This window comes from Synechococcus sp. W65.1, from assembly GCF_047461615.1.
Taxonomy (GTDB): Bacteria; Cyanobacteriota; Cyanobacteriia; order Thermostichales; family Thermostichaceae; genus Thermostichus.
Genome location: NZ_JANSHI010000010.1, coordinates 45,480 through 101,736, shown reverse-complemented (window position 1 = coordinate 101,736; position 56,257 = coordinate 45,480). Strand labels below are relative to the sequence as shown.

The 56,257-nt window shown below is 59.4% G+C and carries 51 protein-coding genes, 2 tRNA genes and 1 other RNA gene; 28 read left to right on the top strand and 26 right to left on the bottom strand.

Translation table 11 applies throughout. The features are described from left to right. Positions 1-51 precede the first annotated feature (51 nt). The gene (gene ffh, locus NW806_RS07380; protein WP_414410591.1) at positions 52-1,485 is read right to left on the bottom strand and encodes a signal recognition particle protein; all 1,434 of its coding nucleotides are present in this window, start codon (positions 1,483-1,485) and stop codon (positions 52-54) included. Between the two features lie 160 nt (positions 1,486-1,645). On the opposite strand from ffh, the gene NW806_RS07375 reads away from it, so the two are divergent. The 3 genes from NW806_RS07375 (at position 1,646) to NW806_RS07365 (ending at position 4,503) form a co-directional block, all read left to right on the top strand. Further along, positions 1,646-3,100, top strand: a complete 1,455-nt coding sequence (locus NW806_RS07375) for a carotenoid oxygenase family protein (protein ID WP_414410590.1) — start codon at positions 1,646-1,648, stop codon at positions 3,098-3,100. Positions 3,101-3,367: 267 nt separating this feature from the next. Continuing rightward, complete coding sequence (locus NW806_RS07370) at positions 3,368-4,204, top strand: hypothetical protein (protein WP_414410589.1); 837 nt, start codon at positions 3,368-3,370, stop codon at positions 4,202-4,204. Between the two features lie 14 nt (positions 4,205-4,218). Beyond that, the gene (locus NW806_RS07365; protein WP_414410588.1) at positions 4,219-4,503 is read left to right on the top strand and encodes a hypothetical protein; all 285 of its coding nucleotides are present in this window, start codon (positions 4,219-4,221) and stop codon (positions 4,501-4,503) included. A gap of 120 nt (positions 4,504-4,623) precedes the next feature. Here NW806_RS07365 and NW806_RS07360 read toward each other — a convergent pair whose 3' ends face one another. Beyond that, positions 4,624-9,471 carry a translocation/assembly module TamB domain-containing protein gene (locus NW806_RS07360; protein WP_414410587.1) on the bottom strand — a complete coding sequence of 1,616 codons (4,848 nt, stop codon included), beginning with the start codon at positions 9,469-9,471 and terminating at the stop codon, positions 4,624-4,626. Positions 9,472-9,846: 375 nt separating this feature from the next. On the opposite strand from NW806_RS07360, the gene NW806_RS07355 reads away from it, so the two are divergent. From NW806_RS07355 to NW806_RS07335, 5 genes are all read left to right on the top strand, one after another. Then, complete coding sequence (locus tag NW806_RS07355; protein ID WP_414393124.1) at positions 9,847-10,290, top strand: STAS domain-containing protein; 444 nt, start codon at positions 9,847-9,849, stop codon at positions 10,288-10,290. A gap of 20 nt (positions 10,291-10,310) precedes the next feature. Beyond that, entirely contained in the window at positions 10,311-11,060 is a 750-nt protein-coding gene (locus NW806_RS07350) for a precorrin-2 C(20)-methyltransferase (protein WP_414410586.1), read from the top strand. A gap of 640 nt (positions 11,061-11,700) precedes the next feature. Beyond that, positions 11,701-11,847: a hypothetical protein gene (locus NW806_RS07345; RefSeq protein WP_414410585.1), complete on the top strand. Its 147-nt coding sequence runs from the start codon at positions 11,701-11,703 to the stop codon at positions 11,845-11,847. Between the two features lie 188 nt (positions 11,848-12,035). Further along, positions 12,036-12,542, top strand: a complete 507-nt coding sequence (locus tag NW806_RS07340; protein ID WP_414410584.1) for a GNAT family N-acetyltransferase — start codon at positions 12,036-12,038, stop codon at positions 12,540-12,542. 41 nt (positions 12,543-12,583) lie between these two features. Next, a complete protein-coding gene (locus NW806_RS07335) occupies positions 12,584-13,153 on the top strand; it encodes a peroxiredoxin (RefSeq protein ID WP_414410583.1) in 570 nt (189 codons plus the stop codon). Here the strand turns inward: NW806_RS07335 and NW806_RS07330 are convergent. The 6 genes from NW806_RS07330 to NW806_RS07305 all read right to left on the bottom strand — a co-directional run bounded on the left by NW806_RS07330 (position 13,150) and on the right by NW806_RS07305 (position 18,679). After that, entirely contained in the window at positions 13,150-13,335 is a 186-nt protein-coding gene (locus NW806_RS07330) for a hypothetical protein (protein WP_414410582.1), read from the bottom strand. The genes NW806_RS07335 and NW806_RS07330 overlap by 4 nt on opposite strands. A gap of 74 nt (positions 13,336-13,409) precedes the next feature. Then, entirely contained in the window at positions 13,410-14,006 is a 597-nt protein-coding gene (locus NW806_RS07325; protein WP_414410593.1) for a protein-L-isoaspartate(D-aspartate) O-methyltransferase, read from the bottom strand. 401 nt (positions 14,007-14,407) lie between these two features. After that, positions 14,408-15,766 (bottom strand): gluconeogenesis factor YvcK family protein, encoded by a 1,359-nt coding sequence (locus NW806_RS07320; protein ID WP_414410581.1) that lies wholly within the window; start codon positions 15,764-15,766, stop codon positions 14,408-14,410. Next, the gene (rapZ, locus tag NW806_RS07315; protein ID WP_414410580.1) at positions 15,759-16,760 is read right to left on the bottom strand and encodes an RNase adapter RapZ; all 1,002 of its coding nucleotides are present in this window, start codon (positions 16,758-16,760) and stop codon (positions 15,759-15,761) included. The genes NW806_RS07320 and rapZ overlap by 8 nt, the downstream gene beginning before the upstream one ends. A 40-nt stretch (positions 16,761-16,800) precedes the next feature. Beyond that, on the bottom strand, positions 16,801-18,123 hold the full coding sequence (locus NW806_RS07310) for a dihydroorotase (RefSeq protein WP_414410579.1): 1,323 nt from the start codon (positions 18,121-18,123) through the stop codon (positions 16,801-16,803). Positions 18,124-18,244: 121 nt separating this feature from the next. Beyond that, positions 18,245-18,679, bottom strand: coding sequence for a type IV pilin protein (locus NW806_RS07305; RefSeq protein WP_414410578.1), 435 nt, complete (start codon positions 18,677-18,679; stop codon positions 18,245-18,247). 501 nt (positions 18,680-19,180) lie between these two features. On the opposite strand from NW806_RS07305, the gene NW806_RS07300 reads away from it, so the two are divergent. From NW806_RS07300 to NW806_RS07265, 8 genes are all read left to right on the top strand, one after another. Then, the gene (locus NW806_RS07300; protein ID WP_414393104.1) at positions 19,181-21,259 is read left to right on the top strand and encodes a molybdopterin oxidoreductase family protein; all 2,079 of its coding nucleotides are present in this window, start codon (positions 19,181-19,183) and stop codon (positions 21,257-21,259) included. Further along, on the top strand, positions 21,256-21,729 hold the full coding sequence (locus NW806_RS07295) for a nitrate reductase associated protein (RefSeq protein ID WP_414410577.1): 474 nt from the start codon (positions 21,256-21,258) through the stop codon (positions 21,727-21,729). Before NW806_RS07300 ends, NW806_RS07295 begins: the two co-directional genes overlap by 4 nt. After that, complete coding sequence (locus NW806_RS07290; protein WP_011429092.1) at positions 21,707-22,870, top strand: molybdopterin molybdotransferase MoeA; 1,164 nt, start codon at positions 21,707-21,709, stop codon at positions 22,868-22,870. The genes NW806_RS07295 and NW806_RS07290 overlap by 23 nt, the downstream gene beginning before the upstream one ends. Before the next feature lies 1 nt (position 22,871). Then, a complete protein-coding gene (gene moaA, locus NW806_RS07285) occupies positions 22,872-23,810 on the top strand; it encodes a GTP 3',8-cyclase MoaA (RefSeq protein ID WP_414410576.1) in 939 nt (312 codons plus the stop codon). Positions 23,811-23,814: 4 nt separating this feature from the next. Further along, on the top strand, positions 23,815-24,909 hold the full coding sequence (gene moaC, locus NW806_RS07280; protein ID WP_414410575.1) for a cyclic pyranopterin monophosphate synthase MoaC: 1,095 nt from the start codon (positions 23,815-23,817) through the stop codon (positions 24,907-24,909). Beyond that, entirely contained in the window at positions 24,848-25,147 is a 300-nt protein-coding gene (locus tag NW806_RS07275) for a MoaD/ThiS family protein (protein WP_346426097.1), read from the top strand. The genes moaC and NW806_RS07275 overlap by 62 nt, the downstream gene beginning before the upstream one ends. Then, entirely contained in the window at positions 25,148-25,633 is a 486-nt protein-coding gene (locus NW806_RS07270) for a molybdopterin synthase catalytic subunit (RefSeq protein ID WP_011429088.1), read from the top strand. A gap of 33 nt (positions 25,634-25,666) precedes the next feature. Next, a tRNA-Arg gene (locus NW806_RS07265) sits at positions 25,667-25,741 on the top strand. A gap of 44 nt (positions 25,742-25,785) precedes the next feature. Here NW806_RS07265 and NW806_RS07260 read toward each other — a convergent pair. Both NW806_RS07260 and NW806_RS07255 read right to left on the bottom strand, forming a co-directional pair. Then, entirely contained in the window at positions 25,786-27,291 is a 1,506-nt protein-coding gene (locus NW806_RS07260; protein WP_414410574.1) for a DUF697 domain-containing protein, read from the bottom strand. 101 nt (positions 27,292-27,392) lie between these two features. After that, entirely contained in the window at positions 27,393-27,566 is a 174-nt protein-coding gene (locus NW806_RS07255) for a hypothetical protein (RefSeq protein WP_414406288.1), read from the bottom strand. 163 nt (positions 27,567-27,729) lie between these two features. On the opposite strand from NW806_RS07255, the gene NW806_RS07250 reads away from it, so the two are divergent. After that, on the top strand, positions 27,730-29,463 hold the full coding sequence (locus tag NW806_RS07250) for a phospholipase D-like domain-containing protein (protein WP_414410573.1): 1,734 nt from the start codon (positions 27,730-27,732) through the stop codon (positions 29,461-29,463). Positions 29,464-29,496: 33 nt separating this feature from the next. Beyond that, the gene (locus NW806_RS07245) at positions 29,497-30,378 is read left to right on the top strand and encodes an arginase family protein (protein ID WP_414410572.1); all 882 of its coding nucleotides are present in this window, start codon (positions 29,497-29,499) and stop codon (positions 30,376-30,378) included. Between the two features lie 121 nt (positions 30,379-30,499). On the opposite strand, the gene NW806_RS07240 is transcribed toward NW806_RS07245, so the two are convergent. The 3 genes from NW806_RS07240 to NW806_RS07230 all read right to left on the bottom strand — a co-directional run bounded on the left by NW806_RS07240 (position 30,500) and on the right by NW806_RS07230 (position 33,847). Beyond that, the gene (locus NW806_RS07240; RefSeq protein WP_414410571.1) at positions 30,500-31,126 is read right to left on the bottom strand and encodes a GerMN domain-containing protein; all 627 of its coding nucleotides are present in this window, start codon (positions 31,124-31,126) and stop codon (positions 30,500-30,502) included. A gap of 265 nt (positions 31,127-31,391) precedes the next feature. After that, complete coding sequence (locus NW806_RS07235) at positions 31,392-33,200, bottom strand: hypothetical protein (RefSeq protein ID WP_414410570.1); 1,809 nt, start codon at positions 33,198-33,200, stop codon at positions 31,392-31,394. A 131-nt stretch (positions 33,201-33,331) separates the two neighbouring features. Then, complete coding sequence (locus NW806_RS07230) at positions 33,332-33,847, bottom strand: Tic20 family protein (RefSeq protein ID WP_414410569.1); 516 nt, start codon at positions 33,845-33,847, stop codon at positions 33,332-33,334. 289 nt (positions 33,848-34,136) lie between these two features. On the opposite strand from NW806_RS07230, the gene NW806_RS07225 reads away from it, so the two are divergent. The 3 genes from NW806_RS07225 (at position 34,137) to NW806_RS07215 (ending at position 37,247) form a co-directional block, all read left to right on the top strand. Next, a complete protein-coding gene (locus tag NW806_RS07225; protein ID WP_414410568.1) occupies positions 34,137-34,619 on the top strand; it encodes a hypothetical protein in 483 nt (160 codons plus the stop codon). Positions 34,620-34,743: 124 nt separating this feature from the next. Further along, positions 34,744-35,769, top strand: a complete 1,026-nt coding sequence (gene hemH, locus NW806_RS07220) for a ferrochelatase (RefSeq protein WP_414393084.1) — start codon at positions 34,744-34,746, stop codon at positions 35,767-35,769. Positions 35,770-35,909: 140 nt separating this feature from the next. Continuing rightward, a complete protein-coding gene (locus tag NW806_RS07215; protein ID WP_414410567.1) occupies positions 35,910-37,247 on the top strand; it encodes a CCA tRNA nucleotidyltransferase in 1,338 nt (445 codons plus the stop codon). On the opposite strand, the gene NW806_RS07210 is transcribed toward NW806_RS07215, so the two are convergent. Next, entirely contained in the window at positions 37,244-37,969 is a 726-nt protein-coding gene (locus tag NW806_RS07210; protein WP_414410566.1) for a response regulator, read from the bottom strand. The genes NW806_RS07215 and NW806_RS07210 overlap by 4 nt on opposite strands. Positions 37,970-38,177: 208 nt before the next feature. On the opposite strand from NW806_RS07210, the gene NW806_RS07205 reads away from it, so the two are divergent. After that, positions 38,178-39,080: a 4-hydroxybenzoate solanesyltransferase gene (locus NW806_RS07205; protein ID WP_414410565.1), complete on the top strand. Its 903-nt coding sequence runs from the start codon at positions 38,178-38,180 to the stop codon at positions 39,078-39,080. On the opposite strand, the gene NW806_RS07200 is transcribed toward NW806_RS07205, so the two are convergent. The 3 genes from NW806_RS07200 to ndhN form a co-directional block, all read right to left on the bottom strand. Beyond that, entirely contained in the window at positions 39,077-40,894 is a 1,818-nt protein-coding gene (locus tag NW806_RS07200; protein ID WP_414410564.1) for a R3H domain-containing nucleic acid-binding protein, read from the bottom strand. The two genes, NW806_RS07205 and NW806_RS07200, sit on opposite strands and share 4 nt — an antisense overlap. A 15-nt stretch (positions 40,895-40,909) precedes the next feature. Further along, positions 40,910-41,914 (bottom strand): LdpA C-terminal domain-containing domain, encoded by a 1,005-nt coding sequence (locus tag NW806_RS07195; RefSeq protein ID WP_414393076.1) that lies wholly within the window; start codon positions 41,912-41,914, stop codon positions 40,910-40,912. A 64-nt stretch (positions 41,915-41,978) separates the two neighbouring features. Beyond that, positions 41,979-42,434: an NAD(P)H-quinone oxidoreductase subunit N gene (gene ndhN / locus NW806_RS07190; protein ID WP_414393074.1), complete on the bottom strand. Its 456-nt coding sequence runs from the start codon at positions 42,432-42,434 to the stop codon at positions 41,979-41,981. Between the two features lie 171 nt (positions 42,435-42,605). Between ndhN and msrB the strand changes: the two genes are divergently transcribed. Then, on the top strand, positions 42,606-43,016 hold the full coding sequence (msrB, locus tag NW806_RS07185) for a peptide-methionine (R)-S-oxide reductase MsrB (protein ID WP_414410563.1): 411 nt from the start codon (positions 42,606-42,608) through the stop codon (positions 43,014-43,016). A gap of 26 nt (positions 43,017-43,042) precedes the next feature. Then, a complete protein-coding gene (locus tag NW806_RS07180; protein ID WP_414410562.1) occupies positions 43,043-43,846 on the top strand; it encodes an FTR1 family protein in 804 nt (267 codons plus the stop codon). A gap of 58 nt (positions 43,847-43,904) precedes the next feature. Here the strand turns inward: NW806_RS07180 and NW806_RS07175 are convergent, their stop codons facing one another. From NW806_RS07175 to NW806_RS07140, 8 genes are all read right to left on the bottom strand, one after another. Next, positions 43,905-44,117, bottom strand: coding sequence for a CP12 domain-containing protein (locus NW806_RS07175; RefSeq protein ID WP_414393069.1), 213 nt, complete (start codon positions 44,115-44,117; stop codon positions 43,905-43,907). 177 nt (positions 44,118-44,294) lie between these two features. Further along, the gene (locus NW806_RS07170) at positions 44,295-45,002 is read right to left on the bottom strand and encodes an energy-coupling factor ABC transporter ATP-binding protein (protein ID WP_414410561.1); all 708 of its coding nucleotides are present in this window, start codon (positions 45,000-45,002) and stop codon (positions 44,295-44,297) included. 20 nt (positions 45,003-45,022) lie between these two features. Continuing rightward, positions 45,023-45,289, bottom strand: a complete 267-nt coding sequence (locus NW806_RS07165; RefSeq protein ID WP_414410560.1) for a hypothetical protein — start codon at positions 45,287-45,289, stop codon at positions 45,023-45,025. A 78-nt stretch (positions 45,290-45,367) separates the two neighbouring features. After that, complete coding sequence (locus NW806_RS07160; RefSeq protein ID WP_414410559.1) at positions 45,368-46,258, bottom strand: hypothetical protein; 891 nt, start codon at positions 46,256-46,258, stop codon at positions 45,368-45,370. Between the two features lie 201 nt (positions 46,259-46,459). Beyond that, complete coding sequence (locus NW806_RS07155; protein WP_414410558.1) at positions 46,460-49,702, bottom strand: helicase HerA domain-containing protein; 3,243 nt, start codon at positions 49,700-49,702, stop codon at positions 46,460-46,462. A 2-nt stretch (positions 49,703-49,704) separates the two neighbouring features. After that, complete coding sequence (locus tag NW806_RS07150; protein ID WP_414410557.1) at positions 49,705-50,394, bottom strand: hypothetical protein; 690 nt, start codon at positions 50,392-50,394, stop codon at positions 49,705-49,707. A 34-nt stretch (positions 50,395-50,428) separates the two neighbouring features. After that, positions 50,429-51,448, bottom strand: coding sequence for an endonuclease domain-containing protein (locus tag NW806_RS07145; RefSeq protein WP_414410556.1), 1,020 nt, complete (start codon positions 51,446-51,448; stop codon positions 50,429-50,431). Between the two features lie 68 nt (positions 51,449-51,516). Continuing rightward, a tRNA-Lys gene (locus NW806_RS07140) sits at positions 51,517-51,588 on the bottom strand. 100 nt (positions 51,589-51,688) lie between these two features. On the opposite strand from NW806_RS07140, the gene ssrA reads away from it, so the two are divergent. The 4 genes from ssrA (at position 51,689) to NW806_RS07120 (ending at position 54,561) form a co-directional block, all read left to right on the top strand. Beyond that, positions 51,689-52,084, top strand: a transfer-messenger RNA (tmRNA) gene (gene ssrA, locus NW806_RS07135). A 126-nt stretch (positions 52,085-52,210) separates the two neighbouring features. Continuing rightward, positions 52,211-52,729, top strand: a complete 519-nt coding sequence (locus tag NW806_RS07130) for a DUF4330 domain-containing protein (protein ID WP_414410555.1) — start codon at positions 52,211-52,213, stop codon at positions 52,727-52,729. A gap of 15 nt (positions 52,730-52,744) precedes the next feature. Next, a complete protein-coding gene (lpxD, locus tag NW806_RS07125; protein WP_414410554.1) occupies positions 52,745-53,776 on the top strand; it encodes a UDP-3-O-(3-hydroxymyristoyl)glucosamine N-acyltransferase in 1,032 nt (343 codons plus the stop codon). A gap of 50 nt (positions 53,777-53,826) precedes the next feature. Beyond that, positions 53,827-54,561 carry a Uma2 family endonuclease gene (locus NW806_RS07120; protein ID WP_414410553.1) on the top strand — a complete coding sequence of 245 codons (735 nt, stop codon included), beginning with the start codon at positions 53,827-53,829 and terminating at the stop codon, positions 54,559-54,561. A 38-nt stretch (positions 54,562-54,599) separates the two neighbouring features. On the opposite strand, the gene NW806_RS07115 is transcribed toward NW806_RS07120, so the two are convergent. Then, positions 54,600-56,257 (bottom strand): class I SAM-dependent methyltransferase (locus NW806_RS07115; protein ID WP_414410552.1); only part of this gene is annotated, 1,658 nt, incomplete at its 5' end.

Genomic DNA, 56,257 nt, shown 5'->3' with positions numbered 1-56,257 from the left:
GGCCGGGATCTCCGGAGCCACCAAGACGACGTGGAAAGGCATAGGCTCAGCTCACTTGCTGCCAAAGCCGCGGCTGTTGCCCCCCTTTTTGCCCCCCCCTTTGTCTGGCTTGCGGCTGGACTGCGAACGCCCTCGCCATTGGGGGCCACCTGCCGGCAGTGGGCCCCGTCCGCCCAGCATGCCCGGAAAGCCGCCCATGCTCATGGAGCGCATCATGTCGCGCATGCGCTGGAAATCGCTCACCAGGCGGCTGACATCCTCCAGCTTGTGGCCAGAGCCCAGGGCTACCCGCCGCTTACGGCTGACGCTGCGGGCCAGCAGATCTGGGTTGCGCCGCTCCTCTGGCGTCATGGAGTTGATCATGGCCTCCGCCCGGGCTAGTTGCTCTTGGCCTTTTTGCAGCTGCTCGTCGCTAATTTTGCTCATTCCCGGCACTAGCCGCAGCAAGCTGGCTAGAGACCCCATGCGCTTGATGAGGCGCATTTGCTTGAGGAAATCGTTGAAATCGAACTGGGCGGTCATCATCTTTTCCGCCATGGCGGCGGCATCTCCCAGGTCGATTTCCTCCTGGGCTTTTTCCACCAAGCTGAGAATATCCCCCATGCCCAGGATGCGCGAGGCCATGCGATCCGGGTAAAAGGGATCCAGGGCCTCCACCTTTTCGCCAACCCCGATAAACTTAATGGGCTGGCCGGAAACCTGGCGAATGGAAAGGGCTGCCCCGCCGCGGGTATCGCCGTCCAGCTTGGTGAGGATGGCGCCGGTAAGGCCCAGCCGCTCGTGGAAGGCCTGGGTGAGGTTGGCCGCCTCCTGCCCCATCATGGCGTCCACCACCAGCAGGATCTCGTGGGGCTGCACCGCGGCTTTGATCTGCTCCAGCTCTGCCATCATCTCTAGGTCGATCTGGAGGCGACCGGCGGTATCCAAAATAACGTAGTCGTAGCCTTGTCCCCGCGCGGTTGCCACCCCCTGGCGGGCAATCTCGACCGGATCCGCTTTGCCCAGCTCGAAGACGGGGATCTGGATCTGCTGGCCCAGGCTCTTGAGCTGGTCGATGGCCGCTGGACGGTAAATGTCGCCTGCCACCAGCAGCGGCTTTTTGCCTTGCTTGCGCAAATACAAAGCCAGCTTGGCGCAAGTAGTGGTTTTGCCAGATCCCTGCAAGCCAACCATGAGCACGATGGTGGGGGGGTGCTCGGCCTGGGCAAGGGGCACGTTGGCTTCCCCCATCACCTTCACCAGCTCGTCGTAGACAATCTTGATAAACTGCTGATCCGGCGTTACCCCCGGAATCACCTCAGCGCCCAGGGCTGCCTGCCGCACCTCCTCGATGAACTGCTTGACCACCTGCAGGTTGACATCGGCCTCCAGCAGGGCGCGCCGCACTTCCCGCAGGGCTTCTTGGATGTTGGTTTCGGTGATCCTGTCCTGGCCGCGCAGCTTTCTCCAGGCCAGTTCCAACTTTTCGGCAAGGACATCAAACATGGGTGCTGTTAGTCAAGGGCTGCTAGGGCATTTCCTACCATAGTCCAGTTGGAGCCGCTCCAGCTTGGGATCCCGGCCCCAGCGGCTACCTAGGCCGAGGAAGGCTAGCGACTTTACGAAAGTTTAAGCAACAATAGAAGGCGTCGCTTGCAGACTGGCCATGGTCAGCGTTGCTTCTTGCTCCTACAGCATCTCCGACTGGCAGTTGGGCTATCGCTCTTTGCGCCAGGAGTACGACTACTGGGTAACGGAGATCGAGGGGCGGATCCCCAAAAGACTGCAGGGAACCCTCTTTCGCAACGGGCCCGGCAAGCTGGAAGCGGGATCCCAGCGCTATGGCCATCCCTTCGACGGCGACGGCATGGTCTGCGCCATCACCTTTGTGGGAGGGCGGGTGCATTTCCGCAACCGGTTTGTGCGTACGCCAGAGTTTGAAGCAGAGGAGAAGGCGGGTCGAGTCCTCTACCGCGGCGTGTTCGGCACCCAGAAGCCAGGAGGCTGGTGGGCCAATTTTCTCGATTTGCGCTTTAAAAATCCGGCCAATACTAACGTCATCTACCACGGCGGCAAGCTCCTAGCCCTTTGGGAAGCCAGCGCTCCCTACCGCCTAGACCCAGCCACCCTGGCTACCGAGGGGGTCGAGACCTTTGGCGGTGCCCTTGCTCCTAATCAGCCGTTTACAGCCCATCCCCGCCGCCATCCAGAAACTGGAGATCTCCTGGCCTTTGGGGTGCAAACGGGTCCCCCTTCTACGCTTCTATTCTACCGCATTGACCCCCAAGGGCGGCTGGTGGAAAAGTGGGACTACCGCCTGCCAGATTTTGCCTTTTTGCACGACTTCGTCTGGACGCCCCGCCACTGGATCTTTTTCCAAAATCCTGTGGCCTTCAACCCCTGGCCCTACATGCTGGGCCTGCAGCCAGCCGGCACTTGCCTGACCCTCAAAAAAGGGGAGCCTACCCGTATCTGGCTATTTCCTCCCAAGGGGAAGCCGCTGCACCTGGAAACGGAGCCAGGGTTTGTCTTTCACTTTGTCAACGGCTACGAGGTGGGGGAAAAGATCTTGGTCGATGCCGTCGTCTACGAGACCTACCCCGCCCTGGAGCCCGGAGCCGACTACCTGCAGATTGACTTTGCCCAGGTGCCAGCGGGCAAGCTATGGCGGTTTGAGCTGGATCCCAAGGCAGGCAAAGTCAAGCGGGAGCTGCTTCTGGATCGTTCGGTGGAGTTCCCTGCTATCCACCCGGCTTGCGTTGGCCGACCCCACCGCTACCTCTATGTTGGCGCTACCCATGCTCCCGGCCCCAACGCACCCCTGCAGGCCATCCTCAAGCTAGACACCGCAACAGGCCGCAGCGAGCAGTACAGCTTTGCCCCCCGCGGCTTCGTGGGAGAGCCGGTATTCATCCCCGATCCCGAAGACACTGCGGAGGAAGCCGGATGGGTGGTAACAGTGGTCTTTGATGCAGCCAGTCAGCGCTCGCAGGTGGCGATCCTAGAAGCCGCTAACCTGGCAGCCGGCCCAGTGGCGCGGATCCCCTTGCGGCATCACCTTCCCTATGGCTTTCACGGCAGCTTTACCCCCTGCCTCTGGGCTGAGCCGGACAAGAGGTAGAGCCCTGTCCGCCCTAGCAGGTGTGAGGCTATAATGGTCGGCGGAGGTGTGGGGCTAGGGGCCAAACTTCTCCTCGGGGGAGAGGGTGTCAGAATGTCCTCTGGTCTGGAACTTTCCCTCCATGGGCTAAGCCCAGTCCCAGAGCCAAAGAGCTCCTCTGGACTAGAAGCAACGGTTGGCGTTAGCAATCTGCCGGTCTCAGAGGGGGGAGTAGCCTCTACCTTCTTCAACTTAGGTGATGCCGCCACGTCGGGAGAAAAAGCAACGGTGGCAAGACAGCGACCCTGCCTAGAGCCCATCCCTCCCCCAGGGGAAGTGATGCAGTATCGGGCCATTGGCCTCATTGAGGGTCAGTATATTCCTTCCCCAGATCGCTTTACGCGGGGGGTTTTGCGCACCTCAGATGGTCTGGATATCCATGCTGTCCTCCTGGGCCGGGTGATGAGCCTAGTGCGCAAGCACCTAAGGCCGGAGCGCAACTACCTGTGGGTGGTCTATCCCCGCACCCGCGACAAAGGCCAAAATCTCCACGTCCAGCTGATGGGAGTCTGGGCCCCGGAGGAAATGGGGCAAACCCTGCCTGAGGGCTCCTGCCCAAGGGTGGTGCCGGACTGGTTTTCCATTCGCGGCGAGGTCGTTTTTCAATCCCAGGAGAGAGGGTTCATCATCGTCAAAATTCGCCGCTCCCATCCCCAGTTGCCCTCCCCTACTCATCCCCTGCCAGCCGCTAGCTCCAGCTACCAGCAAGTAGCTAGGCCGGGGGGCCAGCAGCAAGCAGGATCGGCTTTGCCGGCAGCGCCCCAGGCTTTTAAGTTGCGCCTCCTTGGATCCCTGCCAGGCAAAGGAGTAGGTATCTTCTGGGATCTGCAGGCGCGCCGCCGCGGCTCCCAGCTCTACATAGAGTCAGCAACTCCTATTGGCCCTGTGCCCAGAGAGCGGCCACAGCCCCAGGCAAAACGTTCAACTTCCCCTTCCAAACCCAAGAAGAAACCTCCCAGCGCCCCAAGGCGCGCGCAACAACCGCTCCCCAGTCAGCCTGGCCTGCCGCTGGATCCCGCCAAGGCAGCCAAACCTCCCAAGCCCACTAAGAAGAAACGTCCATAGTTTCTACCTTCGCCATGACAGAGTCAAACCCTCCTCCCAGCAAAGATGAATTCATCTCCCCCCGCTACCCCTACTGGGGCGAGGTCAAGCCGCAGAACTTGGTTTTTGATGCCAATTTACAAGAATTCAGCCATAAGGTGTCCCTAATTTGTAGCTTAGAGACAGGGGGCAAGATTACCCCAGAAGAAGCCTACCGCCAAATTAAAAAGCTGTGGAAACAACTCAAACAAACCAAAAAAGCTATCCTGGACGAGCCTAAGTGGAACGAGCCTCCTCCCAAGTTGCCAGAAGAAGAGTGAGTTAGGGCTTTCCTCTAGCCCTCCTTCGGGACAGTGCTGCGGAGCAGCTTTGTGGCACCCTGGGCAACCTCGCCAACGAAACAAGCTAGCAACTTAGCACGTCCGTTTCTTCTAGTAGGTTTAAAATCGGGTCTCAAACTCGATGGAAAGGGTGTTGTTGCCCTGGAAGTCGGTGCTGGCGCGGGTGAGGGTTTGGTCGCTGAGGCGGTAGCGGGCGCTGTAGCGGGTGGGCTGCAAGGGATCCGTCAGGTTGCGTTGCACGGAGACGGAAGTGGTCGGCCCCAGATCGCGGGCTACTTCCAGGACCAGGCCCACCGAGGAGCGTCTGGGAGCACGGGTGTCAACTGGGGGAACGGGGCTGAGGCGAACCTCATCCAGGCCAAGGGTGTCCCCCAGCGTTTCCACCACATCGTTGAGTAGGGCCGTTCCCGCCAGCCCGGCCACCCCTGCTTCTGGGTTGAGTCGGGCCAAAGCTGTTCCTCCTAGCAGGGCGACGATCTCTTCTGGGGAGCGGCTGGGACTGCTAGAAAGCGTCAAAACCCCGTTGCGGGGATCCGCAGCCGCAAGCTGGCTGGCCCGCCCGTTGACGGTGGCCCAGATCTCGATGCTCTGCTGGGATCCCGGCAGGTTGCGGTTGGTGTCGAAGGGAGACAGCTCCTGGGGAAAGCGGTAGACCTCGAAGGCTTGGGTCACCAGACGCAGGTTGAGGAAAGGATCGAAGGGGTTGTCCAGGTCAAAGGTGGCGGTGTTGGGGCGGGAGCGATCCAGGCGAAAGTTGGCAATGGGCAGGCTGACGCGGCCTCGCTCCAGGGCGATAGTGCCCGCCGGGCGGAGATCTGAGGGGGTGCCGAACAGGCGCAAGCTGCCGGTGGCGTTGAATTCGAACAGGTTGGGGCGCTGCACGCGGATCCCGGGCCCTAAGACCAGCTCCAGCCCGTTCAGCCGCGGCTGCCAGAAGGGATCTGCCTGAGTCGAGTCGGCGGGAGCTGCCGCTTGGCGGGGGCTGACCTCGATAATCCCATTGGAGGCCTCTAGACGACCCTCGAGCAAAGGACGCAAGAGCAAGCCTTCCACCAATACGCTGCCTTCCAAGCGGCCGGTGTAGAGATTGGGCAGGTTGAGCTGGATCCCTTGCAGTTGCAGCGTTAGGGGTGGCGAGGTTTCGTCCATCTGCAGGGCGCCGCGAGAGTTGACCGGCAAAACCCCTCGAGCCACCAGGGATCCGCCCCCCACCTGTCCCTGTAGCTCCCGCACCTCCAATTGGTTGAGGTTAAAGACAATTTGGCCGGTCAGGTTGGTGATAGGCTCCGGCAGGGCAGCCAGCTTGAGGATCCCGGAGCTGAGGTTGAGGTTTCCCTGCAGGCTAGGCTCTTGCAAGGTGCCGCGGATGGCCAGCTCCAGTTGGCTTTGGCCACCTTCCCAGCGCACCTGGTCGGTGAAGAGGTTGATTAGGCGCAGGCCGTCCTTCTTGGCTTGCAGGGTAAGGTCGATCTGATCCGAGACAGCCCGCACTTGGGCAAAGGGCAGGGTGTAGGGCACCAGGCCGGAAAGGCGGATTGGCTCGTCGCTGTTGGCTAGGAGAGCACCCTCCAGACGCAGTTGACCCTGGTTGTAGTCAAATTGCCCCTTCACCTCCCGCAGCGGCACCTGGTGGATCCGGGCGTTCACCACCGTCAGGGAGCCGCGGGCCCGGGGATCCCGCAGGTTGCCCGCTAGTTCCACATCCAAGTTGAGATCCCCTTGGAGTTCCAGCCCCTCGGGCAAGAAGCGATCCAGCAAAGCCAGAGGAAGCCCCTGAATTTGCAGGGATCCCGACTGCTCCTCCAGGCCCAACTTGCCGGTGAAAAGGGCTTGGCGTTCCCCACTGCGCAACAGCAGCGGCTGTAGCACCACCGCCCCCTCGACCAGGCTGCCGACAGCGGTGAGGCTTTCGACCCCAAACTCCTCTGCTTGCCAATTCCAGCCCTCCAGGTGAAAACTGACGCTGGGCTGGTCGAGACTGCCAACCAAGCTGAGGCTAGCCTGGAATTCTCCTTGCAAGCTGGTGGGTGGCGGGATGCGGGGATCCATGCGGCTGGCCAAGGCCTCCAGGTGGGCGGCCAGGACCTGGGCGTAGTGCTCCAATTGCTGCAGCAGGGGAGAACCGGGCAGGCCAACCGGCTCTGTCTCTAGCACGGTGGCGGGGCCCAGCGGGGGCAATTGCAGGCCGCGGGTGGCGAGGTCTTGCCACTGCCGCCACTTAAAGGCGGAGACAATGTCTTCCAGGCGACCCTGGGGGGTGCGGATCTGCAGGTCAATTTGCGGAACGGGAAGCGCTGAGGTGGGCTCCAAAGCAGCCTGGAAGGAGGCCGCCGGCAGCTCCAGGGTGCCACTGGCGGTGTAGGTGCTCTCGAACAGCTCCAGTTGGGCTTGGGCAATGGTCAGGCGAGAGGGGCTGGAGCTGTCTCCAGGACGGTAAGCGAAATCCACGGAGAGGCCCTGGGCTTCGATCCCCCCTAGCCGCAGATCTGCCACCGCTGCCCGTCCTCGGGTAGCGCCGCTTGCCAGGTCAACGGTCACCTCCCCATCGAGGCTCCCCTGCAGACTGGCCCACGGCCCAGCAGCCACTCCCCCCAGCAGAGCCAGCGGCAAGCGGTTCGCCGCCACCTGAAGCTTACCTTGGTGGCGTTGGCCGCGCAGTTCCCCCTCGCCCCGCCGCAGCTCGAACTGCAAGGGCCGAAACTGGGGATCCAACTGCAGCGCCAGCCGCTCCCGCGTCCCCTTCAGCTCCACTGTCATCCCCTGGCTAGACCCCTGAAAGGGCCCGGCCAAGTCAGCAAAGGCCACCTCTCCCACCCGCAAGCCGCGCACCTTGGCCTCGCCGGCCACCTGCAGGTTGTCCAGAGATCCGCGGAGCCGCCCCGATCCCTGCAGCACTCCTGCCACCCTCGGCGGCAAGCCGGGCACTTTGGCTAGGGGGATCCCGTCAGCGGCAAAGTTGAGATCTAGAGACCCCACCTGCAAGGTCTGCGGATCCGCGAGGATGCGCCCCTCTACTCTGCCCAAGCGGGTGGTGTCGGCCAAGACTTCTGCTGCTTGGATTGCCAAGCCCCCGCCATCCCAGGCCACCTGGCCTCTAATGGAGTCAACTAGCCCATTTTCCTCCCCAAGCCGCGACAGGGTCAGGGATCCCTGGGCCCGCAGCGCCGCCAGGAGACCCACCTCCGCCGCCTCCCCTGTATCCACCTGCGCCGTCAGCTCCCCAGAAACGGATCCGGGCCAGTGTGGGTTGAAAAATGCCAGCGGCACAGCCTGAGGAACCACCTGCGCCTGGAGCTGTCCTGCCTCCCACCGCCCCGCTGCCTGGATCCGGCCCTCCCCTACGGCCAACACTGCCTGGGGCACCTCCACCACCCAGCCGTCCCTGCCAGGCAGGATCTGCAGCTGTCCTCTTCCAGCGAGCTCCTCCCCCTGGATTTCCCAAGTGGCCTCCACCTGGGGCTGGGATCCTGCCAGCACCACCTGGGCCTGAGCAGTTACCCGCCCCGCCCAAGGCAGCTTGCCCCTCTGTGGCAGGTTGACGCCGTAGAGGGACAGCACCTGCCCCGCGTCGGCCGCGGTAACCTGCAGATCCAACTGGCCTGCCAAGCCGCCAGCCCACTGCAGTTGGCCGGATCCCTCGAGGCGTCCGCCTGCAGCTTGCAAGTCAATGGCCTCAAAGGCCAAGGTCTGGTCGGCCAAGCGGAAGCCAAAAGCATATTGCGGCACCGGCAGGCGATCCACCCGACCTGGCGAGATCCCTTGCAACTGCCCTTGGATCTGCGGCCCCTCCAGGGGGCCGGTGACCGCTAGGGATCCCGCCACCACCCCTTCTGCCGCCACTGGCAGCTTGAAGTTGAAAGTCTCCTGGATTTGCTGCAGGCTGGCCGGGGCGATGGCGGCTTGCAGATCCAACCCCTTGTCGCTGAAGGCGATGGAGCCGTTGAGATCTTCAAAAGCAAGCTGGCCAAAGCGGCCGCTTATCCCCTCCAGTTCCAGCTCCTCCAGGGTAAAGCGAACAGAGCCCCTCACCTCCTCAAAAGGACGAGGCAACCTCTCTAGCCTCAGCCGCGCCTGCTGAACTTGGGCTTGCCCCGTCAACTCCAAAGGGCGTTTGTGCAAGCGGGACGGCGTCCCTTCTCCTCCCCAAAGGACTTGCAGAGCTAGACTGGCTTCCCCCTCCACCTCCGCCCAAGGCGCTGCCGGCAAGATGCTGGGCAGCAGATCCAAAGGCAGGCGAGCAGCAGCAACCGTCACCGAACCAGAAACCTGGGCAAAATCCGCCACCCCCCGCAACTGCAGAGGGTACCTCCCTCTACCTGCCAGCGGGCGCAGGACCGCCGAAAGCTGGAAACTGGCTCGTCCTCCGGCTTTCTCCCCCGGCAGGGCACTCAGCCTCACCTGCACCTGGCCCTGCAGCCCCTCGAACTGCCGTCGCTCCCCTACTAAGGGGATGGCCGTCAGGGATCCCCCCCGCAAACGGATGTTCAACCCCTGCAAGGGCAGGGATCCCTCCCCTTGAGGCAGTTGAAACTGCACGTCTGCCCAGCCGCGATCCAGCGTTTCCATGAGCAGCAACTGGGGCTGGTTTAGGGTAACATTGAGCACCCACTCGCCGGTTTGTAGCCATGTCCAGAAGTCGGGGCTGAGGTCAATAGAGCCAATGCTGGCCAAGTGTTCAATGAAGCTTTCTCCCAGCCGCACTCCCCAGGGAGCCACAAGCCTCACCTCTCCCAATTCCACCCGCCGGCGCATCGCCTGCGAGAGGGCAGCTTCCACCTGGGGCAGCACCTGATCCTGAAAGTAGACGCCGATTCCCCAGGCGGCGCCAAAGGCGGCAGCCGTCAAGCCCAAACCCAGGCCCGCCCCTATCCTTGCCCAAGTCTTGTAGGAGAGGGGAAAGGGTTGCTGCGGCACTTCACCCTCTTTGTTGCGTCGCTCTTCGCCCAACACCTACCCTCAGGATCCAAAGCACCCCCCTTGAGAAGCCCTCCTTGGGGATAGCCAAAGCTGCCCCCATCCTACCCAAGGACTCCTGGCTTGCCATGAGGGGCCAGAGAGAAGAAATCCCTACTCCCAGCCGCAATCCCCTGCCCATGGACATTGCTTGATCCAGCCCTCTACAATGAGGCCCACGGGTGGTTTGTCTACACCCCCAGCTTGCCGGGGGGATCCCCCTGGCAGGGCAGTGGGAGTGAGCTACCACGTAAGTAGGGAGCAGTACGAGGGGCTTACAGTTTTGTCCCCTGGTGTGTTGTATAAGGTTGTATAAGCCTTTTGGAGCAGTCGAGATAAAGGAGAGAAGCCATTCCGGAGCCTCTGTCTTTGACAGTTAGCTTGCGTGGTAGCCACGAGGCCCTGGAAGACTGCCAGGTCTTCCACCTAGCCGGCCTTCTGGATGCCTTCTCTGAGCCGGTGTTCGTGAAAGTGGTTACCAGGCACCTAGAAAAGGGATCCCCCAACCTTATCCTGGACTTGACAGGGATCGATTTCATCGACAGCTCCGGCGTCGGTGCCCTGGTGCAACTGGCCAAATTGGTGCAAGAGCGCGGGGGCATCTTCCAGGTAGTGAGCAATCCTCGCATTACCCAAACGGTAAAGCTGGTGCGGCTGGAGAAGTTCTTGTCCCTGCGCAATTCACTCCAGGAAGCTTTGGATTATCTAGCTGCAGAGAGCAAAAGGCGCTCCGAGCAGGCCTCTCCCCCCTCTGAGGCTGGCTCCGAAGCCGCCGGATCTAGCCCGGAGGAGCCCAAGGGCGAAGCTTCCTAGGCCGCTGCTGGGATATTGGAATGGGTCTGGGGACTTTTTGGGGCATCAGCGCCGGCGCCGGGGATCCCGAGTGGCTGACCCTAAAAGCTGTTCGGGTTCTCCAGGCTGTCAACTGGGTGGCCTGTCCCCAAAATGCTGCTGGCCAGCCTGGTTTGGCCTACCAAATCGTGCGTCCTTGGCTGCAACCGGGACAAACGCTCTTGCCCCTGCCTTTGCCCTTTGTTACCCAGCCTGAGCTCCTCCAGGCGGCGTGGGAGGCGGCTGCCGAGCAACTAGCTCCCCTTCTGGAGCAGGGAGAAGATGTGGCCTTTGTCTGCGAAGGGGATGTGGGCCTCTACAGCACCTTTGCCTACCTGGCCCAGGCCCTGCGGCAGCGGCTCCCTGACCTGCCCATCCAGGTCGTACCGGGGGTATGCTCTCCTCTGGCTGCTGCGGCGGCTTTGGGATCCCCTTTGGCCCTCGGCCCCGAGAAGTTGGCAATTTTGCCCGCTCTTTTTGCCCTAGCAGAGCTGGAGGAGGCCTGTGCTTGGGCTGAGGTGGTTGTCCTCATGAAGGTGGCTTCCGTCTACCCCCAAGTTTGGCAGTGGCTGGCCGAAAAAGGCTGGCTGCAGCGGGCTAGCCTAGTGGTCTGGGCCGGCTGGCCCCAGCAAGCCCTTTTCCCCACCCTCGACGGATTGGCCGACTACCGCCCCCCCTACTTTTCCCTATTAATCCTGTGGCCTCAGAATCGCAGCTCTCCTCGAGTGGCTGACTTGCCAAAAAGCTCCTAAAAAATGAGCTTTTCTCCAGGAGAAAAAGCAAGAAGATTTGACCGCAGGATCTGCGTGTAATACCCGTGAAGAAAGATGGAAATCAAATTGAAGAAGTAACATAAACTGTTAAAAACAGTTGCCAGCCGCTACAGGGGTAGGCGGCCTGGGCTAGATTAGAGGTGTAGTGATTCAGGAAAGGAGGTAGATCCAGCGGAAAGGTAAGACACCGGCTTGCAACTTGCTCAGCCTCAAAACTGCCAGCAAAGCAACCTCTCAAGTTGATCCCACGTAAGCTCTCAATTGGCTGTGCTGGCAGGTGTACCAAGCAAGGGGTTGTCTTGCCTAGTGGAGCACCTGGCCTCTCCGACAGGTTTTCCCCCAAGCTAAGGGACATGGGAGTTAAATCAAATAGCGGCTGGGTTTACTGAAGCCAGGCACTGTAGCGTGAGGGGTCGCTTACCTCGTCTGGAGTGGTGAAAAGACAGTAAGTTCTGCTGCTTCTGGAAGCGCCGGCCTGCTATTTCGAGTCTCCAGCAAGAATCAGCGAAGATTGACGTGGAAAACCGGTGCTTCGGTGAGGTTCAGGTGCTCCTCCTGCCGGCTCTAGCGAGCCGAGATTTTTAGTAAAACTTGAGATTTCTTGAGGTGGGGGGTCTCTATGTTTACCTTTCTGTCGAAAATTGCAAGAGCAGTTATTCGCGTGTTCACCCCTGCCAAGTCCGACCTAGTGGAAGTCGGCTACCAGCCCATCACAGATGATATCTATCGCGGCAAGCGCTCGGCTCGCTATGCCGGTGAGCTGTAGGACGAGGGGGGAAGGAGAGGGGTTTGCCACGTCCAGGGGTTGAGCTCCTAAGAGGTGGCCAGCGGGTTGGTCTTCGTTTCAGGGCTGTTAAGCTCTGGCTTTGGTGCTGGGGTGGCGGTTCTCGGACAAGGGCCGCCACTTCGCATTGTTTGCGAAGATGGTAGGGATACGTAAGCGCTCCCTCCACAGTGCCCTCCCTCGTGGTCTATCCCGCCACAGCCGTCGACCTGGATCCTGTGGTGGAGGTTCTTGCCCAGGTCTTTTACCCGCCCCTAGGCCTGCAACGCTGGCTGCACCCCATTCACAAACGGATCATTCGTCAGGATTTACGCCTCAAGCTGGCAGCCAGGGATCCCTACTACTGCTGCTTAGCGGCGGCGGTGGAGTCGAAAGTGGTGGGGACTGCTGAGATCTCGCTGCGGGCGATGGCCCACGGGAAGTATCCCTACCTTTCGAACTTGGCGGTGCTGCCAGAGTGGCGACGGCAGGGAATTGCGCGACAGCTTTTGCTCAGCGCCGAGGAGGTAGTGCAGAAGTGGGGCTATCGCCGGTTACAGCTGCACGTCCTGGAAGATAACTTGCCCGCCCAGCAACTCTACACCCAACTGGGCTACGTGCCCCTCGAGCGCACCCCTCAGCTTTGGCAGTGGCTGGGGATCCCACCCCAGCTTTTGCTCTGCAAGTGGCTGCCGTAAAGTTATGTAAACTAGAGGGAAAAGGCGAGAGAGGCGTTGCCGTGGACGTTGAGACCGTAAGCAGGAGGGGCTGGGGGGCCGTATTTGTAGCTTTGTTTGTAGCTTTGCTGGTTAGCTTTGGAGGGGTTCAGGCCGCCTTTGCCCAGTGGGGCACTACTCCCCTGCCCTCGATTGGAGCCCCAGCGCCGGAGTTTGAACTGCCAGATCAGTCGGGCCAGGTGCGGCGCCTGGCGGATTTTCGCGGCAAGTGGGTTGTGCTCTACTTCTACCCCCGCGACTTCACTGCCGGATGTACGATCGAGGCCCGCCGCTTCCAGCAGGATCTGCCCAAGTTCCAGGCCCTGGGAGCGGAGATTGTGGGCGTAAGCGCCGACTCGGTGGACTCCCACCGCCGTTTTTGCCTAGCAGAGGGGCTGCAGTTTCTTTTGCTGTCGGATCCCCAGGGCACGGTTAGCCGCGCCTACGGCTCGTGGATGGGGGATATGGCCCTGCGCAACACCTTTCTCATTGATCCCGATGGGATCCTGCGGGCTATTTACCCAATCGTCAACCCCTACCGGCACAGCGCCGAGGTCTTGGCCCAACTGCAGGAGCTTACCAAGAAGGGCTAGTCCTGGGGGCCAAAGGTCTGCTCGAACTCTTGCAGCAGCTCGTCAATCTCCTCTAAGGCTTGGTTGACATCGACGCGCAAGTCCCCGAGATCCGGCCTTTCCAAAAGCTTGACCAGGACGGGCTGGCGCTCGCGAATACGTCTGATGCGCTCTTTTAGGGCGGCAATTTCCGCTGGCTCCATAGCTGCAGTGGTTGCCTCAGCTCCTCCAGCTTATCGCTTTCCTAGTCCGATCGCGGCCTTTGCTAACCCCTGCCCTAGACCATGGGCACAAATTGCACGGGGAAAGCTTCCTTTTGCACCACTCCCTCCGGCGTTTTGTGGAGAATGAGCAGGGACTGGGATGCCTTGCTTTCGCCTACCGGTACCACTAGGGTACCTTCCACCGCCAGTTGATCCAGAAGCGCTGTCGGCACGGTTGGGGGTGCGGCTGTAACCACAATGGCGTCGTAGGGGGCGTGTTCCGGCCAGCCCTGGTAGCCATCTCCCTGACGCACCTCCACGTTGCGGTAGCCAAGGGAGGCCAGAGTTTGCTGAGCGCGGGTGGCTAGGGGAGACAGTCGCTCCACGCTGTACACCTGTCGGGCCAGCTCAGCCAAAATGGCCGCTTGGTAGCCGGAACCAGTGCCGATTTCCAGCACCACCGACTCAGGCGTGAGGCGGGCTGCCTCGGTCATAAAGGCAACGATATAGGGCTGAGAGATCGTCTGGCCGTAGCCGATGGGCAGGGGGCAATCTCTGTAGGCGCGATCCCGCAGCTCGGGGGGAACAAAAAGGTGACGCGGCACCTTGCGCATCGCCTCCAGCACCCGGGGATCCCGGATCCCGCGCTGAAGGATCTGCTCCCTTACCATCCGTTCCCGTTGGTCAGCCCAGGGATCCAAGCCACTCTCGGCACAGGGCTGAGGAGGGCGAACCCCACCCGTCCTGCTAAAGAGGGACGAGAACAACCTTACCATTGGCGCCTAACCTCCAAAGCTAACAGCTTGCCCGGATTTCCCTGGAATGCTGCGCCGTAACTTGGGATCCCTCACCTCGATCCTGGCCCACTTTTAAACCTGCTGCCACAAATTTCTCCCGGAAATTCCATAGCCCCGATCCTGCAAGGGCCCAGGGTGGCCAAAATCCGTCGGGGTGAGTCGTTGCTAGCGAAGCGGCATCGCCGGGAAGTTTCCCTCCTCCCCCGCCAAGAAAACCTGACAATTCCGGCTTTTCCCCGCAAGGGGATGGAAGAATCTAGGAGCTACAGGAGGGCTTAGCGGTGTCTGTCGAACCAGCGCATCAGCATTGCCGCTAGGCGCTCAGGGTTGTGGCGCACCAAGCCAGTTTCAGGATCCTCTTGCATGACGTTGGCCAGAACGGCCCGGCAGCCCAAGTAGGCTAGCTTATCCGGGTCCAAAACCACAAACTCGGAGCCGTTGCGGCGGTAACGCTCTAGGGTGCGAGGGGAAGGGGGATCCCGTTGCACCAGGACGGCATCGAACAGGCGCAGGCCCGCCACCCGATCCAAAGCCATGACGTGATCCCCAACGGTGTAGCCGTCGGTTTCCCCCGGCTCCGTCATGATGTTGCACACGTAGATGTGGGGCGCCATGTTTCTGGCCAGGGCTTCGACAATTTCAGGGATGAGGAGGTTGGGAATGATGCTGGTGTAGAGGCTGCCCGGCCCCAGCACTACCAACTCTGCTTTCTCAATAGCCTCGATTGCCTCGGGCAAGGCGGGAGGGTTGGGGGGATCGCAGCCAATGCGGCAGATGCGCCCCCTAGCTTTGGTGATGTTGGACTCACCCACGACGCGGCGGCCATCGCTTAACTCGGCCCAGAGGGTGACATCGGCTAGAGTAGCCGGCAGCACCCGTCCCTGAATGGCCAAAACCTGAGAGGTAGCGGTGATGGCCCGGACCAGGTCGCCCCCGGTTACCGCGGTGAGGGCGGTGATGAACAGGTTGCCGAAGCTATGTCCACTCAGCCCTTCCCCCGCCTGGAAGCGGTACTGGAACAGCTCGGTGAGGAGCTTTTCCTCGTTGGCCAAGGCCGTGAGGCAGTTGCGGATGTCGCCAGGGGGCAACACGCCGATCTCCCGCCGCAGGCGCCCTGAGGAGCCGCCGTCATCGGCCACGGTAACGATGGCGGTGATGTTGGAGCTGTAGTGCTTCAGCCCCCGCAGCAGGTTGGAGAGGCCGGTGCCACCCCCCAGCACCACGATGCGAGGGCCACGGCTTAGCCGCCGATGCGATAGGAGCTTATCCACCAGCGCTTCGTCCCCTTCCGGGATCAGCACATCTTCGATGGAGCGCAGGGCGCTGCGAAAACCTAGCACCGCCATCACCAAGCCAATCCCGGTTACCAAGGGACCACTGATGTTGTTCGGGATCCAGGTGGTGATCCAGCGCAGGGTAATGTCGATTAGCCGCTTCAGGCGAAAGATGGGGGTCAGCTCCGTCCAGATGGCAATGCCCAGCAGCATCAGGAGTACGCCTCCCACGGCCAGGCTCAGCCAGCGTTTGACCGCCAGGCCAGGGAAGAGCCATTTCCAGCCACTTCGCCACCAGGCAGCCTTGCGGCGGCGAGGTCCCCGGATGGGGGACTTGTTGCGGAGCTCAGGTTTACTCATGGGAAAGAACGCCGGCCAAAGGGATCCTAGCCTCTGGCTGCTCCTTGCTGGGGCCAGCAGGCGGTGCTCCAAAGCAGGCTTCCAGCTCCCGCTGCGACTCCAGCAAATGGCAGTGCTGAACCTGGAGGTTGAGCTCGGGCAGGCCAGAGCCGTTGGCAGGAAGGGTCCAAGGCTGCAAATCCTGGGCCAAGCGTTCCACCAGGGCCACGGAGCGGTGTTGTCCGCCGGTACAGCCAATGGCGACGGTTAGGTGAGGCCGCCGTTCTGCTCGATAGTGGGGCCACCAGGCCCGGAGGAGGGAAAAGATCTGCTGGTAGGTGGACTGGGTCAGCGGATCAGCAAAGAGAAACTCCTGCAGCAGCCGATCCTGGCCAGTGAGGTGGCGCAGATGGGGCTGAAAGAAAGGGTTGGGCAGAAAGCGCACGTCAAACAGCAGGTTGACCTCAGGAGGAATGCCGTACTTGAAGCCAAAGCTCACTAGCCGCAGGTTGAGAGGTTGGGGGAGCCCCTGCACCAAGGCTTGCAGTTGCTGCCGCAGTTGTTGGCTATTGAGCTCCGAGGTATCCAGCAGGTGGGTGCAGCGCTGCCGGATGGGGGCTAGTTCGCGGATTTCTTGCTCGATGGCTTCCAGCAGGCCGCCACCGGTGTGGTGGGGGTGGGGGCGACGGTGGGCGCTAAGACGCTTGAGCAAGACCGAAGGCCGGGCTTCTAGGAACAGGAAAGGGATCCCCTGGGCTCGCATCCAGGCATCTAGCTCGGGGAGCTGCTCCCGATACTCTTGGGCGTGGAGATTTAAACTCATGGCCAAAGCGGCGTGGTGAGGCCGCATCGCCTTAACCAAGGGGAGGACCTGGGCAGGCGGGATCCCTTCCAGGCCGGTGTAGCCCAGTTGCTCGAGTTGCTGAACGGCCAAAGTTTTCCCTGCTCCGGTCAGGCCGGCAAGCACCAGAACGGCTGGGGCCGCAGGGGTTGGTTTTGTCGGCTGATTGTCCATGCAGCCTATTCTAGGGCGAGGGGGGATCTACCTCTACTTGCTAGCGGCAAACTGTCAGGGCCTGGCCACGCACCGAGGGATCCACCTGGCCGTTTTGAAAGACGATCTGCCCGCCCACAATGGTTAGCAACGGCCAGCCCACCAACTCCCAGCCCTCGAAGGGGCTCCAGCCACATTTGGTCAGCAGCTCTTCCCGTCGCACTGGCTTGGGCGTATGCCGATCCACCAGCACCAGGTCGGCGTCGTAGCCCACCTGCAGCCGCCCCTTGTTGGGGATCCCGTAGAGGCGGGCCGGCGCCTCGCACATCCACTGCACCACCTGGTGTAGGGTACAGCGGCCCTGCTGCGCGGCCGTCAGCATCAGGGGCAAGGCCGTCTCCACTCCAGGCATGCCAGAGGGGGAGTGGGGGTAGGGCTGGGCCTTCTCGGTCAGGGTGTGGGGGGCATGGTCGGTGGCGATGCAGTCCAGAATGCCGTCGTGCAGCCCCTGCCAGAGTTGCTCCAAATTGGCGGGATCCCGCAGCGGCGGGTTCATCTGGGCCAGGGATCCTAGGCGAGCGTAATCGGCAGTGCTCAGCAGCAGGTGTTGGGGGGTAACCTCAGCGCTGACCCAGGCCGGCTTGTGCTGGCGCAGCAGCTCCACCTCCAGGCCAGTGGAGAGGTGCAAAATGTGCAGGCGGTGGCGGTAGCGGGTGGCCAAGTCTAGAGCTCGGCGCGAGGCAATCAAGGCTGCTTCTTCGTCCTGAATGAGGGAGTGAACCGCCACATCCGTACGTCCGGCAAAAAGAGCTCGGCGGGCCTGAATTCGCGTGTGATCCTCAGCGTGGACAGCAATGACCAGGTTGGGATCCGTTTCGGCAAAGATCCTCTCTAGGGCAGCCTGATCATCCACCAGTAGCGGACCATGCATGGATCCCATGAAGATCTTGATGCCGCAGGCTCCTTGCGCCCGTTGCAGCTCCTTTAAGTTATCGGCAGTGGCTCCAATGAAAAAGCCATAGTTGACGACGCACTTGCTGGCAGCCCGCGCCAATTTGTCCTCCAGCGTTCTCTGGTCAATTGTTGGCGGATCCGTATTGGGCATCTCCAAAAAGCTGGTTACCCCACCGCGAGCGCAAGCCCAGGATCCCGTCTGCAGGTCTTCTTTGTGCTCGCGGCCTGGCTCGCGAAAGTGAACCTGGGGATCGATCACCCCCGGCATCAGGGTATGGCCCTTGGCCTCGATGACCCTAGCCACCCCTTCTGTGGAGAGATGTTGGCCAATCTGGGCAATCCGCCCGTCCTGCACCAGCACATCTCCCACCCAGGGATCCCCTTCCGGTACCACCAGCTCGGCATTGCGGATCAGCAGGCTACTGGCCAAAGCTCCGCTTCCCCTTTCACAGGCGCTTTCAAGATAACACCTGTCGAGCAGGTTAAGAACCGGCCAATCGATGGAACAGCTAGTCGGCAGCTCAAGCTCAAGTTGCCCGAGTCTTGTCTTCCTAGCGATAGAGGTTGCAAGAGCTGCGCAGGTCGTAGCCAGAGGCCAAAACCTCTTGCTGGCAATCCCCTAAGCCAAGGTCGCAGCGCAGGAGATCCCCACTAACAGTTGTATGTGTGTGAGACTCAGTCATCCAACGAACGCCGCTTGAGCTGGCGGTGGGAGGAACAACTTCAGGAAGACGATAGTTGGGGGCTTGCCAAGGATCTTGCAAATAGCGATCCCTGTGGATCCCGCCAAATTCAATATCGGCGTAGGCAGGAGGATAAACCATGAAGTCCATTCGGAAAACTTCTGAAGCATCGCCGATAGCTGCTAGAGCTGTCTGGGCTTCTGCAACTCTGGAACGGCGAATGTGGTTAAGAAAATTGGGAATGCTAATAGCAGAGAGAATGCCGACAATTACGATTACCGCCAGCAGCTTGATCAAGGTCATGACGTGCGGAGCTTTAGTTGCTCGACGGCAGAGCATTAGATAGGCTTTATGAAGAGAAAGTCAGCTCATAGCAGCGTCTGCTTCCCCTTTGGAGCGTCAGTATCCAAGTGCAAACGACTCGGGGGCCTTTCTCCCCTATGCAGCTTGATCTCAGGTTGCCCTTTACAGACCTAAAACTTTCCTCGCCTCGTCTAGCAGGACGGAGCCTTTAGGAGCACTCCTTGCCTGTTTCTCCCTTGCTTTGCCTAGAGACCTAACCGCAGTTGGCAGGAGGTGGCTATGCTGCTCAAGCATTCCTCCTATGATGTTTCCGCATAGTGAGGAGCAAAAAGTAACGCAAGCTACAAAAGTTCCAGGTCAATGTCTCTAGGCTGGGGCGTTGGAACTTGTGAGAACCGCGGCAAGGACAGCTAGATAAGCAAGCCTTAGGCCCAACACCCCTAGCTTCTTTCCCTACGGCCGCCTTGCCCACACCAAGCCAAGTAACAACAGAGGGGGAACATGGATAACGTACGCAGCCTTTGTCCCTACTGTGGGGTTGGTTGTGGCCTAGAAATTCTGGCCGACGGCACAAAAATTCGCGGCGATCGAGCTCATCCGTCCAGCCAGGGCATGGTTTGCGTTAAGGGTGCGACTCTCCTGGAAACCCTCGATTGCAATCGGGCTACGGTGCCTCTCTATCGCCCTAGCCTCAGCGAGGATTTCCAGCCGGTGAGCTGGGATCAAGCGCTGGATTTAATTGTCGAGCGCATTCGCCAGACCTCTCCCGAAAGGATTGCCATCTACGGCTCAGGGCAGTTGCTAACCGAAGATTACTACATTGCCCAAAAGCTACTTAAGGGGTGTCTAGGAAGCAATAACTTCGACAGCAATTCCCGCCTCTGCATGTCTTCTGCCGTAGAGGGCTACAGCCAGAGTCTCGGCTCGGACGGCCCCCCCTGTAGCTACACGGATCTCGATAGCTGCGAGCTGGCTTTTTTGATCGGCACCAATACCGCTGAATGCCACCCAATTCTGTTCAATCGCTTGCGCAAGCGCCACAAAAGCGACCCAAGCCTAAAGATTGTTGTGGTGGATCCCCGTCGTACGCAGACGGCTGAGGAGGCCGATTTGTATCTGAGGATTACTCCAGGTAGCGATATTGACTTGCTCAATGGCATTGCTCACCTACTCATTCAGTGGGGCGCCATCAACCATGACTTCATTGCCCAGCACACCGAAGGCTTTGAAGCCTATGCTGCCCTGGTTGCCGACTACACCCCTGAGCAAGTAGCCAGCCGCTGTGGCCTAGAAGTTGAGGAGGTACTTGCTGTTGCGCGACTGTGGCAGCAGTCGCAGAAAACGCTTTCCATGTGGTCGATGGGGCTTAACCAGTCCAGCGAAGGCACGGCCAAGGTGACCAGCCTCATCAATCTCCATTTGCTCACCGGCCAGATAGGGTTTGCAGGGGCAGGGCCCTTTTCGCTAACAGGTCAGCCCAATGCTATGGGCGGTCGAGAAGCGGGCGGCTTGGCACATCTATTGCCCGGCTACCGCAAGGTTACGAATCCAGAGGATCGGGCAGCAGTGGAGCAGCACTGGCAGCTTGGCCCAATTAACCCTGAACCTGGCCTTGATGCGCTGGGGATGATCCGTGCCCTCGAAGCCGATGCCCTCGATATTTTCTGGATTGCCGCCACCAATCCCCTGGTGAGCCTGCCTGATCTACGTCGGGTAGAAGCAGCTCTGGCGCGGTCGCCCTTTACGATTGTCCAAGACGCCTACTTCCCCACCGAAAGCACTGCCTATGCCCATCTGGTACTCCCTGCTGCCCAGTGGGGCGAAAAGACAGGCACCATGACCAATTCGGAGCGCCGCGTTACCCTCTGTCCAGCTTGGCGTAACCCTCCTGGTGAAGCGCGGGCTGATTGGGAAATTTGGGCGGAAGTAGGCCGCCGCCTGGGCTTTGCCAAGGCATTTGACTTTGCCGATAGCGCTGAGGTCTTTGCCGAATATGTGGGTCTAACTGCCGGGCGTCTCTGCGATCAGTCTGGCCTCAGCCATGAGCTCCTGCGCCAGGGGCCCCAGCAATGGCCATATCCGCGCACAGGTTCAGTGGAGACCCGCAACCTCTATACCGATCACCGTTTCCCAACGCCCACAGGTCGTGCCCGCTTTATCCCCAGCCATTCCCGCGGCCTTGCCGAGCCGCCCGACCCTGAATATCCCTACATCCTCACCACAGGACGTCTCTATGGCCATTGGCACACCCAAACCCGCACTGGACATGTCGCCAAAATCCGAGCAATGCACCCCCAACCCTTTCTCGAAATCCATCCCCGCGATGCCAGCAAGGTAGGGCTAACTGAGGGTGACTGGGTGAGGATTGAATCACGGCGCGGCAAGGCTACCCTGCCGGTTAAAATTACCTGCGCCATCAGCCCTGGCACAGTGTTCATGCCCATGCACTGGGGGGCATTGTGGGGCAATGATACAAGCTGTAACGCTCTCACCCACCCGGTTGCCTGCCCCAGCTCAAAGCAACCTGAACTCAAAGCCTGTGCCGTCAAGCTTAGTCGCATCGAGCTGCCACCAAAATGATCTTTAAGTTTGAGCAAGACTTTGCCGACAGCCTTCGCTGCATTCCCATGATCGTGCGCTTAAAGCTCGATCAGTGCGGCATCAAGCTCAAGTTACATCAGTGGCTGCGTTTTAGTTACCAGCAGCGCCAAAGTTTGGTTGACCTGCCAACGGATACCGCTGACAACCGAGCTGCCTACCGCGCCTACCTAATTCACCTTATCGAAAGTGTCTGCCAAGAGCAGGCCGCTGAGGTAATTGTTGATCCAAACCCTGCCTGGGAAGACGCTACCACCATCCCTGACTGCGTTCTTGAGCAGGCGGCAGCCAAGGGGGTCGTGCTGACTCTTGAGCTATGGCAAAAGCTGACCCCGTTGCAGCGCTTTGCCCTCATTAAGCTCAGTCGCCCTGGCCACGAAAACCGCAATTTCCTACCCGCCTTTCAGGAATTTTCCGCACCCCACACCTATGGTCACTGTCCAGGAAGCTGAAGCCATTATTAAAGACCACTGGCTGCCAGCCAAAACCGAGTCGATCCCGATTGCAAGCTGTGTGGGGCGGGTTTTGGCAGAGCCGATCTACGCCGATCGGGACTACCCGCCAATTAACCGGGTCCTGATGGACGGTATCGCCATCAACTATGCCGCTTATGCTGCTGGGCAGCGAAGCTTTGCTGTTGCAGGCATAGCCCCTGCGGGGACAAGCCCTGCCACCCTGCCCGATCCGCAGCAGTGCTTGGAAGTGATGACTGGCTGTGCCCTGCCGCTGGGTAGTGATCTCGTCATTCCCTACGAGCAAATTCGTATCGAGGGAGGAATTGCCACCATCACCCAGGAAGTCGAACGCAACAGGGGTGATTTTGTTCATCCCCAAGGTAGCGATTGTTCTGCAGGAGCGCTGGTTCTCCGCCCCGGCATTACCCTCAAGAGCATCCACGTCGGGATCTTGGCCTCCTTTGGCTACAGCCGCATCCAAGTTGAGAGGACTCCTCGCATCAAAGTTGTGGCAACTGGCAGCGAATTGATTCCCATTGAGCAGACCCCTGCACCCTACCAACTGCGGCGCTCCAACGCTGAGGCCCTCCGAGCGGCTCTTCTTGCCTACGGGTATACCGAGGTTGAGACCGATCACCTTCCGGACGATCCTGCTGCCATTGCCACCCACTACCAAGCCAATACCCCAAACTACGACCTCTTGATTTACTCTGGGGGTGTTTCAAGGGGAAAGTGTGACTACTTGCCGGCCATCTGGCAAAGCTGTGGTGTTACTGCCTACATCCACGGCGTGGCGCAAAAGCCAGGCAAGCCAATGTGGTTTGGCATCGACCATCAGGCCAATACTATAGTTTGGGGCCTCCCAGGCAACCCCATCTCAGCTCTTGTATGTTTGCATCGTTATCTCCTCAACCGTAACACTGACTCTGGGCACCTAAGTGAAGTCATTACCTTCAAACCCAATCTCACTCTTTTTGTGCCGGTTAAGATGAGCGCCAACCGAGTCTTTACACCGATTATGCCTAACAACTCCGGAGACTTCATCGCTCTAACAGACAGCGATGGCTTTGTAGAGTTACCCCCGGCTCAAACTATCCTCAGCCCCGAGCAAAGCATCCAATTCTATCCGTGGTACTAAGATGCAGCTAGTGGATCAATGGAATCGTCGCATTCGCAAGCTAAGGGTTTCTCTAACCGATCAATGCAACCTTCGCTGCCGCTACTGCATGCCTTTGCATCCAGAATTTCTGGACAAAAGTAGCTACTTAACTCCGCAGCAATACAAAGAAATTATTGGCGAGTTGCTGGACTATGGCATTGAAGAAGTTCGCATTACAGGTGGTGAGCCTCTGGTTCGGCAAGACTTTGATGAAGTCATTCAGGAACTTGCCGAGCTGAAGATCCCGTCCCTCAGCCTAACAACCAATGGCCTGCTGCTCCACCGCTACTGGGACGTTCTCAAGGCTGCCAACGTTCTCAACCTTAATGTTAGCCTCGATAGCCTACAGCCCTCCACCCAAGCTGCAATTGCCCGTCGCGACTGCCTGGCGGATATTCTCCGTAATATCCAGGAGGGTATTGCCCGGGGATTTAGCCTCAAAGTCAATACGGTTGTAATGCGGGGGATCAACGATTGCGAGCTATTTGATTTCGTTGAGTTTGCCCGCAAGACAGGCGTGACAGTTCGCTTTCTGGAGCTGATGCGGGTCGGCTATGCCAACTCTCTCTATGAAGAACACTACGTTTCAGCACAAGAGTGCATTGCCCGTCTGCAAGAACGCTATACTCTAACCCCCCTTCCAGCGGCACCTGATTCGACAGCGTTTTACTTTACAATCGACGAGAATGTTAAAGTTGGATTTATTGCCTCTGAGTCTCAGCCCTTCTGCAGCAGCTGTTCCCGGTGGCGCTTGACAGCTGATGGTCGTCTTTTTGCCTGCCTATTTAGTGAGGAGGGTCTCTCGGTTCGAGACAAAACACCAGGCCAACGTCAGCAAATTTACCAGCAGCTTTTGGGGATGAAACCACTGCGCCGGGTTGAGCAGGTCTCACACCCAATGTACGGCTTAGGGGGCTAGCTCTATGGACAAAGCTGATCGTAAATGGGCCCATCTTAATGCTCAAGGCCATCCGCATATGGTAGATATTAGCCACAAATCGGTGTCTTTGCGAACGGCCACAGCACGGGCAAGAGTTCAACTGCCACCTGCTCTCAGATCCTATGTTGTTGGCCAAGATATCCACCTGAAAAAAGGACCGGTATTTCAGACAGCAACCATTGCTGGTACAATGGCTGTTAAAAGAACTGACCAACTGATCCCCTTTTGTCATCAGATCCCTGTTGAAGACTGCACCTTTGATATCACAATTGATGATCACTTGCTTGTAACCATCCACTGCACTGTCAAGACCAGCGCTAAGACAGGGGTTGAAATGGAAGCTCTCTGTGGTGCGGCAACAGCAGCGCTGACAATCTATGACATGTGCAAGTCGGTGTCGCCCCATATCTGCATCCAGGAGACCCGCCTAGTAACTAAGTCCGGCGGCAAAAACGCCCTCCTGGAACGTCCCCTCTATGGCTTGGTGCTCACAGGGGGACGTAGCAAGCGCATGGGTCGCGATAAAGCGCTGCTGAACCCTTTTGGCAAACCCCACGCCGCCTATCTCTATGAACTGCTGCAGCCCTACTGCCAGCAGGTTTACTTGTCAGCGCGTGCCGGTCAGTGGTCGGGCACAGCTCTAGAGCTCTTGCCCACACTACCAGATCTAGTAGAAAGCGTTGGCCCGATCAGTGGCCTATTGACTGCCTTGAATACTCATCCTGAAGCTAACTGGTTGGTTGTTGCCTGTGATCTACTGAACCTTCGGTCAGAAACAATCCAAAAGCTGCTGGATCACTACCAAGCCGAAACAATCGCAACTTGCTATGTTAACCCCGAGCGCGGCTTCCCGGAAGCTCTTTGCGCCATCTATACTCCTCAAGCTGCAGCGGTACTAGAAAGGGCTTACGCGGAAGGGGTGTACTGCCCTGTGGAAATCCTCAGCAGGCAGCCCTGCACCCTAGTTACCCCCAACCATGAGGTCGAGCTCATGAACGTCAATACCGCCGAGGAGTATGCCACTTTCCAATCAGTTTGGGGTAGTTGCAGCCATGGTAACTCAATCTGTCCTAAGTAAGACCGTAACAATTCAATATGTAGCAGTGCTGCGGGAACAGGCTCAGCGGAGCAGCGAAGTGCTGCAAACCAGTGCAGCAAACTACCTAGAGCTCTATCAGCAGCTGCAAGCAAAGTATGGATTTTCGCTAGCAGCGGAGGACGTTAAGGTTGCTGTCAATCATGAGTTCTGTGACTTGACTAGGCCGATAGATGAAGGTGCCTTGGTAGTTTTCATTCCACCAGTTTGTGGGGGCTAAATGCTGCGTTTTCTAATTGTGGATAGCACCATCCAGCCAGCTGAACTCAGTCGTTTGCTCGTCAATAACACAGCGGGTGCCTTAGTAACCTTCGAGGGCTGGGTACGCAACCACAGCCAGGGCAAACCTGTTCTCAGCTTGGAGTACGAAGTCTACGAGATCCTTGCCCAGAAGGAGGGCGAGAAGATCCTCCGAGAAGCCCACGCCAAGTTTGGCCTCTGCGGTGCTGTTGCCTGTCACCGCCAGGGTCATCTTGCAATTGGTGATATTGCGGTTTGGGTTGGTGCTACAGCTGAACATCGCGGCGCCGCTTTTGCTGGAGCACGTTACATCATTGATGCAATCAAGGAGCGCTTGCCCATTTGGAAAAAAGAGTACTACTGGGGTGAGCCGCCGCGTTGGGTTTTATGTCAGAAAGCAAAGCCTTTGTTCCAGCAATTCCATAAGAACGCTATTGCTCGGCAGCCTTGCGGCGATACCCCCTAGCCTCTCTGCTAGTATCAGTGAGGTACCTGACCTGGGGCTGTAGCTCAGCCTGGATAGAGCAAGCGCCTCCTAAGCGCTAGGTCGGCGGTTCAAATCCGCCCAGTCCCGTCAGCCCTGCTGGTTTCCTAGCGGGTTCTTGGAAAAGTCTTCGGCTAGCTGCTGGAGCTGGAGGGGGCCTGGCGAGCTAACTGTCTGAGGAAAGCCAGGGGATGGCCGTTCTGGAGCTGCTGCCTCAGCCGCTCTTGCAGGAGCTCCTCCTGCCAGGGATCCCCTGACTGCAGCCACTCCAGGTAGCTGAGTCCTGCCACCCGCGTCAGATAGGCTCCGCTAGCTGCCTGCAGAGGGATCCCCATGAGCATCCAGGGGCTGGCTTTGAGGGCAGAGCTGAAGGCATGGGTAGCTAGCTCCAGTCCGCCCAGTTGCACAATCATTTGGGCCAAGCGGTGAGCAATTGCCTGAGCCTGCTGCAGGGTAATGCGGCGATCGAAGACTTGGTGCAGCTCTCCAATCATGCGGGCCTGAATGGCCACCCCCGCCAGGACATCCAAGGCAGGGAGGGGGGTTACCGCCAGAGCTGCAGCCGTTGCCCACTGCATCCGCTCCACGATCTGGCGGCCCCGTTGGCGGCGCTCTTCCCGCAGGGCTTGCTGGACAGCCTCGCTCAAGGTTCGGGTTTGCAGCAGGGCGTTGGCTAGGCGCAGATGGGATCCCTTTTGCTGCAGTAGGCGGGCCATCTGCTGGATGAGGGCGGCGGTATCAGGGGGCTGGGGCTCCCAGGTCTCCTGACGGGATCCGTCCGGGAAGCAGTAGCGGACTTTCAAGGGCTCGGGGTCAGCGGCAATGGCCACCACCTGCTCAGGAGGAATGACGCCGGCAGTGCGGCGGCGCAGGTGGGTTAGGACGGTCTCCACATCTTCCGGCAGCATTTGATCCGTCTTGTTGAGGGCCAGGATAGTGGCTTTTCCCAACCGAGCCAACTCCAGCAGCTCCGCGTATTCCGAAGCCAGCAGATCCCCGGCCACCACCACAATCAACAGATCCGCTTTCTGGGCGAGGGCGCGGGCCTCTGCTTCGCCGGCACCGCCGATGGTCAATAGCCCAGGGGTATCGGTGAGGTAAATGGGGCTGTTCCAACCTTCCAGTTGATAGGTGTGAATGGAGCCCTGCTGGGTGGTGCCCAGAGTGGGGGCAGTTTCCCCAACCGGCCGCCCCAGCAGAGCGTTGATGAGAGAGGTTTTGCCAGCAGAAGCCGTGCCAAACACCACTAGGTGCAATGCCTCCTCAGCCAGCCGCCGATCGATCTCCTGTTTCTTGGCTTGCAGGGCACGGCGGCTGATGTCGTTTTGCAACTTCTGGATAAGGGAATCGACATCCTGCAGATCTGCCTGCACCTGAGCCCGCGTCAACTTAACCCGCCGCCGCGGCTTGGCCCCTGGGGTGGGCTCCCTTTGTCCTCGGCAAACCTGCTGCCACCAGTGGCGCACCACCAGTCCTGCCGTTACTGTTCCTCCCAGAATGCCGGCCACGGTCAGGTCGGCCAGCGGTTCCGAGTAGGAGGCGATAGAGCTGTGGATGCCGCCAACCCACTGCAGGTACTGGCTCAAGGCCACTAGTCCTAGCCCTGTCAATAGCCACAGCCAAGTGGAGCGCGACAACACTATGCCAACTCCCCGTCTGCCCAAATGTTTCCCTATCTCCCCCCAGCCGCTTCTTGAGCAGGGGGCGTGCTGTAGCTGAGCATACAGTCAATCGCTCTCAGCTAATTCAGGCCAGGGATCCCTGCCAAGACGCTCAAGACCCCTGGTGGCTCCGACGGCGCTGGCAAGAACTTACCCCCGCGGTAATCCAATAGCTGCGCCAGCAACAAATAGCCCACCCCCAGAGCAATGGCCAGAACTCCTGTAATAATGGCTACCCACTTGGGCCGTTCCACGCCGGGCCTCCTCAATCAACCGCTAGACTTATCTTATTGCCCCAAAGCTCTGGCGATGACGTAGATGAGGCCGTTGACGGCTCGAATGTAGGACGGGGCTTTATGCCCAGTTTTTCGGCAAAGTTCGGTATTCTGAAGGGGGTTGCTGCAAGGGGAAAAGGGGATGAACCGGATCCCGTCTTGGTGGCGGCAACTGCGCCGGTGGCTGCCCTGGGCCGCCTTGCTGTTGATCCTGGTAGCAGTTGGCTACTGGGTAGGCCCTCGGCCCTCTACCCAAGAGCCAGAGCTGCCCACCCTGGCCCCTCTGCCGCAGCACCCCCGCATCCGGGTGGCGTTTAACCAAAGCCGCGAGAGCACCTATCGGGATCCCTATCGCCAGATCCAACGCTACGGCTACAACCTGGAGGAGTTGATTATCTCCCAAATTCGTTCTGCTCGGCGGTCGGTGGATGTGGCGGTACAGGAGCTAAACTTGCCCCTCATCGCCCAGGCCCTTGCAGAGCGGCGGCAGGCCGGGATCCCAGTGCGCGTGATTACCGAAAACACCTACGTGCGGGCCTGGCACCGGCTGACCCCTGCCGAAGTGCAGGCGCTAGACGAGCGCAGCCGTCAAAAGTTCGAAGAGTATCGCCGCCTGGTGGACGTAAACCGGGACGGGCGGTTTTCCCCCGAGGAGGTCGCCAGCCGGGATGTGTACGCCTTGCTGGATAGAGGCCAGGTGCCCTGGCTGGACGACACCGCCGACGGCTCCAAGGGCAGCGGCCTGATGCATCACAAGTTTGTAGTTATCGACGGGCAGCGGGTGCTGACTGGCTCAGCCAATTTCACCCTCTCCGATATCCATGGGGATTTCGATGCTCCTGGCAGCGTGGGCAATGCCAACCACCTGCTGCTACTGGATAGCCCCGAGCTGGCCCGCATCTATACGGAGGAGTTCAACCTCATGTGGGGGGACGGGCCGGGAGGGCTGCCCGATAGCCGCTTTGGCGTGCAAAAGCGCAAGCGACCCCTGCAGACGGTGTTGATTGACGATGCCGTCGTGGAGGTGCATTTTTCCCCCGCCAGCCGTTCCCTGCCCTATGAGGCTACTTCTAACGGCATTATTGCGACCACCCTGGCCCAAGCGCAGAAGCGGGTGGATCTGGCTCTGTTTGTCTTTACCGACTCCGGCATTGCCAACCAGCTCCGGCAACTGCACCAGGAGCGCAAGGTGGAGATCCGCGGCCTGTTTGATCCCGGCTTTGCCTTCCGCGACTATAGCCGCACCCTGGAGATGTGGGGGTTGGCGCTTCCAGACGAAAACTGCCGCCTGGATCCGGCCCGCCTGCCCTGGCAGCAGCCCCCCCAAGCCATAGGCATACCCAACCTCGCCCCCGGCGACAAGCTACACCACAAGTTCGCTATTCTCGATCCGGGCACCCCCCAGGCCACGGTGATCACCGGCTCCCACAACTGGTCAGTCTCGGCCAACCACCTCAACGACGAAAACCTCTTGATTATCCGCAATAGGCAGGTGGTGGATCACTTTGTGCGAGAGTTCGAGCGGCTCCTGGCCGAGGCCCGCTTTGGCCCCAGCCGTCGCTTGCGGGAGGAAGTAGAGGAAGCAGCCCGCCGCTGCCCCAACCCCCTTCCGCTTGCCCCTACTTCCCCCACAGTAGAGCCGGAGCTGCTAGAGGCCACCTCGAGGTCCTCCCCTTCGCTAGCTACCCCCAGTCCCCCTCGCGTTAACTTGAACACAGCCACGGCAGCCGAACTGGAGCAGTTGCCTGGCATCGGCCCAGACCTGGCGCAACGGATTATCGAGGCCCGCCCCTTTTCTTCTTTGGAGGATCTGCAGCGCGTTAAGGGCATCGGCCCAGCCAAGATGGAGCAACTGCGGGGTCGAGTAACTTGGTAGGGATCCCCCCTTTGGCAAGCAGAAACGCCGCCTATGGCCCAGTGGTCCCTCCATCCCTGCTCCCAGTCCAGCGCCAGGGTTCTCCTCATTCCCACTGCCTTTGGCCCGGATACCCAAGCTCCGTTGACCATCCTCAATGCAGGCGCAGAACTGTGTGCTTTTGAGCCGCGCTTGGGGATCGATGTGGATCAGCTGGCGGTGGCGCAGTTGCCGGGGCTGATGGATGAGCCACCCTATGGCCTGTGTGAGGCAGCAGTGACCCAGGCCTGGCGACGACAACAGTGGCCGGTCTTGTTGCCTTCGGTTCTAGCAGCCAGTTGGGGGGCCATTCGTGCCCTTTGGAAGCACTACTTGAGTCTCAGTGTGGTGCATTGCAGCGCTCATGCCAACTTCATGCCCCCCATAGAGATGACCCAGCCAGATCAAGATATGAGCTACGGCAACGGCGCTTGGGTAGAGCTGCTCTACCAGCACGGCCTGCCGGTAGTGCACGTGGGGCTGCGCAGCAGCAGTGCCCGCGCCTACGCTTGGCTAAGAGACCACCACAGCCCCATTTTCTGGGCTCAAGAGGCCTGGGATCCGCAGCAGATCGTCGAGGTTTTGCCGGAGCAGCCAGTGTTTTTGGTGGTGGACTGTAGCGTGCTGGATCCCTCGCTAGCGCCAGCAGTGCACCACCCAGAGCCAGGGGGGCTGAGCTGGTTTCGGTTGTTACAAACTTGTGAGGCCATCTTCGCCGCTCGTCCTGTGGTCGGCGTTTCCCTGGGAGGGGTGGCGGTAAGCTCGGCAACGCGACCAACTGCCCGCATTGCAGCTCGTCTTCTCAATTGGCTGCTGGCCTGTTACGGCCTCTACTCCCTGAAGCTGGATCCCAACCCCGCTAGTCTCGAGCGGCTGGAAAATGAGTCTGGCATATGAAGTCTTTCGCAGTTGTTCTTCCGGAGTTGGGGTCTACCAGCAGCACCTTTTGGCCCAGCTTCACCGTTGGTTGGCCAAGGGCGGACGCTGGAGATAGCTTCACCCCCGAGAGCATGGCTGCTTAAGAGGCCGATGCGGCTGACGGCTCTGCCTTGGATTCTGCCGGAAGCGGGAAACTGGGCAAGAACGAGGCCCGCGTCAAGGGTTGGTCAAGAATCAGCCCTTCTCCCCCTAGCACTTCGAGGGCCTGTCCCTCCACGGAGATCCAAACCCGTGCATTAGGGTTTTGGCTAGTAACCGTGTAGAGTACCTGGGCAATCCGACCCATCATTGCGGTGGATCCCCCCCCTTGCGTAAATTCGGGGGAGAAGTTCAAAAAGATATCGTCGCCTTCCACCCGTACATCCAGTACCCGCGTCTGGGGAGGAATAGCGGTGGTGAGGCGGGGATCCTTGGGTCCAGCGATCAACTCCTCCAGAGCCCTACGAATGGCCTCTTGGGCGTCGAAGGCGCGAAGGGATCGCTCCTGCTGCACGTAGTGGATAGAGTTGTCAACCGTGGTCAGCCAATACAGGGAAAAAGTTTGCCGCGGCCCCCTGCTGTACCACCAGGCTCCTCCCACAAGCCCCAATCCCACCAAGAAGCCAAGCACTCCCACCTGCAAGGCCTGGCCACGTCGTCGGCGGGGGCGTTGCTCTCCCTCCTTGAGGAAGCCGAGTTGGGCAGGACGCCCTTCGTAGTGGCTCATTGCTGCCAATCTCTTTGCTTTACTAGCTCTAGGGTAGCGGAGAAAAGCTCCCTCTGCCGGGAGACAAGCCTAAGAGAAACTCAATTGACGTTCTCCGCAGGCCTAGAGGGGGATCCTTTCCCAGCTTGCTCTCTCAAGAGCAAGGGGCGGCTACCGTCAGCTCGAGGGGAGGTGACGCCTGGCCAGATCCCTCTGGGGGGGTAGTAGCCGGTTGTGGAAGCAGGAAGAAAGAAAAGTCCGCTCCAGAAGAGTGGCACGGCAGGGCCTACGCCGCCTTGGTCAACCTCAACCAACGCACAAGCCGCCGCAGCTCTACTAGCAGCACACCAGCTACACCGGTCAGGATCCAGCCCAGCCACTCGGCTGCCGTGCCCAGGTAGCGCACTTCCACGCGATGCTCTCCCGGGGGAATCCGTACCTGCAACAGCCCCGACCCGTCGTGTTCGGCAGCCCTAAACTGTCCATCAATTTGAACTCGCCAAGCGGGATAGTAAAACGTGCGCAAGACTACGGGCTGCTCTTGAGTCGTGGGATTGATGGCGCGAAAGCGGCGATAGCCATAGCGCCACTCTTCCACCTGTAGCTGCGCGGCTGGATCCCCCAGCTCGCCTTGCCACTGGAGCAGCGGATCCACCTGCGGGGGCGGCATGGTCAGCGTGGCCTGGCGGGGCCGGTATTCCTGCGCATCCACCAGCGCCAGCCCATCGGGAAAGCGCCAGTGCAGGTGCAAGAAAGCAATGCCGGGCCTCTCTTGGGGCTCCTTGGGAAACTGCTTAGCTGTAGCCAGCTCTTGAAAAGTTTGAACAAGCTGTGGATCAAAGCTGGCCTTGGACAAGAGTTGAAAGCCCTGCCAAGTTTGCACCCCCATAGCTAGTCCGATCCCCACCAGCAAGAGAAGCCGCAGGCGCCTTTGCCCCCATCCCCAACCCGCTAGAGACCCCAAAAGCCAGGGCACGGTTACCGCCGTCACTGCCATCCAGCGCCAGGAAAACTGAATGCGCCGCAGGGGCAAAAACCACTCGTAGAGCCAAGCCAGCAGATCCGTCGTCATCAGCAGCGCCACTAGGCTAGCCCCAAAGCTGTAGAGCAAGGTAGCTCTGGCAAGGGATCCAGCCGCATCAAAACTCCTCCCCGGCCGGCGGACCAGCCATTCTAGAAAAACTAAGATCCCAACGCCCACCACAACCGCTGCCATCCAGACCCAGTACCCCACCAGGTTGCTCTCAAACCAGTGCTCTGTCCAGCGCGGCTGAAGCTGAGTTAGCCCGCTCAGCATTAAGCGATGCTGGGGCATGTATTCCTCGGCAAAGTTGACAAAATCCACCTGGACATGGCGCTGATCCCAGAAAGCCGGCAGCAAATAAAAAGCCGCCCACCCCAGTCCCAGACCAAATCCCAGGTAGCAGCGTCCCACTCTGGGCCAGAAGGGATCCCTTCCCCCCACCACCCACGGTAGGGGCAGCCAAACCAGAGTAAAAATCAGCAAAGTGGGCAAATGGGACAGGGCCAGTAGGCCATAGCTAACGGCCAACGCTCCAATTGGCCAAAGGGACTGAGGCCGGCAAATCACCTGTAGCGAGGCCCAGAAAACCCAGGGGGAGACGGCAATGGCCCACACTTCTCCAATTGCACCCCGTTGGTAGATATCTACCAACCAATAGGGGCCGGCCATGCTCAGCAGGGCCAAGACCAGCGCCAAAGCCCAAGGAAGCACCTGCCGCAGCAGAACGTATAGCCCCAGCCCAAAGACCGCCATCGCTAGACCCATGCTGGCCACCAAAGAGCCGGGCAGGTCCAGCCCCAGGGCGCGAAAGGGCAGGGTGGCTACCATACACAAAGGCGGGTAGAAGGCAAAGGTGGGATTGCCGTAGCCGAAGTTGGAGTACTCCAGCCAGCGGGGGTAAAACTGCCCGCCGAAAAACTGGCGCTGATACTGAAAGGCCCAACTGAGGTTGAAGTGGGTGGAGTGAGTCATGGGATAGCCTTGCTGCAGCATTGGCCAGAGCAGGGCCAACACTCCGGCCAGCAGCGCAAGCCCGACCAACAACCCCGGTTGGCGTAACGCTTTCACCATTTCCAAGAGCCCGCCTTTCGCGCACCGGGCGGATGTTTTCGATAGCTCCAGGCCGCAGGGCAGCTTCCGGCTTCTGTGGCAGGCGTTAGCCAAACAGACAGCCTTGGGCCCACTTCCCTCTTGGCCAGGAATTAATAGCGAATCCAAGCATAGGCAGCCTCAGAGAGCACCGGCACCTCGGCGTAGCGGCCACGCAGGTTCTGGGACCAAGCGTAGAGAGTAACAGCCATCACTCCCAGAAGGGCAGTGTTGGCCAAAATGCTGCCCACTGCCCCTAGCGCTAGGCTGCCAAGGAGCCTACCCAACACCTGCAGCAGCACTTGCACCAAGAACAGGGCAATGTTGAGCAGCAGCGCCTGCATGGTATTGAAGCGAACAAAGTGGGCGATGCGGCCGTTGCGGATGACGAAAAAGAGGAGGGCAAAGAACAGCCCCATCCCTAGCCAGCCCGTGACCAGAGGCAACAAATGCAGTAGCGGTAGAAAGATAGGGATCAGTCCTGGCAGGGATTGAAACAGCCCCGAGGGGACAAAGCCCAAGGGCAAAGCCGATACCAAAGGCAGAAGGTAAGGAAGGGATCCCCACAGCCGTTCGCGCCAGCGGGCCGGAGGCCTTTCGCTGGGAGTGATGTTGCTGCGCCAGGTCATGTCCTCGAGTCCCTCAGCTCACTGCAGTGGTCGCTAGAGTCTGCTTGTTTGGGCAATGCCGCTCCCTTGCCAGAGGAAAAGGGCAGACAAGCCTTGGGCCCATTGTAGTCGTTCGCGCAGCGGGACGGAGTCCTTTGGGTTTGGGGGGCTCCACGGGCTGGCTCGAAAGCCAGCTTCCCTTTTTTTGCGGCAAGACGTTCAGGGCGAGCATTCCAGCCGTTCGCGCAGCGGGACGGAGTCCTTTCTGGACTGGTATAATCGACGCCAACTCTCGGCTGTGCAGAGATCTATGAAAATCTCATCCTCTCCCCCTACTCGCCTCGTCGCCGCCTTGCTCTGGAAGTCCTGGTCTGGGCTCATCGGCTTTCTCAACGACCGTCTGTTGCCGGAGCGCTTCCACGTTCGGCCTGAGGCTTTGCCGGAGTGGCTGGCACAACTCTGGGGTCGCTACCTGCGCTATCGACAAGCCTCTCGTCCAGGGAAGATTCAGTTTCGCGGCCTGACGGTGGATCCCAGCCAAGGGGAATCCTCAGCTTCCCTGGTCGGGTCTAGCTTGCTCCGCTACCGTGGCTGCCCTCTGGAGAGGGTTGCCCACTCCCTCCCCCATCAACCCTTTCCCGTTCGCGTCAGCGGGACGGAGTCCTTAACCCCTTTTGTGCCCCCCTACTGGAGGCTGCTCAATACGCTGCGCTTGAAGTTGAGCCTGGCCGATGTCGATAGCTATTCGGTCACGCCGGCCCTACAACGGGTTTACCGCGGCCAAGAGTTCTAACGCCAGCCCAAGAGCAGCGGAGTAGAGGGCGGGGATACGCTTCGACCCACGGAAAGCTGAGAATTCCTTTCTCGCTAGGGGCTAAGACCTTCTACAGTGGATAAGGAAGGTCATTGAGCTTGTTATGTCCAAATGCGGCGTGCTCCTGCTGAACTTGGGGGGGCCAGAAACGCAGGCTGATGTGCAGCCCTTTCTCTACAACCTCTTTGCCGATCCGGAGCTCATCCGGCTGCCCTTTCCCTTTTTGCAGGGGGCATTTGCCTGGGCCATCTCCATCCTGCGAGCGCCCAAATCCCGGCGCAACTACGCTGCCATCGGGGGGGGATCTCCTTTGCGGCGCATCACCGCTGAACAGGCCCGAAAGCTGCAGGCCCAACTGGTGGCGGCGGGCTACGACGTGCCAGTGTATGTCGCCATGCGCTACTGGCACCCGCTCATTGAGTCTGTGGTGCAGCAGATCAAGTCGGACGGGATCACCCGCCTGGTGGTGCTGCCGCTGTACCCGCAGTACTCCATCAGCACAACTGGCTCCAGCTTCAAGCTCCTGGATCGCCTCTGGGCCGAAGACCCAGAGCTGGCCCGCATCGAGCGCCGCCAGATCTGTTCCTGGTACGATCAGCCCCAGTATGTCCAGGCCATGGCTAGGGCCATCCGGGAGCAGTTGGACGCCTTCGAGGATCCCCTAGAAGTGCATGTGCTCTTTAGCGCTCACGGCATTCCCGAAAGCTACGTCACCCAGGCCGGGGATCCCTACCAGCAAGAGATGGAGGCCTGCGTCGAGCTCATCTGGCGCCAGGTGGGACGCCCAAATGGCTACACGCTCTCCTACCAGAGCCGGGTGGGCTCGCTGCGCTGGCTGCAGCCCTACACCGAGAGAGTAATCCCAGAGCTAGGCGCGCGGGGAGTAAAGCAACTGCTGGTGGTGCCGATTAGCTTTGTCTCAGAGCACATCGAGACCCTGCAAGAGATCGACATCGAGTATCGAGAGCTGGCCCACCGGGCTGGGATCCGCGATTTTCGCCGTGTGCCCGCCTTGAACGCCGACCCGCTATTTATTGCTGGCCTGGCAGCTCTGGTGCAGCCCCATCTGGTTCCTTCAGCACCTGCTTTTGTGCCGGCTGCGGTGGGCAGCTCGCTGCTGGAGCGTTAGGCAAAAGGACTCTAGGCGGGGGGCAGGCCACAGTTAGCACCTGTTTTTGCCCAGCGGTTAGGTGCAGGCACGGCCTGGCCAAGTACTTGTGCTCTGGGGATCCTAGCCTTTAAATCAAAGTTTCCCCCTGTGCAAAATCGATGAGCGAAGCCCTGCTGACCGAGTGGCTGCTGGCCTATTTCCACCAACGGCTGCCCTTTCCCAAAGAGTGGCTGCCCCAGGGGAGCTACTGGGTGGGGGGATCCCTGCGGGATGCCTACCTGGCTTGGCTGCGAGGCCAGTCTGGAGACTCCAAGGGGCCAGTGGATTTGGATTTAATGTGTCCGGCGGATCCGGTGGGGTGGGCAGCAGGGGTGGCGCGGCGGCTGAAAGCCGGCTTTGTGGTGCTAGATGCGGAGCGACAGATTGCCCGTATCGTGCTGGGCCAAGGAGGGGCTTCCCCTCCCACAGCGGCGACGGTGGACGTAGCCCTGCAGGCGGGCCCCACCCCGGCGGCGGATCTGTGGCAACGGGACTTCACCTGCAATGCCCTGGCCCTGGAGCTGCGGGAGGGGCAACTGTTGGATCCCACAGGGGGGCGGGCGGACATTCAGCAGGGGTGTCTGCGCATGGTTCACCCCGACAACCTCAGCGCCGATCCGGTGCGGCTGTTGCGGGCCTATCGCCAAGCAGCCCAACTGGGGTTTGCGCTGGATCCGGCCACGGCAGAGGCGATTCGCCAGCGGGCTCCCCTCTTGGCCAATGTGGCAGCAGAACGGGTGCGGGCCGAGGTGGTGACCCTGTTGGAGACGGGGATCCCGGGCCTGGCCCACCTGCAGGCAGCCGTGGCGGCAGGTCTGCTGGCGGCTTGGCTGCCCCGCCTAGCCCCCCAGAGCCCTGGCTTTGCCCAGGCCCAAGCCGTCTGGCAATGGGCCGAGATCTGGCAACCCCAGTACCCCCGCACTCTGGCGGAGCTGGCTCAGCCTTTGGCGGATCGGCGCAGCAGCCTGTTGGCGACGGTGTTGGCAGCCCTGCTCTGGGATCCGGCAGGCACCCCTGCCGAGACGGTGGAAATCGAACTGGAACGGCTGCGCTTTAGCCGGGCCGAGATGCGGGCCGTCCAAAGGCTGCACCAGCTTCTGCCCCACTTCCAGAGGCTTTTGGCCAGCTCTCCCACCCCTCCCCAGCAGTGGCGGCTCTACCAGCAGGCGGGATCCCTCTTTGGCGGCCTAGCCCTGCTGGCTGCAGCCACCGGCAGCTCGGCAGAAACGATCCAGCTTTGGCTTAGCCGCTACGAAGATCCCCAGGATCCCCTGGCCCATCTGGTGCCCCTGCTGGATGGCCGCGACCTACTGCACACCTTAGGTGGCCAACCTGGCCCCTGGGTAGGCCGGCTGTTGCAAGAGCTCCAGGAGGCCCAAGCTTGGGGCCAGATCCAAACCCGCGCCGAGGCCCTTTCCTTTGCCCGCCGCTGGCGCGAGAGAAGCTCCCAAACCTAGCCAAAGCGATAGCCAAAGCCGCGCACCGTTACCAAATACTCGGGGTTACTGGGATCCACCTCCAACTTTTCTCGCAGCCAGCGGATGTGGACATCCACGGTTTTGCTGTCGCCCATGTAGTCGGATCCCCAGACCCGCTCCAGAAGCTGTTCCCGCGTCCAGACGCGGCGGGGATGGGACATGAACAGCTCCAACAGGCGGAACTCTTTAGGCGAGAAACTGACCTCCACCCCCCGCACCAACACGCGGCACTCCTGGGTAAACAGGCAAATATCCCCGTAGCGGAGCACTGTGGCCTCGCTGGTGTAAGCCTGCTGCCGACGGCGCAACACAGAGCGACAGCGGGCAATCAGCTCCCGCATGCCAAAAGGCTTAGTTAGGTAATCGTCGGCCCCCAGCTCCAGGCCCACCACCCGGTCAGTCTCGCTGCTTTTGGCCGTCAGCATCAAAATAGGAAGGGTGTTACCCTCCCTACGCAACAGCCGGCACAGATCCAAGCCATTCAAACTGGGCAGCATCAGATCGAGGATCATCAAGTCCAGCCGCTCGGCTGTATGCACCAGCTCTAGTGCCTCCCGGCCGTCGGCAGCTTGCAAAACTCGGTACCCCTGTTCTTCCAGAGCAAGGGCAACGGTTTCCCGGATCGCATCCTCATCCTCCACCACCAGCAGAGTCTCCTGAAGGGGGGAAGCTTCCTTAGCTTGGGGAAGTTGACTGGTCATGGAAAGCAAACTCCGCCTTGCGCTCCCAGGGAAAAAGCAGCCGCCCGCTAGGATATCAAACTTCAGGGTTGGCCAACAGAGGGGAGAAAGGTCCCAAACCGCGATTCAAGGCTCTAAGACGGCCGGTGGAACCTCAAAAGTTCCAACATCGGTTGGTTCAGGATGATTTAAGATTGGGGCGGAGCCGAAGCCACTGGTGCGGCCGGGCATGCTTGCTTCTCTTCCTGCACTCTGGACTACTGGCGGAGCAATTTTACGGTTGCTGCGCTGGCACAAGCCGGCAGGACGCTTGATTTTGATGATCCCTGCTCTGTGGGGAGCTTTCCTAGCCGGACGCGGAGCGCCGCCTTGGCCATTGGTCGGGATTCTCGTTCTAGGCAGTTTGGCCGCTAGCGGGGCAGGCTGTGTAATCAACGACCTCTGGGATCGGGACTTGGATCCGTTGGTGGAGCGCACCCGCACCCGCCCCCTAGCCAGCCGCGAATTGAGTGTTGGCGTCGGCATCGCAATGGCGTTGCTCTGCTTGGCCTGTGCGGGAGGGCTGGCGCTGTTGCTCAACCCCGTTAGCTTTGCCCTCTGTGTGGCAGCGGTGCCGGTGATTTTGCTCTACCCAGGGGCCAAGCGGGTTTTTCCAGTGCCCCAACTGATCCTGGCGTTGGCCTGGGGATTTGCCGTGCTCATCAGTTGGACAGCGGTGAGAGGTCAGGATCCCCAACTACCCCTGTGGGAGGAGGGGCTGGGCTGGCTGTGGCTGGCCACGGTACTCTGGACTCTAGGGTTTGATACGGTTTATGCTCTCTCGGATCGCGAAGACGACGAGCGAGCTGGGATCCACTCCAGCGCCCGTTTCTTTGGCCGGCAAACCCCAAGGGCGGTGGGGCTCTTTTTCCTAGGCACCACCATTGCCCTCTTGGGGGTGGGGCTTAGCCTGCAGTTGCACGCGATCTATTTCCTCAGCCTGGCAGTTGCCGCCGGCCTCTGGGCTCGGCAAACCTGGCAGCTTCACCGGGTCCATTCCTCCCCCGGCCTCTACCCAGCTATCTTTGGCGAGAACGTGGTGCAAGGCTTTATCCTGCTGGCGGGGATGATTGCCGGCTGCCGGCTAGCCTAGTTGGGATAGATGCGCAAGCGGCGGTTGGGCTCTTCGCCAAAGCTCTGAGCGCGCAAGTGATAGGACTCAACCAGCTGATGCTGCAGCTTGCGGATGTGGGCAGAGCGGGGTAGGAGCTCCACCGGCTGCGACTTGGGGATGACGATTTGCTCCACCGCCAGGCGAGCTTCTTCCAGAGCTTCTGCTTCTTCTGCTGTGCTAGCCTGAATAAACAGCTCCAGGTCTGACTGGGCCCCCTCCTCACTTTCAATGTTGAGGATGCGGCGCAGGGCGCCGGCCAGAGCAATCAGGGTATTGGCCTTGACGGTATGAATGGGGATCTGGCGGGAGTGGGCCAGTTGCTGAATCTTGGAGCGGCTGCGCACCTGGGATCGCAAAGCCAAGACAATATCGGCCTCATCCAGGTCTTTGGTAACCTGCGCCGGCAGCTGCAGGGTCCGGATGACCTGCTCTAGGTGGAAACGGCTAACCCCATAGGGGTAGATCCTCAGGAGCCCCTCTGGGTCTTGCGGGAGCTCCGCTTCCTTTTCCTCCTCGGCTTTGGACTCTGACCGGGGGCTGGCTAGCGACCCCGCGGAGGAGGTAGGTTCTTCCTCCCTCGCTAAGGACAATCCAGGTTGCTGCAGACGGGCCGCAACCGGTTCCAAAGGTAAAGGCTCCAGGCGGCCGGAGGATCCCCAAGTGCCCCCCCCAGCAAACAGGGCAGTGTCGGCAGGAGGGGGCCACTGGGGTCGCAAGAGGCTTGAGCGTCCGTTCATGCCAGTGGTACTGCGCACAATCACCACTTGGCCGCGTTCGTCCAGGCTGCGTATTTGGATTGACGCCTCGCGGTTACGTAGGAGGCAATCCACTGTGGCTGCCACATCTTCGTGGATGACCCAGCGATGCCGCTCTAGCATCTCCACCGCAATCTCAAAAGTCGGGGGAGCCTTGCGCTCCAGGACACTCTTCTGACAGCCCCGCCGCCGTGCCTCCTCGTCCCCCAGCGTGACGGATTGGATCCCGCCTATTAGATCCGAGAGGGTGGGGTTTTTAATCAGGTTTTCGATGCGGTTGCCATGGGCAGTGGCCACCAGTTGCACCCCTCGCTCGGCAATGGTGCGGGAGGCTAAAGCTTCCAACTCTGTGCCAATCTCGTCGATGATCACCACTTCCGGCATGTGGTTTTCCACCGCCTCGATCATCACCTTGTGCTGCAACTCTGGGCTGGCCACCTGCATGCGTCTAGCCCGACCAATCCCTGGGTGGGGCACGTCGCCATCCCCGGCAATCTCGTTAGAGGTGTCGATGATGATGACCCGCTTGTGCAGCTCGTCTGCCAAAACGCGGGCAATTTCCCGCAGGGCAGTGGTTTTGCCTACTCCTGGCCGGCCCAGCAACAGCATTGAGCGGCCCTGCTCCACTAGATCCCGGATCATGTTGATGACACCGACCACGCAACGGCCCACCCGACAGGTAAGGCCAATGATCGTGCCCTGGCGGTTGCGGATGGCGCTAATCCGGTGCAGTGTTGAGGCAATGCCAGCCCGGTTGTCGCTGCTAAACTCCCCCACTTGGCTGATGACCAAATCCAGGTCGGCGCGGCTAACTACTTCCTCGGAGAGGTACTCCGCAAAGCCGGGGAAACGGGCTTCCGGGCGGCGGCCCAGATCCAGCACCACCTCCACCAGCAGATTTAAGTGAGGATGCTGCTGCAGCCGCTCCCGGATGGCTGCGGGCAGAACGTCCAGGAGCTTGTTTAAGTCGTCGTTGTAGAGGACTTGTCCGGGAAAGGAGGTGGGTTCCCTGTTCAAGGGCTGGGCTGGGAAACTCATGGTCAAGCGACGCTGTCAAGCACTGGAAAAACAGCTCGGTCGGAGGGCAACTGGCCGCTGCTTTACCTGCTGCACCAACTGCTTGGCTAACAGGATCGCTGTGGTCAGGCCAGATCCTTCCTCTAGATGGGCAGCCACCAACTGGCGGGCATAACTGCCAAAGGCGATCCCCGCCACTGGCCAGCAGGGATCCAACAGCGACACTGTTTGCGCATTGGTTCCACCTGCCAATTGCACATAGCCAGGTAGGCCCATGTCCAGCACCTTGCGGGCCAGCTTTAGGGTGGCCTTGCTGGTGCCAGCGCCAATATCTCCGCTCATGGGCCGGCCGTCCACCTGCCAGATCAACACCTCCGGCACGGGATCCATCAGGGTCAACAGATCCCGCAAATAGGCCTCAAGGCCCGGACCATCGTTAAAGCTAATCGAGACGGCCTGCAGCCGTCCCAGCCATGGCTTCAGGGCTCTCCACACTTGCTCAAACTGCTTCTGCCGGCCGATACAGGTGTGAATTTCTACTGCCTGAACGCCCAGCTCCACTAGAGACGGCAAGACCTCCGCTACTGCCACCTGATAGCCAGAGGTAACAATGCGCCGGTAGGGACAGACGGGCTCGCAGCGGCCACAGCCGTAGCACAGCTCCGCCTGGATGTAAACCCGGGCAGAGGGGCCTAGAGGCACCAAGGCATGGGGCGGACAGACCGCCACACAAGGCTGTGGACACTCGGCAGGGCAGGTGGGCTCTGTCAGGGCTGCCTTGCGGAAATGGACATCCTCGCCGTCGTTAAGGCTAACCATCAGCCAAGGGGATCCCGCTTGCGGGTCTTCTGCTTGGGCTCGCTGGATCCCTTGTTGGGCAGCTCGGACAATAGCCGGCTCAGCGGCAACGTCGATGCAATCGGCCCCAGCTAGGGTGTAGAGAAAGGCTAACTCCCGAATTGAGGGCAAGTGGTGGAAACTTGCGCCACAGATGAGCTTGAACCAAGTGCCCTGGTGCAGCGAGGCTTTCGGCAAGGTCACAGGTACAACTAGCCACCAGCAAGGCCGCCTACTTGAGATGGTAGCAAAGAATCTAAGCCAATCCTCAGGCGCTCTGCAGGGCGCTCTCTAAAGGTTGCCAGCGAATTGACCGCTCTCGAGCCAGCTCCACCACAAATTTCACGCCCTTGTCTTCTTGGCTTAGCTTCACCAAGTAGGAGAGTTCTTGCCGGCTGAGGACATGCCCTTCGTAAAACCAAAAGACCAATCCCTTGGCCTTGGGGGGCAAAGTGGCCCGGTACTGCTCAATTAGCGAAGGGTAGAAGTAGGTGCGCCGCTGCGACTTGCCTAGGGTGGCAGGCCGCACCCCATGGCTGCGCGTCAGATAGCTGGCCAGATCCCCAATTCCCTTGCTAGAGAGGGTAACCACCTCATAGCCGGCCCCGCGCAGCCGCCGCAGGTAGTGTCCTTCGGATCCCCCTTCCGGCGTGACAAACATGGCCAAAGCCCCAGCCTGCTCGAGCTGTTGCACAAACTTGGCACCTGAGCCGACTAGCAACATAAGAAGCTCCGTCTTTGCCTGCGCCCATTGTAGCGGGAGTATGCCCCTAGCCGAGGATAGAAGTTTCCGATAGAACTCCTAGAAACTCCCCGGTTCCCCCCGACGTGCCGAAGAGCGGAGGCAGAGCAGGAAGAAGCGTTAGAATTGAGGACGACAGGAGAGCAACCACCAATGGCTCAACCAAGCTACCCCGTAACCAAAAGCGACGCCGAGTGGCGGCAGCTGCTTACTGAAGAACAGTACTACGTGCTGCGTCAAGAAGGGACTGAACCCCCCTTCCGCAATGCCTACTACAACAACAAGGCCCCAGGGATCTATGTCTGCGCGGGCTGTGGGCAGGCGCTGTTCTCTTCAGAAGCCAAATACGACAGCGGCACCGGCTGGCCCAGCTTTTGGCAGCCAATTGCTCCAGGGGTGATTGGCACCAAGACCGACTGGAAGCTGCTTGTGCCCCGCACCGAGGTGCACTGCTCCAACTGTGGCGGTCACCTGGGGCATGTGTTTCCGGATGGCCCCCCGCCAACAGGCTTGCGCTACTGCATCAACTCGGCAGCTTTGAAGTTTATTCCAGCCAACGCCTAGGCCTTTAAGCCGCCTGCCGGCTGAGCATGTCGGACTACACTTTCCTGGATGCTACCTCGATCCTGCTGCGGGAGGGTCTGGAAGCCCTTCTGGTGCTGTTAGCTCTGGTGGCGCTTCTTGGGAAGAGCGGGCAGTCGGCCCAGCAGCGCTGGGTGTGGCTAGGAGGAGCGGCGGGTCTATTGGCAGCGGTGCTGCTTGGTCTCTTGGTCAAGCTGTTTTTCCAGCAGCTACTTACCCATACCCGCCAGGAGGTGCTGGAGGGGATCACGGGGCTGGTGGCAGCAGCTCTCCTGTTTTCGATCAGCCTCTGGCTGCACCGGCGGTCGGCCACCGCTGCCTGGCAAACTTTCGTCCACGAACAAGCTCAAGTAGCCCTTGCCAGCGGTCAGGTTTTTTCCCTAGCTTTCCTGGCCTTTACAGCCGTGTTTCGCGAAGGGGCGGAAACGGTGGTGTTCTATGTGGGATTGGCGCCTTCCCTGCCGGCTCGGGATCTCTGGCTCGGAATTGGCTTGGGAGCTCTTCTGCTTGCAGGAGTGGCAGTTTTGCTTTTGCCCTTGGGTCTAAAACTGCCCTTGGGGGCTTTTTTCCGGGGTTTAAGCCTGCTGATCTTTTACTTGGGCTTTAAGTTCCTGGGCAGCAGCCTCCACGCTTTGCAAGTTGCAGGCTGGCTTCCGACGACCCCCTTATCCGGGATCCCGAAGCTGCGCTGGTTGGGGATCTATCCCACTTGGCAGACGCTGATCCCGCAAACGGTGCTGCTGGGAATAGCCTTTGTCTTGTGGATGAGGCAATGGCTGCGGGCTGATTCTGCTCAAAAGCTCTCTCCGTGAGAGAAAAACAGAGCCCGCCCCTAGGGAGCTGGCAGGCTGCTGCGTTTTAACCCAGACATCAGGTGTCGTAAACGCGGCACTCGACAGCGTCGGGGTTTTCAGCACAGTGCTGCTCGAGGCTGGTGGGGGCCTTTGGCTGGTGGCTGCGGGCTGCCAGCACCTCCTCTACCGCATCCCAGGCTGCACGGCAGTGGGGATCCCCTTCGCCGTACTCAGAGCAGACTTTGCGCGCGTTCTCCAGCTCTTTGGCAATGACTTCAGACAGTCCCATATTCTCAAGCTCCTTTCGACCGGCAGGGCTCTTCACCCCTGGGTTGGTTGACGCAGATTGTCCACGGATAGGTTGAAGATGATACCGTTGGCCAACCAATCGCAGTGAATCTACTACCTACTATTCTATGTAGCCCCCGCCGGAGGGTGTTGCCATCCTTTTGCAATCTCTTTGGGATCACCTCAAGCCGCCAAACAGTTGGCTAATCTGCTGCCGCACCTGTTCCGGGGATCCCTGTTGGCGTACCTGCCCTTGCGCCAGAAAGATCGCCCCGTCTGCCCATTCCAGCTCTGCCAGCCGATGGGTGACCCAAAGAGCGGTGATCCCCTCTTGATCCACCAGTTGGCGGACGCAGCGCAGCAGATCCCTCTGGCTATCGGGATCCAAGAGGGCCGTCGGCTCGTCCAACAGCAGCACTTCACAGCGCTGGGCCAACGCCCCGGCAACTGCTACCCGTTGCTTCTGCCCACCGCTGAGGCCGTGGATGGGCCGGCGGATCAAGTGGCGCAAGCCCACCTGCTCCAGGGCCCTCTCCACCCGCTCCTGGATTTCTTCCAAGGTGAGGGGCTCTGCCCCCAAACCAAAAGCTACATCGGCCCCTACCGTTGGCATAAACAGTTGCTGATCCGGGTTCTGAAACACGTAGCCTAGCCGCCCCCGCACCTCCCAGAACCCCGCCAGGGGCTGGGGATGGGTGAGCACTCCCGAAAGGAGCTGCAGCAAGGTCGATTTGCCGCTGCCATTGGGCCCCAGCAGCATCCAGAGCTGGCCCTTGGGAACAGCAAAGCTGCACTCCTGCAGAACCGGCGGACTTGCTGGCCAGGCAAAGGTCAAGCCCTCTACCCGGATAGCCAACGGGGGTTCTCTCCCAGTGAGGGAACTCATAGACCCCTAAGAAGCTGGCCTTAGCCCTGCAACTGGGCCAAGAAGCCAGGGCGGACTCCCATGGGCGCGTTGCCGGACTTGGAGGTCATTTGCACGCCACACAGCTCGCCAGTTAGCAAGAACACCTTCTTGCCCGTGCGGTCGCAGGTCAGCTCTAGGCTCTGAGGGGATCCGTTGCGAAGAGCCTCAACCACACTTTGATAGGCGCGGTTGGCCGCTTCCTCCTCTTTTTGGTGGATGACGATCGGGGTAGGATTCCCTTTCAGGAGCAGTTCCAGAGTGTACATGGCTGACCGTTCCCGTAGTGGGCTGTGGACACCTGATCCCAGTATCGCAGGTTAGGGCGAGAGCTGGAGATCCCTGCCCTAGGGACAGGGGAAGGTGGGAGCGGGATCCCCTTCATTGAGGCCGGCAAACCAACTAGAAAGGACAGCTGGCAGGCACAGGCCGGGGTTGCCCCCAATGTGGAGCCGTTCTAGCCGCGGCAGTTCTGCCAAGAAGCTGGGCAGCTTGCCTGTGAGCTGGTTACGGGCCAGGCGTAGATCCCGCAATTGCTTAAGCTGGGCTAGCTCGGGGGGTATGGGTCCGCTGAGGCGATTGTCCGACAGGTACAGATTTTCCAGGTTGCGCAGTTGCCCCAGTTGGGGCGGAATGGACCCAGAAAGCTGGTTGCGATCCAAAAACAGCCCCTTAAGAGAGCTGAGCTGGCCGAGTTGGCTAGGAATGCTGCCACTGAGCTGGTTATCTTGCAAGCAGAGGTTTTCTAGGCGGCTGAGCCGACCTAGCTCTGGAGGAATGGATCCAGAGAGCTGGTTGTGATCCAAAAACAGTCCCCGCAGCTTGCCCAGTTGTCCTAGCTCCGGTGGAATGGGGCCAGAGAACTGGTTGTAGTCGAGAAAAAGCTGTTCCAACTCCCTCAACTGCCCCAGCTCGGCGGGGATAGGGCCGGAAAGTTGGTTGTAGCTTAGGGACAGAGCCCGCAGCCGGCGAAACTGGCCGATCTCCGGTGGCAGGGATCCCCTTAGCCCGCGGCGATCCAACACCAACTGGACAAGGCACTGATCTCTATCAAACAGAGCTACTTCCTCCACCACCACCTCAGGCCGGCCCATTGCGGCCAAGATTTGCCGGAGGAAGAGAGGATCCTGGCAGGAGGCAGCAGGCCAGGCCATCCTCCCCCAGCTCAGCCAAGCCCAAATCACCACTAGACCCAACACCCACCACCGCTGCTGAGCTTTTCCTAGCCCCTGCCCCATTGCCCTGCTCCCGAGGATCCCTGTTCCCCAAAGTGGCCGTGCAAGCCTCGAGCTTGCCCGACGTTGCCTTAAGGGAGCATAGCTCCAGAGGCCTCCCAACTGCCAGGCAGCCTCAGGAATTGGCAGCAGCAAGTGAGAATAGACGAGCAATGGGAAGATTGCCGCGACAGCCAACAGCGGCAGAACTGCTGAGATAAGGGCCTAGAGCTTGACCGCCTGGGAGCGCTGGATCACCTCAGCTTCGTTTAGAGGGGTGGGGGCGTGAAAAGACAGGCACCAGGGAGTTTGGATTTTGCAGGGCGGGTGAAGCTGCTGCGAGGAGAGATAAAACTGTCCCACCTTTAAGACAGCCACATCTTCTCCGCTTCCTCCCCGCTGGGCAATTTGCTCGCGCACTACCTCAATGGCTGCCGGAGACGTGACTCGGCCAAAAAACTGGGTGGAGCAGTTGGCGATGACGTTGTGGTCGATGCTCTTGGGTGCTTGGGTAGCAAAAATGAGACCCAAGCCGTATTTGCGCGCTTGGGCGGCCAGGCGCAGGAGGCTCTGCTTGCAGGGGGTAGTCCCCTGGGAGGGCACAAAGTCTTTGGCCTCGTCGATGACCAGCAGCCCGCGCACTGGCGCTTCCGGCGGGGCGGGGTTTTTCTTGATCCAGGTAAACAGCGCCATGGCCAGTTGATTGAGAAATTGCTGCTGTTCCCCCAGGGTGGGAAGGCCCACCAAGTTGACAACCGACACCCGGGTTTTGCCGTAGTCTGAGCCCAGCCCCAACAAGATGGCCGGATCCAACGCCATCCCCTGTTGATGGAGCAACTTGTTGTTAACCATGGCAGCCTTGAGGAGATTAGCCATCTGCAGCGCCAGTTGCGGCGCCTTGCTGATACCGGCTCCTGCTTCCGGAGGCAGGTCCGCAAGGAACTCGGCAAAGTCAGCTAGAGATCCCGGCTGGTGGGTGGCAAAGTATTTCAAAGCTGCCTTAAGAACCCCCCGCTTCAGCTCGTCGCCGACGGTCTTGCCGGGGGCCACGATCTCCTGGAGGGCGCCCCAGGCCATGTCGACGGCCTGATCCAGCTCTTCGGGATCACCGGCCAGCGCAGCAAAGTCCGGCAGGGGGGCAAGGGTGAGGGGGTTGCCCGCCGCCAGCCCAGGGGTCCAAACCACCACCTCGGTTTGGGCAAAGTAGCGCTCTGCCTTGGCTTGATCCTCCTCTGTCCAGCCTTCGGGAGCGGCAGACCAGGGATCCCCCAGCCGGGCCAAGTCGTTGGCTGCATCGATGACGATGGAAGGGATCCCCTGCAAGGCTGCCTCTTCCACCATTCGCCTCAAGAGCACCGTTTTCCCCGAGCCGCTGCCAGCCAAAATCACAGTGTGCCGCACCAGCTCCTCGATGGGCAGAAAAACTGGCTCACCCTCCCGGTTGGCTATCCAGCGTCGTCCGACAAACAAACCTGGCGAAGGTCTCGGCGGCTGCAAGTCTTGCTTGGCTTCAGGAGCTTTGCCGTTGCCTGCCCTAGGAGGGGAGGAAACTCCCTTTTCCTCAGGCTCAGCTCTCGTAGCCCAGTCAGCCGGGATCCCTTCCCTCAGCCAGGCAAGGATTTTGGCCAGCCCCGAATCCAACTCAGCATTTGCCAGGTGGGTAAGAGGTCGCCGTTCCGCCAGCCAATCTCTAAAACCGGGTCTGGATTGGAGCTGCTCCAGGGCCCGCAGAACCCTGATTTCCCTTTCACTGGGCCGCCAGTGGATCCCACCCTCCTCAAGGAACTTTTGCCACAGTTTCTGAGTACGTTCGCCTCCTGGTAGGGAGGTAGTGCGCACCACTACCAACTTGCGAAATCGCAGGGCCGCGTCGATCCCGGCTGCCGTTCTAGCAGCTACTAAGCGAGTTTGGAAAGATCTAGGATTAGTTGATTGAATAGCTGTAAAACAAAGGTGCCTTTCCCGCTCGTTTGCCTCGTAGAAGATTAGCCGCAAGCGAGAATGCAGAGGCGAGAAACCTCTGGATCCAGGGAAGTCAGTTTCCACTTGGCTGCCAATACTAGCCGGCAACTTTTCCTGCCAGACGAGAAAGTTGCACAGAGAAGCTAGGGGCTCTTTCCATATCTCGCTCTCGTTTTCCTGTAAATACGGGGAAATATCAACCTTTTGCTTGGCCTCCTCAAAGATTCGATCTAGTTCCTTCAGTGGAGGGGGACTTGGAGTGATAGGAGCAGAACTTGGGACACCTAACTCGGTAACTCTCCCTTCCCGTAGGCATTGCTCCCTGTGCTCATGACATTTCTGGAGGAGCTGCCGAGGATTGATAGTCGGCTGGAAGAACTCCGGCTTAAACGGGTAGGAAGGATAGGGAGGGATAAAGCCCACCTTGTGGTAGGCAGCCTGCAGGCGAGGAACAACAACTGCCTCAGCGACACTGGCCGAAAGAAGAGCCGTCAAAGTTAAAGGCTGCTCAAAGCGTCCTGTAAAGGTTTTAACAGCTGTTTTCGTTAGAATTTCCCAAGACTGGTTTAGGCACGAGATGATGACAAGGGATCGGGAGAGGCAGTCCCGTAGCCCAATGAGGCCACCTGCGATGTTATGAATGATGTTTTGGGAAGCTTCTCTTTCTGTCTCTGGCGAGAGCTCCTGCAAGGATGACGAAGGACTAGGACTTGTATGAGATTGCACAACAATGGGATCCAACTGATCCAAAGCAACTACAGTGGGTCCCCTTAGGCTCATCAGCCAAGAAAGCCCTGCAACAACTTGACTAGGATTTAAGCTGGCGTTGGTAAAACCGAATTGTCGGGCAACCTCTGATTCCACACCTAGGCCCTGTATCCAGCTAGTACCTATTGACGCCAGTGAAAAATCATTCGAATTAGCTAGAATGGCAGCTCGTACACAATCTTGGTACTTGATGGTGTGCTTGCGATCTTGAGTGAATAGCCATTGCAGAGTTTGTCTAATGACGTCGAGCAAAGATTCGTGGGAAAAACTGGCGATCTCCTTCGCCTGCTTGGGAGTAGAGAGAGCTCTCAGAAAGACCAGATCGAGAATTTTTTGGAGCTGGCTAGTGCCATCAGGCTCTTCCTGAAGCAGAGAGGTGAGGTAGCCCTGGATTACGGTTTCCCAAAAGTCTTTCACATCGGTCATGTCCACTAGGACAAATCCCACCCCTTTTTCAAAGCAGTGCTGTCTTAAGACCCTGAGAAGGTGGGTTTTGCCAGAGCCACCATTGCCAAGCACAGGGATTCCAAAGGGTGTCTCCATCTGGGGAGATTGGATTAACTTCTCCAGCCGGCTGAATAGCTTCTCCCTGACATCCCGGTTAAGCTCAGGAACGTCAAAATCCGGAGGTTGCCAGATTTTTCTAAGATGAACTGTCCAATCAAAATCAACCTCCTTGAGGGCTTCTAGAGCTTTTTGTTGGTTGATTGAGAAAGAGGTACTTTCCTTGGAAGTCATGGCTAGTTCCTAACACGAAGAACGTGCTTTTTGTAGCCGTACAGGTCAATAGCGGCGGCTTCGATTTCAGGAGTAATGGACAGAGGATCGTCCAGGTTCATCAGCACTATCTTGGCTTGGCGGTTCAAAGTCAGGAGCGCCTGATCCAATAGCCAGGAGGGAACATCGGGAAATCTTTTACGCAAGTCGGATAAGTAGACTAGGTAGTAGCGCCCTCCCATCTCCTCGCAGGTGCGAAAGACCTTCTCGAGGAAGTTAGGATCAACCTCCCCTTCGCTAACTTCCCAGGGCTGCGTTTCTGCTCCACCGAGAGAGGGTCTGTTTGCGCTCCGCGCCGCTATCGCGAACGCGCCACTCGGTCGTAGGCCTAGAATCCGCGCCAAGGGAACGTTCTCCCGCTGTGCGTAATCCACTAGGGTTGCCAACGCCTTTTGCAAAACAACTGCTGCCTCTGGCGACTTGGAGCGGGCGATGGCCGTTGGAGGTGTGGTAGAAGCCCAGTCCCAGGCCTTGTCAGTCAGCACAAGCCGGGTTATCCTCCTTCCCTTTTCGACTACAGTCTTGCATTCAATGAGGCCCTTTTCCTCCAACAGCTTGAGCTCTTTGGCCCTATGCTTTGGCTTCACTTGCGACTTGGTCGGTTCTTCCCCTGTTAGCAGGAGCTTCCAGAGCAAGATTTCGCTTTTGGGCAACAAATCGCTCATTTCCCCAACCTCCAGCCCTGCCTCAAAGCCGGCTCTGTTGCAATTGAACCACCTTGCGGATCATCTCCACCGCCCGCTCGCAGTCGGACATCACCAGCTCATTGGGAATCCGCAACACCAAGTAGCCGGAGATGAGCAACTCGTAGTCCCGCAGGCGATCCTGGTAGTAGTGGTTTGGCTCGCGGTGCTCTGGCCCATCCACTTCCACCACCACCTTACCCTCCCGCCAAAGCAGATCCGCTCGGAAAGCGCGTCCGTTAACACTCTGTACAGTTTGGTTGAATTCCAGCAAATTCTTTAACTGCGCATCTGCTGCCACCCGGTCGGCCAGCTTTCTCTCGGCGGGACTGAAGGGGTGAGGGGATCCCTTGTAACCCACCACCACCTGCACCGAGCTGTCGAACTCCTTTAGCCTCTCAGGAAGCGGCAGTCGAATGGCACCGTAGCTCACGGAGGCCAATTCGGGGTGATCAGTCAAAGCGCTCGGCACCACCAGCACCAGCCGTGCCTGACTGTGGTCAGCCAACCAGATAGCTGCCTTGGCCAAGCCGAGTAAGTAGCTGGGCGCCGGCTCCGTCTCATTGGTTGCCAAAGCCAAGGTCAGCTCGCGAGGGGCAATGGCCTTGGCCAGTTGCTGCACCTGGATCGCCCGCTGGATCCCTGGCAGCAGAGGCAGGCGTTGCTGTTGGCACAGGTGCATGGCCGCCTTGAGCCAGGCGTTGGCAATGGCGGGATCCTGTTTTGCTGGTAGCTCTTGGGCGCGGAGACGATTGTGAGCTTGAACCTCTGCCGTTGTGCCCGGCTCAAACTTTTCCCCATACCAATAAGGCCAGAGGGATAGAGCTACCCTCGCCAGCACCTGCAGACACTCATCGAGGATGGCATCCTGGGCAGGAATTCGGTGCCAAAGCTTGGAGACAAAGACCGTCTCTCGAGTTTCAGCCTCCTCCGCCAGGCTCGCTAGCGCCTCCTCCACGCACGGCGCCAGCAACAGCTTGACCTCCCCCTCTTTGCCTAGGTCTTGCCACGAAAGAACGGCCACCCCGCCTCTCCCACCTGCCTCCTGGAATCCTAGCCTAGGCCAGGCCGGGGGGAGAGGGTATCGCAAGCTGGGTCGGCAGGGATTCGAACCCTGGGCCAATCGGTTAAAAGCCGAGTGCTCTACCGCTGAGCTACCGACCCGAGTTTACACTTTCGTTATGATAGCAGGACTTTTGTCACATTCGCAAAGACTCTAGCCGGATCCCCGAGAGTTTTGCTAGTCTAGGTGTAAGCTAACCCCGGGGCTGTAACGGTTTCGACGGGGTGGCGAACAAGGGTTCATGATGCAGGTCGGGCTTGAGCTTATCCCGTTACCACTAGGCTCAACAAAGTAGGTGCGAACAACGTCGTGCCTTTTGCTCGTAAAGCAGCTGCTCTGGCTGCCTAAGGCTCAGTAAGAGAAGTCTGAGCTCGAGGATCCTCCCACGACCCCGTTAAGTGGGCGGGTCACAACCCCAACGGGTGCAGCTCTCTTCTCCGGCTCCGTCGAGGGAGAGCCTAAGCTTAGGCGGAGATCTCCCATCGCCGGGATCTAAACGGCGATCCCCGCCTTGAGGGTCAGAGAGGCTAAGCCTGTGAAGGAGTGAGCCCCCAGTACCCATCTCGGACACGGGTTCGACTCCCGTCAGCTCCACTTCTATGCCAGTTGGCTGCCACTGGTTACCTAGCGGTGAGCGCGCGGGTGGCTGCACTTGGCCGACGACTGTGTTTCCTAGTAGTAGGGCACCCTACAATAAAGCAGGGTGTCGGAAAAGAGGTGGCGATGCGGCTCGTCGATGAACGGGGGCGTCTGCTGGGGAAGGTCAGCCTTCTGGATCTGGGGGCGCTGGCCATTGTAGTAGCGGCGATTGTGGCTGTCCTGTTTTTCCCCGGGCGGCAGGTGGGCAGCGTCGTCCAGGTGGGGGGTGGCCCCACGCTGCCCGTGGAAGTGGATATGATTGTGCGGGGAGTCAGCAGCCGATCCCTGGAACCTTTTCAAGCAGGTCAGAAGGCTGACTTGATTATCCGCAACCAACCCTACGGCCAGGTGGAGGTGGTGCGGGTGGAAAACGTCAGCCGCACTGTGCCGGTGGTTTTTCCCGATGGACGGGTTGAGAACTTGCCTGACCCAGAGCCCTACCGCTTTGATCTGGTGTTTACTTTACGGGGACGGGGCCAGCGGACAGAAAATGGCATTGTCCTAGGCAACAACCGCGTCAAAGTCGGCCTTCCCCTGGAGCTCGAGACCTTTAGCTACAACTTGCGTGGAACCGTGATGGATGTGCGGCTGCTGCAATCGTAGAGGATCTCAAGCCCAATGCAGCTACAGGAGATCGCCCAAAAATTGGGATGCCCCTACGAGGGAGATCCCACCCTAGAAATTCACGGCGTGGCTAGTCTAGCAGAGGCGCGCCCAGGAGAGCTGAGTTTTCTCAGTGAAGCCCGCTACCTACCCTTGCTGGAGCAGACCCAAGCCAGCGCCGTCATTGTGGAGGAATCGCTGGTTCTGCCCCGCCCCATTGCTTGCCTGCGAGGGAAGGATCCCCGTCTGCTCTTTGCCCAGGCCATCGAGCTGTTTTACCAGCCCTATCGCTTGCCTGTTGGGATCCATCCCACCGCTGTGATTGATCCCAGCGTTGAGTTGGGAGAAGGTGTGGCCATTGGGCCGCATGTAGTGGTGATGGAAGGGGTGAAAATTGGCGACTACACCCAAATCCACCCCAACGTAACCATCTACCCCCACGTGCGGATTGGATCCCGCTGTCAGCTTTTCGCCAACTGCGTTATTCACGAGCGCACGGAGATTGGGGATGATTGCCTAATCCACAGCGGTGCCGTCATCGGCGACGACGGCTTTGGCCACATTCCTCTTCCCGACGGCTCCTGGCGGCGCATGCTGCAGGCAGGCCGGGTGGTGCTGGAAGACGGCGTAGAGGTGGGCAGCAACACCACTATCGACCGGGCCGCTGTTGGCGAGACCCGCATTGGCCGGGGCACCAAGATTGACAACCTAGTGCAGATTGGCCACGGCGTGAAGACGGGATCCCACTGCTTGATCGTGGCTCAGGTGGGCATTGCCGGCAGCACCCAGTTGGGCCACCGCGTCATCTTGGCTGGGCAATGCGGCCTGGCCGGGCACCTGCACATTGGCGATGGCGTGCGCGTGGCTGCCCAGACAGGAGTAACCAGCGACGTCCCCGCTGGTCAAACCGTGGCCGGCTACCCCCATCAGCCTATTGCCGAATGGCGCAAGAGCATGGCCGTTCATCGGCATTTGCCCGAGCTGCAGCGCGCCCTGCGCAAGCTAGAAGCCCGCGTGGCTAAGCTGGAGCAGAGCAGTGGGACATAGATGGGGATCCCTGCCGATGGCTAATTCACTTGCTTGCCCCCAACGCAAAGATGCTAGCCCAAGAGAAACTGCAGGAAATCACTCCCCTCACCCGCGAGCAACTGGCAGAGCTCATGCCTTCGGCCCAGGGGCTGCTCAGCGATGAGCCCGAAATGGAACACTCTCTCCACGCCTTGCAGCTTCTAATTCTGGTGAGCTGCCTCACCCGCATCTGGCAGGATCGCAACGACTACTTCCTGTCTTGGAACCTTACCGTTTACTACAGCCGCGACCAACTCAAAACCAAAGACTTCCACGGCCCAGATCTGTTTTTGGTCAAAGGGGTAGAAAACCGCCCCCGCCCTTCTTGGGTGGTGTGGGAAGAAGGGGGGAAATATCCAGACTTGATTGTTGAGCTGCTCTCCGAGTCCACAGCCAAAGTGGATCGAGAGGAGAAGCGGGAGCCGTACCAGAGGATTTTCAGAACTCCAGAGTACTTCTATTTTTCTCCTGAGACCCTGGAGTTCATGGGTTTGCGGCTAAGGGGGGAGAAATACGAGGAGATTCCGCTCACAAAGGAGGGGTGGCGGTGGAGCGGGGTGCTGGGATTGTACCTGGGGATTCACAACCAGCAGCTTCGGTACTTCTTCCCCAATGGTGAGCTGGTGCCTACTCCTGAGGAAGCAGAGAAAATCGAACGCCAACGGGCTGAGCAAGAGCGGCAGCGGGCTAAACAAGAACAGCAGAGAGCAGAGCACCTGGCCCAGAAGTTGCGGGAGCTAGGGGTGAATCCAGACGTCCTGTAGGCAACCAACCAAGTAACTCAAGACAACAAGGTGGATCCCTAAGAGGCCAATACCAACACGGGCAGCTCTTGGATGGCAGGACGTAAACCCTTAGGAAAGCGCTCGCGCTTCAGAGGATAGCGATAGTTGAGTTGGGGAATCAGCCTCTCCCATTGATAGGGGTTCAAGCCAGCTACCACTGAACAGAACGGCTCTCTACTGAGTTCTAACCCCTCTTCCATGAGCCTGAGAGCTATGTTGCCTGCAGCTATCTCCAGAGTTTGATTGGCCAGTTGCGGATCCGGATCCCCTAGGAAGATCAGAGCATAGTCTTCTGGCTGAGGACTGCGCAGAATTGGCTCCAGCAAGCCCTCCAGTTCTTGGATAAGCTGCTCTGTCTCCATTTCCCAGTAGGGGAAAAGGCCCACGTTGATCTTGCTCAGGCGGATCCCTTGTGGTTTGGAGGTTTCTGTTAGGCTATCTCTCATCACTACCAGGTTTTCTGAAGGACTCAGCCAAACCCCTGAGTAATCGACGCTATGCAACCTGAAAAAGGCTCCGATTTCCTGCTCGAAGTCATGAACAGCTTTCCGACATCCCTGCCAGTGTCCGTAATCATCGATTTGGATGAATCCTTGAGAATGAACCTGATCATAGAAATGATGAAAAATATCCATCGTCGACTGATACCAGTCTGCATCCGCATGCAGCAAGGCAATCTCGCCCACCTGCTCTCGATAAACAGGCAAGGTGTCGGCAAACAGCCCCGGCACAGGAACAATTAGATCCCAGACCCCTAGTTCCCTGGCAATCACCTCTAAGTTCTCCGAAATGGGTGCCGCTAAAGCACCGGATCCAAAACCCGTATCGTTGGCAGCAACTCCTCGATAATCTCGATCCACCTCTGTTGGATCAGGCATACCTGAGAAGGTATCGAAAGCATATAGCTTGCGAGGTCGACGGCTGTAGTTCTTAATCACCCAGGCCAGCAAAGCTGAGCTTCCACCCCTGCAAACACCACATTCTACAAAGTTCCCAGGAATGTCTTCTTCACAAACCTGCTTAGCCAGTGAATAAAGGCTCCAAAGACGCTCAAAGCCCAGCAAGGTAAAAAATTTAACTTTCTCTAGCACCCTAGACAACTCAAGGTTACAGACCGGATAGTCCTTGAGGTGCTCTGGCAATGTCCAATTCACAGCAGGGTCTGGAATATGCTCAACGGGCTTGACATTGCCTCGCCAGGCCACTCCCATAATTTGCATGGTCTGGTAAATCATCGTGTTCCAGCCCCTGTCTCTCAAGTAATTCAAACCTTCAGCCACATCCGGCGAGGCTAGATTATGAAACAGAATCAAGGCATCCTCAGCAGCATAGCGCTCTGCCACTTGAGCATCCTGCAAGGGGGCTGGTGAGGTGTGGTCTCCATCGATAAAAATCAGAGACCAGCGGCGATTCTCTGTCTTGGCGATCTCCTCTACCTTTGCTGGGCTATAGCCAGGGTAGAGATTGACGTTGGAGCGAACTCCAGCTGAGCGGAGAGACTGATCAACGCTTGCGTAGACTTGAGGATCAGCCAGAGCAGGATCCACCACATCAAGGGTAACTCCTCCTGCTGCCAAGTGAGCAGTTGACCAACCTAACCAACACCCAATCTCCAAAGCGTTTTTTCCTTGTAGCTTAAGGGCAGTGTTATAAAGAATGTGGGCTTCATCTCGAC

Bases quoted from the DNA above. Each gene is read 5' to 3' on its own strand.
- NW806_RS07155 (WP_414410558.1), bottom strand. From the start codon at position 49,702: ATGACTTCCAAGGAAAGTACCTCTTTCTCAATCAACCAACAAAAAGCT.
- NW806_RS07305 (WP_414410578.1), bottom strand. From the start codon at position 18,679: ATGACCTTGATCAAGCTGCTGGCGGTAATCGTAATTGTCGGCATTCTC.
- NW806_RS07295 (WP_414410577.1), top strand. From the start codon at position 21,256: ATGATCTTTAAGTTTGAGCAAGACTTTGCCGACAGCCTTCGCTGCATT.
- hemH (WP_414393084.1), top strand. From the start codon at position 34,744: ATGTCCAAATGCGGCGTGCTCCTGCTGAACTTGGGGGGGCCAGAAACG.
- NW806_RS07325 (WP_414410593.1), bottom strand. From the start codon at position 14,006: ATGGTAAGGGAGCAGATCCTTCAGCGCGGGATCCGGGATCCCCGGGTG.
- NW806_RS07200 (WP_414410564.1), bottom strand. From the start codon at position 40,894: ATGAGTTTCCCAGCCCAGCCCTTGAACAGGGAACCCACCTCCTTTCCC.
- NW806_RS07320 (WP_414410581.1), bottom strand. From the start codon at position 15,766: ATGAGTAAACCTGAGCTCCGCAACAAGTCCCCCATCCGGGGACCTCGC.
- NW806_RS07235 (WP_414410570.1), bottom strand. From the start codon at position 33,200: ATGGTGAAAGCGTTACGCCAACCGGGGTTGTTGGTCGGGCTTGCGCTG.
- msrB (WP_414410563.1), top strand. From the start codon at position 42,606: ATGGCTCAACCAAGCTACCCCGTAACCAAAAGCGACGCCGAGTGGCGG.
- NW806_RS07180 (WP_414410562.1), top strand. From the start codon at position 43,043: ATGTCGGACTACACTTTCCTGGATGCTACCTCGATCCTGCTGCGGGAG.
- NW806_RS07130 (WP_414410555.1), top strand. From the start codon at position 52,211: ATGCGGCTCGTCGATGAACGGGGGCGTCTGCTGGGGAAGGTCAGCCTT.
- NW806_RS07120 (WP_414410553.1), top strand. From the start codon at position 53,827: ATGCTAGCCCAAGAGAAACTGCAGGAAATCACTCCCCTCACCCGCGAG.
- NW806_RS07165 (WP_414410560.1), bottom strand. From the start codon at position 45,289: ATGTACACTCTGGAACTGCTCCTGAAAGGGAATCCTACCCCGATCGTC.
- NW806_RS07210 (WP_414410566.1), bottom strand. From the start codon at position 37,969: ATGACCAGTCAACTTCCCCAAGCTAAGGAAGCTTCCCCCCTTCAGGAG.
- NW806_RS07175 (WP_414393069.1), bottom strand. From the start codon at position 44,117: ATGGGACTGTCTGAAGTCATTGCCAAAGAGCTGGAGAACGCGCGCAAA.
- rapZ (WP_414410580.1), bottom strand. From the start codon at position 16,760: ATGGACAATCAGCCGACAAAACCAACCCCTGCGGCCCCAGCCGTTCTG.
- NW806_RS07245 (WP_414410572.1), top strand. From the start codon at position 29,497: ATGGCCCAGTGGTCCCTCCATCCCTGCTCCCAGTCCAGCGCCAGGGTT.
- NW806_RS07290 (WP_011429092.1), top strand. From the start codon at position 21,707: ATGGTCACTGTCCAGGAAGCTGAAGCCATTATTAAAGACCACTGGCTG.
- NW806_RS07250 (WP_414410573.1), top strand. From the start codon at position 27,730: ATGAACCGGATCCCGTCTTGGTGGCGGCAACTGCGCCGGTGGCTGCCC.
- NW806_RS07270 (WP_011429088.1), top strand. From the start codon at position 25,148: ATGCTGCGTTTTCTAATTGTGGATAGCACCATCCAGCCAGCTGAACTC.
- ffh (WP_414410591.1), bottom strand. From the start codon at position 1,485: ATGTTTGATGTCCTTGCCGAAAAGTTGGAACTGGCCTGGAGAAAGCTG.
- NW806_RS07375 (WP_414410590.1), top strand. From the start codon at position 1,646: ATGGTCAGCGTTGCTTCTTGCTCCTACAGCATCTCCGACTGGCAGTTG.
- NW806_RS07160 (WP_414410559.1), bottom strand. From the start codon at position 46,258: ATGGGGCAGGGGCTAGGAAAAGCTCAGCAGCGGTGGTGGGTGTTGGGT.
- NW806_RS07365 (WP_414410588.1), top strand. From the start codon at position 4,219: ATGACAGAGTCAAACCCTCCTCCCAGCAAAGATGAATTCATCTCCCCC.
- lpxD (WP_414410554.1), top strand. From the start codon at position 52,745: ATGCAGCTACAGGAGATCGCCCAAAAATTGGGATGCCCCTACGAGGGA.
- moaA (WP_414410576.1), top strand. From the start codon at position 22,872: ATGCAGCTAGTGGATCAATGGAATCGTCGCATTCGCAAGCTAAGGGTT.
- moaC (WP_414410575.1), top strand. From the start codon at position 23,815: ATGGACAAAGCTGATCGTAAATGGGCCCATCTTAATGCTCAAGGCCAT.
- NW806_RS07205 (WP_414410565.1), top strand. From the start codon at position 38,178: ATGCTTGCTTCTCTTCCTGCACTCTGGACTACTGGCGGAGCAATTTTA.
- NW806_RS07330 (WP_414410582.1), bottom strand. From the start codon at position 13,335: ATGGAGCCAGCGGAAATTGCCGCCCTAAAAGAGCGCATCAGACGTATT.
- NW806_RS07300 (WP_414393104.1), top strand. From the start codon at position 19,181: ATGGATAACGTACGCAGCCTTTGTCCCTACTGTGGGGTTGGTTGTGGC.
- NW806_RS07240 (WP_414410571.1), bottom strand. From the start codon at position 31,126: ATGAGCCACTACGAAGGGCGTCCTGCCCAACTCGGCTTCCTCAAGGAG.
- NW806_RS07225 (WP_414410568.1), top strand. From the start codon at position 34,137: ATGAAAATCTCATCCTCTCCCCCTACTCGCCTCGTCGCCGCCTTGCTC.
- NW806_RS07170 (WP_414410561.1), bottom strand. From the start codon at position 45,002: ATGAGTTCCCTCACTGGGAGAGAACCCCCGTTGGCTATCCGGGTAGAG.
- NW806_RS07230 (WP_414410569.1), bottom strand. From the start codon at position 33,847: ATGACCTGGCGCAGCAACATCACTCCCAGCGAAAGGCCTCCGGCCCGC.
- NW806_RS07215 (WP_414410567.1), top strand. From the start codon at position 35,910: ATGAGCGAAGCCCTGCTGACCGAGTGGCTGCTGGCCTATTTCCACCAA.
- ndhN (WP_414393074.1), bottom strand. From the start codon at position 42,434: ATGTTGCTAGTCGGCTCAGGTGCCAAGTTTGTGCAACAGCTCGAGCAG.
- NW806_RS07345 (WP_414410585.1), top strand. From the start codon at position 11,701: ATGTTTACCTTTCTGTCGAAAATTGCAAGAGCAGTTATTCGCGTGTTC.
- NW806_RS07350 (WP_414410586.1), top strand. From the start codon at position 10,311: ATGGGTCTGGGGACTTTTTGGGGCATCAGCGCCGGCGCCGGGGATCCC.
- NW806_RS07275 (WP_346426097.1), top strand. From the start codon at position 24,848: ATGCCACTTTCCAATCAGTTTGGGGTAGTTGCAGCCATGGTAACTCAA.